The sequence below is a fragment of the Streptomyces sp. NPDC001941 genome, from assembly GCF_040296945.1.
Lineage (GTDB): Bacteria > Actinomycetota > Actinomycetes > Streptomycetales > Streptomycetaceae > Streptomyces.
Map to the genome: position 1 here is coordinate 1 of NZ_JBEOYE010000037.1, position 57,671 is coordinate 57,671.

At 73.2% G+C, this 57,671-nt stretch carries 45 protein-coding genes and 1 pseudogene; 24 read left to right on the forward strand and 22 right to left on the reverse strand.

Annotated features, from left to right (window positions below; genetic code table 11):
- Positions 1-131 precede the first annotated feature (131 nt).
- Complete coding sequence (locus ABT160_RS23790) at positions 132-1,727, forward strand: N-acyl-D-amino-acid deacylase family protein (RefSeq protein WP_351649774.1); 1,596 nt, start codon at positions 132-134, stop codon at positions 1,725-1,727.
- 34 nt (positions 1,728-1,761) lie between these two features.
- On the opposite strand, the gene ABT160_RS23795 is transcribed toward ABT160_RS23790, so the two are convergent.
- Entirely contained in the window at positions 1,762-2,619 is an 858-nt protein-coding gene (locus ABT160_RS23795) for a S1 family peptidase (protein ID WP_351649775.1), read from the reverse strand.
- A 107-nt stretch (positions 2,620-2,726) separates the two neighbouring features.
- A complete protein-coding gene (gene mptB / locus ABT160_RS23800) occupies positions 2,727-4,160 on the reverse strand; it encodes a polyprenol phosphomannose-dependent alpha 1,6 mannosyltransferase MptB (RefSeq protein WP_351649777.1) in 1,434 nt (477 codons plus the stop codon).
- Positions 4,161-4,276: 116 nt separating this feature from the next.
- On the opposite strand from mptB, the gene ABT160_RS23805 reads away from it, so the two are divergent.
- The 5 genes from ABT160_RS23805 (at position 4,277) to ABT160_RS23825 (ending at position 9,458) form a co-directional block, all read left to right on the forward strand.
- On the forward strand, positions 4,277-5,488 hold the full coding sequence (locus tag ABT160_RS23805; RefSeq protein ID WP_351649778.1) for a pyridoxal phosphate-dependent aminotransferase: 1,212 nt from the start codon (positions 4,277-4,279) through the stop codon (positions 5,486-5,488).
- 110 nt (positions 5,489-5,598) lie between these two features.
- Positions 5,599-5,985, forward strand: coding sequence for an SCO4983 family protein (locus ABT160_RS23810; protein ID WP_351649779.1), 387 nt, complete (start codon positions 5,599-5,601; stop codon positions 5,983-5,985).
- Between the two features lie 149 nt (positions 5,986-6,134).
- Entirely contained in the window at positions 6,135-7,259 is a 1,125-nt protein-coding gene (locus ABT160_RS23815; protein ID WP_351649780.1) for a hypothetical protein, read from the forward strand.
- Entirely contained in the window at positions 7,259-8,836 is a 1,578-nt protein-coding gene (locus tag ABT160_RS23820; RefSeq protein ID WP_351649781.1) for a substrate-binding and vWA domain-containing protein, read from the forward strand. The genes ABT160_RS23815 and ABT160_RS23820 overlap by 1 nt, the downstream gene beginning before the upstream one ends.
- On the forward strand, positions 8,823-9,458 hold the full coding sequence (locus tag ABT160_RS23825; protein WP_351649782.1) for a hypothetical protein: 636 nt from the start codon (positions 8,823-8,825) through the stop codon (positions 9,456-9,458). The genes ABT160_RS23820 and ABT160_RS23825 overlap by 14 nt, the downstream gene beginning before the upstream one ends.
- 100 nt (positions 9,459-9,558) lie before the next feature.
- Here the strand turns inward: ABT160_RS23825 and ABT160_RS23830 are convergent, their stop codons facing one another.
- A complete protein-coding gene (locus ABT160_RS23830) occupies positions 9,559-11,382 on the reverse strand; it encodes a phosphoenolpyruvate carboxykinase (GTP) (RefSeq protein WP_351649783.1) in 1,824 nt (607 codons plus the stop codon).
- A 194-nt stretch (positions 11,383-11,576) separates the two neighbouring features.
- On the opposite strand from ABT160_RS23830, the gene trhA reads away from it, so the two are divergent.
- Positions 11,577-12,251 (forward strand): PAQR family membrane homeostasis protein TrhA, encoded by a 675-nt coding sequence (gene trhA, locus ABT160_RS23835; RefSeq protein ID WP_351649784.1) that lies wholly within the window; start codon positions 11,577-11,579, stop codon positions 12,249-12,251.
- A 71-nt stretch (positions 12,252-12,322) separates the two neighbouring features.
- Entirely contained in the window at positions 12,323-12,928 is a 606-nt protein-coding gene (locus ABT160_RS23840; protein ID WP_351649785.1) for a TetR/AcrR family transcriptional regulator, read from the forward strand.
- A 31-nt stretch (positions 12,929-12,959) separates the two neighbouring features.
- On the opposite strand, the gene ABT160_RS23845 is transcribed toward ABT160_RS23840, so the two are convergent.
- From ABT160_RS23845 to ABT160_RS23865, 5 genes and pseudogenes are all read right to left on the reverse strand, one after another.
- Entirely contained in the window at positions 12,960-15,323 is a 2,364-nt protein-coding gene (locus ABT160_RS23845) for a galactose oxidase family protein (protein ID WP_351649840.1), read from the reverse strand.
- Positions 15,324-15,415: 92 nt separating this feature from the next.
- A pseudogene (locus ABT160_RS23850) lies at positions 15,416-16,165 on the reverse strand (polyprenol monophosphomannose synthase); the annotation flags it as partial.
- Positions 16,162-17,796: an ArnT family glycosyltransferase gene (locus ABT160_RS23855; protein ID WP_502984288.1), complete on the reverse strand. Its 1,635-nt coding sequence runs from the start codon at positions 17,794-17,796 to the stop codon at positions 16,162-16,164. The gene ABT160_RS23855 and the pseudogene ABT160_RS23850, both read right to left, overlap by 4 nt.
- Positions 17,793-19,046: a glycosyltransferase gene (locus ABT160_RS23860; RefSeq protein WP_351649842.1), complete on the reverse strand. Its 1,254-nt coding sequence runs from the start codon at positions 19,044-19,046 to the stop codon at positions 17,793-17,795. The genes ABT160_RS23855 and ABT160_RS23860 overlap by 4 nt, the downstream gene beginning before the upstream one ends.
- Before the next feature lie 261 nt (positions 19,047-19,307).
- Entirely contained in the window at positions 19,308-21,335 is a 2,028-nt protein-coding gene (locus tag ABT160_RS23865; protein WP_351649786.1) for a thioredoxin domain-containing protein, read from the reverse strand.
- A gap of 128 nt (positions 21,336-21,463) precedes the next feature.
- On the opposite strand from ABT160_RS23865, the gene ABT160_RS23870 reads away from it, so the two are divergent.
- Complete coding sequence (locus ABT160_RS23870; RefSeq protein WP_351649787.1) at positions 21,464-22,030, forward strand: Uma2 family endonuclease; 567 nt, start codon at positions 21,464-21,466, stop codon at positions 22,028-22,030.
- 118 nt (positions 22,031-22,148) lie between these two features.
- Positions 22,149-25,388 carry a tetratricopeptide repeat protein gene (locus tag ABT160_RS23875; protein WP_351649788.1) on the forward strand — a complete coding sequence of 1,080 codons (3,240 nt, stop codon included), beginning with the start codon at positions 22,149-22,151 and terminating at the stop codon, positions 25,386-25,388.
- A gap of 69 nt (positions 25,389-25,457) precedes the next feature.
- On the opposite strand, the gene ABT160_RS23880 is transcribed toward ABT160_RS23875, so the two are convergent.
- Together ABT160_RS23880 and mca are read right to left on the reverse strand one after the other, a co-directional pair.
- Positions 25,458-25,682, reverse strand: coding sequence for a hypothetical protein (locus tag ABT160_RS23880; RefSeq protein WP_351649789.1), 225 nt, complete (start codon positions 25,680-25,682; stop codon positions 25,458-25,460).
- Position 25,683: 1 nt separating this feature from the next.
- The gene (mca, locus tag ABT160_RS23885) at positions 25,684-26,565 is read right to left on the reverse strand and encodes a mycothiol conjugate amidase Mca (protein ID WP_351649790.1); all 882 of its coding nucleotides are present in this window, start codon (positions 26,563-26,565) and stop codon (positions 25,684-25,686) included.
- 98 nt (positions 26,566-26,663) lie between these two features.
- Here mca and ABT160_RS23890 point away from each other — a divergent pair, with 98 nt between their 5' ends.
- The 4 genes from ABT160_RS23890 to ABT160_RS23905 all read left to right on the forward strand — a co-directional run bounded on the left by ABT160_RS23890 (position 26,664) and on the right by ABT160_RS23905 (position 32,778).
- A complete protein-coding gene (locus ABT160_RS23890) occupies positions 26,664-27,065 on the forward strand; it encodes a DUF4307 domain-containing protein (protein WP_351649791.1) in 402 nt (133 codons plus the stop codon).
- A 188-nt stretch (positions 27,066-27,253) separates the two neighbouring features.
- Positions 27,254-27,754 (forward strand): transcription elongation factor GreA, encoded by a 501-nt coding sequence (gene greA / locus ABT160_RS23895; RefSeq protein WP_351649792.1) that lies wholly within the window; start codon positions 27,254-27,256, stop codon positions 27,752-27,754.
- Between the two features lie 138 nt (positions 27,755-27,892).
- On the forward strand, positions 27,893-30,394 hold the full coding sequence (locus ABT160_RS23900; protein ID WP_351649793.1) for a serine/threonine-protein kinase: 2,502 nt from the start codon (positions 27,893-27,895) through the stop codon (positions 30,392-30,394).
- A 74-nt stretch (positions 30,395-30,468) separates the two neighbouring features.
- Positions 30,469-32,778, forward strand: coding sequence for a serine/threonine-protein kinase (locus ABT160_RS23905; protein ID WP_351649794.1), 2,310 nt, complete (start codon positions 30,469-30,471; stop codon positions 32,776-32,778).
- A 10-nt stretch (positions 32,779-32,788) separates the two neighbouring features.
- Here ABT160_RS23905 and ABT160_RS23910 read toward each other — a convergent pair whose 3' ends face one another.
- From ABT160_RS23910 to ilvA, 3 genes are all read right to left on the reverse strand, one after another.
- Complete coding sequence (locus tag ABT160_RS23910; protein ID WP_351649795.1) at positions 32,789-33,658, reverse strand: ABC transporter permease; 870 nt, start codon at positions 33,656-33,658, stop codon at positions 32,789-32,791.
- Positions 33,655-34,662, reverse strand: a complete 1,008-nt coding sequence (locus ABT160_RS23915) for an ATP-binding cassette domain-containing protein (RefSeq protein ID WP_351649796.1) — start codon at positions 34,660-34,662, stop codon at positions 33,655-33,657. The genes ABT160_RS23910 and ABT160_RS23915 overlap by 4 nt, the downstream gene beginning before the upstream one ends.
- A 202-nt stretch (positions 34,663-34,864) precedes the next feature.
- A complete protein-coding gene (gene ilvA, locus ABT160_RS23920) occupies positions 34,865-36,094 on the reverse strand; it encodes a threonine ammonia-lyase (protein WP_351649797.1) in 1,230 nt (409 codons plus the stop codon).
- 146 nt (positions 36,095-36,240) lie between these two features.
- On the opposite strand from ilvA, the gene ABT160_RS23925 reads away from it, so the two are divergent.
- From ABT160_RS23925 to ABT160_RS23935, 3 genes are read left to right on the forward strand one after another with little or no spacing between them, the layout of a single operon-like run.
- Entirely contained in the window at positions 36,241-36,753 is a 513-nt protein-coding gene (locus tag ABT160_RS23925) for a MarR family winged helix-turn-helix transcriptional regulator (RefSeq protein WP_351649798.1), read from the forward strand.
- Between the two features lie 32 nt (positions 36,754-36,785).
- A complete protein-coding gene (locus tag ABT160_RS23930; RefSeq protein ID WP_351649799.1) occupies positions 36,786-37,265 on the forward strand; it encodes a sigma factor-like helix-turn-helix DNA-binding protein in 480 nt (159 codons plus the stop codon).
- Positions 37,262-37,510, forward strand: a complete 249-nt coding sequence (locus ABT160_RS23935) for a hypothetical protein (RefSeq protein ID WP_351649800.1) — start codon at positions 37,262-37,264, stop codon at positions 37,508-37,510. Before ABT160_RS23930 ends, ABT160_RS23935 begins: the two co-directional genes overlap by 4 nt.
- Before the next feature lie 18 nt (positions 37,511-37,528).
- On the opposite strand, the gene ABT160_RS23940 is transcribed toward ABT160_RS23935, so the two are convergent.
- Complete coding sequence (locus ABT160_RS23940) at positions 37,529-38,674, reverse strand: cystathionine gamma-synthase (protein WP_351649801.1); 1,146 nt, start codon at positions 38,672-38,674, stop codon at positions 37,529-37,531.
- A 58-nt stretch (positions 38,675-38,732) separates the two neighbouring features.
- On the opposite strand from ABT160_RS23940, the gene ABT160_RS23945 reads away from it, so the two are divergent.
- From ABT160_RS23945 to msrA, 3 genes are all read left to right on the forward strand, one after another.
- The gene (locus ABT160_RS23945; protein ID WP_351649802.1) at positions 38,733-39,836 is read left to right on the forward strand and encodes a hypothetical protein; all 1,104 of its coding nucleotides are present in this window, start codon (positions 38,733-38,735) and stop codon (positions 39,834-39,836) included.
- Between the two features lie 76 nt (positions 39,837-39,912).
- Positions 39,913-40,875, forward strand: coding sequence for a hypothetical protein (locus ABT160_RS23950; RefSeq protein WP_351649803.1), 963 nt, complete (start codon positions 39,913-39,915; stop codon positions 40,873-40,875).
- Positions 40,876-40,943: 68 nt separating this feature from the next.
- A complete protein-coding gene (gene msrA / locus ABT160_RS23955; RefSeq protein ID WP_351649804.1) occupies positions 40,944-41,630 on the forward strand; it encodes a peptide-methionine (S)-S-oxide reductase MsrA in 687 nt (228 codons plus the stop codon).
- Between the two features lie 217 nt (positions 41,631-41,847).
- Here the strand turns inward: msrA and ABT160_RS23960 are convergent, their stop codons facing one another.
- Both ABT160_RS23960 and ABT160_RS23965 read right to left on the reverse strand, forming a co-directional pair.
- Positions 41,848-42,402: a hypothetical protein gene (locus ABT160_RS23960; RefSeq protein WP_351649805.1), complete on the reverse strand. Its 555-nt coding sequence runs from the start codon at positions 42,400-42,402 to the stop codon at positions 41,848-41,850.
- Complete coding sequence (locus ABT160_RS23965; RefSeq protein WP_351649807.1) at positions 42,383-45,814, reverse strand: ALF repeat-containing protein; 3,432 nt, start codon at positions 45,812-45,814, stop codon at positions 42,383-42,385. The genes ABT160_RS23960 and ABT160_RS23965 overlap by 20 nt, the downstream gene beginning before the upstream one ends.
- A gap of 562 nt (positions 45,815-46,376) precedes the next feature.
- Between ABT160_RS23965 and ABT160_RS23970 the strand changes: the two genes are divergently transcribed.
- On the forward strand, positions 46,377-46,904 hold the full coding sequence (locus ABT160_RS23970; protein ID WP_351649808.1) for a hypothetical protein: 528 nt from the start codon (positions 46,377-46,379) through the stop codon (positions 46,902-46,904).
- A 140-nt stretch (positions 46,905-47,044) separates the two neighbouring features.
- Positions 47,045-48,538 carry an FG-GAP-like repeat-containing protein gene (locus ABT160_RS23975; protein WP_351649809.1) on the forward strand — a complete coding sequence of 498 codons (1,494 nt, stop codon included), beginning with the start codon at positions 47,045-47,047 and terminating at the stop codon, positions 48,536-48,538.
- On the opposite strand, the gene abc-f is transcribed toward ABT160_RS23975, so the two are convergent.
- Entirely contained in the window at positions 48,525-50,156 is a 1,632-nt protein-coding gene (abc-f, locus tag ABT160_RS23980) for a ribosomal protection-like ABC-F family protein (RefSeq protein WP_351649810.1), read from the reverse strand. The two genes, ABT160_RS23975 and abc-f, sit on opposite strands and share 14 nt — an antisense overlap.
- Before the next feature lie 266 nt (positions 50,157-50,422).
- On the reverse strand, positions 50,423-51,499 hold the full coding sequence (locus ABT160_RS23985) for an NAD(P)-dependent alcohol dehydrogenase (protein WP_351649811.1): 1,077 nt from the start codon (positions 51,497-51,499) through the stop codon (positions 50,423-50,425).
- Positions 51,500-51,642: 143 nt separating this feature from the next.
- On the opposite strand from ABT160_RS23985, the gene ABT160_RS23990 reads away from it, so the two are divergent.
- Entirely contained in the window at positions 51,643-52,497 is an 855-nt protein-coding gene (locus ABT160_RS23990; RefSeq protein WP_351649812.1) for a helix-turn-helix transcriptional regulator, read from the forward strand.
- Between the two features lie 96 nt (positions 52,498-52,593).
- Here the strand turns inward: ABT160_RS23990 and ABT160_RS23995 are convergent, their stop codons facing one another.
- The gene (locus tag ABT160_RS23995; RefSeq protein ID WP_351649813.1) at positions 52,594-53,835 is read right to left on the reverse strand and encodes a L,D-transpeptidase; all 1,242 of its coding nucleotides are present in this window, start codon (positions 53,833-53,835) and stop codon (positions 52,594-52,596) included.
- A gap of 218 nt (positions 53,836-54,053) precedes the next feature.
- Positions 54,054-54,389, reverse strand: a complete 336-nt coding sequence (locus tag ABT160_RS24000) for a hypothetical protein (protein ID WP_351649814.1) — start codon at positions 54,387-54,389, stop codon at positions 54,054-54,056.
- A gap of 109 nt (positions 54,390-54,498) precedes the next feature.
- On the opposite strand from ABT160_RS24000, the gene ABT160_RS24005 reads away from it, so the two are divergent.
- On the forward strand, positions 54,499-54,786 hold the full coding sequence (locus tag ABT160_RS24005; RefSeq protein WP_351649815.1) for a hypothetical protein: 288 nt from the start codon (positions 54,499-54,501) through the stop codon (positions 54,784-54,786).
- Positions 54,787-54,898: 112 nt separating this feature from the next.
- On the opposite strand, the gene hutH is transcribed toward ABT160_RS24005, so the two are convergent.
- The gene (gene hutH / locus ABT160_RS24010; protein ID WP_351649843.1) at positions 54,899-56,440 is read right to left on the reverse strand and encodes a histidine ammonia-lyase; all 1,542 of its coding nucleotides are present in this window, start codon (positions 56,438-56,440) and stop codon (positions 54,899-54,901) included.
- A 70-nt stretch (positions 56,441-56,510) separates the two neighbouring features.
- A complete protein-coding gene (locus tag ABT160_RS24015) occupies positions 56,511-57,641 on the reverse strand; it encodes a GGDEF domain-containing protein (protein ID WP_351649816.1) in 1,131 nt (376 codons plus the stop codon).
- Between the last annotated feature and the right edge of the window lie 30 nt (positions 57,642-57,671).

A 57,671-nucleotide genomic window follows, 5' to 3' on the forward strand; every position in this document is an offset into this window, starting at 1 on the left:
CCGGTCCTGGGGGCCAGCCCCCAGACCCCCGCTCCTCAAACGCCGGAGGGGCTGGATTTGGCCCGGCGGCTCCGGAGGGGCTGGAAATGACGGGCGCCCCCTCACCCCGTAACAGAAAGGCACCCCCTCTCATGGACCTGGTCATCCGCGACGCCCGCGTCATCGACGGCTCCGGCGCCCCCTCCTACCGCGCCGACATCGCCCTCGACGACGGCCGCGTCGCCGCGATCCGCACCGAGGGCGACGGCCCCCGCCTCTCGGCGCGGCGGAGCGTCGAGGCCGACGGCCTCGCCCTCTCCCCCGGGTTCATCGACATGCACGCCCACAGCGACCTCGCCCTGCTGCGCGACCCCGACCACAGCGCCAAGGCGGCCCAGGGCGTCACCCTGGAGGTGCTGGGGCAGGACGGGCTCTCGTACGCGCCGGTCGACGACCGCACCCTGGCCGAGGTCCGCAGGGCGATCACCGGCTGGAACGGCGACGGTTCGGACGTCGACTTCGACTGGCGCACCGTGGGCGAGTACCTGGACCGGCTGGACCGGGGGATCGCGGTCAACGCCGCGTACCTGATCCCGCAGGGCACCGTGCGGATGTACGCGGTGGGCTGGGACGACCGCCCCGCCACGGAGGCCGAGGTGCGGCGGATGCGGGAGCTGGTGGCCGAGGGGATGGAGCAGGGCGCGGTCGGGATGTCCTCAGGGCTCACCTACACCCCGGGGATGTACGCGGACGACGCCGAACTGACCGAGCTGTGCCGGGTGGTGGCCCGCTACGACGGCTACTACTGCCCGCACCACCGCTCGTACGGCGCCGGGGCCCTGGAGGCCTACCGGGAGATGGTCGACCTCACCCGCAGCGCGGGCTGCGCGCTGCACCTGGCGCACGCCACGATGAACTTCGGGGTGAACGAGGGCAAGGCCCCCGACCTGCTCGCGCTGCTCGACGAGGCGCTGGACGGCGGGGCGGACATCAGCCTGGACACGTACCCGTACACCCCCGGCTGCACCACCCTCGTGGCGATGCTGCCCAGCTGGGCGAGCGAGGGCGGGCCCGAGGCGGTCCTGGCGCGGCTCGCGGACGACGCGACGGCCGAGCGGATCCGGCACGACCTGGAGGAGGTCGGCTCGGACGGCTGCCACGGGGTGCCCATCGAGTGGGACACCATCGAGGTCTCCGGCGTGAGCGACCCTGGCCTGGCCTCCTGCGTCGGCAAGACCATCCAGGAGGCGGCCGGGATGCGCGGCGAGGCCCCCTGGGTCACCGCGCGGCGGCTGCTGCTCGACGACCGGCTGGGCTCGACGATCCTGCAGCACGTCGGGCACGAGGAGAACGTCCGGGCGATCATGCGCCACCGGGTGCACACCGGCGGCAGCGACGGCATCCTGCAGGGCTTCAAGCCGCACCCGCGCGCCTACGGCACCTTCCCGCACTACCTGGGCCACTACGCCCGGGAGCTGGGCATCCTCTCCCTGGAGGAGACCGTGCACCACCTCACCGCGCGCCCGGCCGCCCGGCTGCGGCTGCCCGACCGGGGCCTGGTGCGCGAGGGCTACCGCGCGGACCTGGTGCTCTTCGACCCGGACACGGTGGCGGCGGGCTCCACCTTCGAGGCGCCGCGCACCCTGCCGACGGGCATCCCGCACGTGCTGGTGGACGGGAAGTTCGTGATCGAGGACGGCCGGCGCACCGACGTGCTGGCGGGCAGGTCGGTGCGCCGGACGGCGTGAGGCGTTGCGCCACGAGGAGCCGCGGCGTGGGGCGTTACGGCCTGGGGAGCGTGCAGCCCGGGCGGGTCAGGTCGACCTTGCTGCCGGCGCCTATGCAGGGCACCAGGATGTAGGTCTCCTGGGCGTAGTTGATGCCCTGGCGCACGGTCACGTTGCCGTTCTGGTCGACCTCGCACGGGTTGTTGACCGTGCAGCGCTGGCCGTCCTCGTTGCCGGTGTTGTTGACGGCGACGACCTTGCCGGTCGCGTTGTCGATCACCGGGGAGCCGGAGGTGCCGCCGATGGTGTTGCAGGCCGAGGTGTAGCGCAGCGAGTCCTTCCAGGTCCAGTCGCCCTCCTTGAGGCGGTAGACGAACCCGTCGGCGTTGCAGCTGTAGATCCGCTTCCAGTAGCCGGAGACGACCTTGATCGCGGTGCCCTGGACCGGGTGCGCCGCGTTCAGCTCCAGTGCCTTGATCCCGTAGCTGCTCTGGATCTGCGCGTAGGTGCTGGTCAGCTGGTACAGCGAGACGTCCGTGTCGGTCATCGTGCCGTACGCGATCCTGCTGGCGCGCAGCGTGGCGACCTTGTTGCCCGCCGAGTTGAGCAGGCTGAAGGTGCGGCTGGAGGCGCGGTTGACGACGACCTGGCCGGGGCCGGGCATGCCCGTCTCCAGACAGTGGCCGTTGGAGAGCACCAGCGCCGGGTCGTTCGGCTGCGCGCTCGGCGTGCGCACCACCGATCCCGAGCAGTTGCTCAGCGCCACCGTGCCCGCGAAGTCCACCGCCTTGACCTGGGCCTTGACCTGGGCCTTGGTCTCCGCCGCGGGTGTGGCGGCGGTCGCGGGTGAGGTGGCCGCCGCCGCGCCGATCAGGGCGAGGGCGGTCAGGGCACCGGCGAGAGGCTTGTTCATGTGGGGGTCCCCTCTTGTCGTGCGGGCCGGCATCGCGCACGACGGGATCGCGCACGACGACGTCACACAGGACGAAAAATTGTCATGCGCATTGTTCGGGGACGCGCTCAGGCCGGCAAGGAGTCCTTTTCGGCCACACCGGCCACACCGGTCGCGCGGTCCGCGCCGGACCTCCGCAGCCACAACAGCCCCGCCGCGCACACCAGTCCGGCGAGCACGAAGCCGTACCAGGGGGTGTGGCCGTCGGGCGCGGTCTCGTACGTGAGGGCCGCCGAGAGCACCGCGAGGACCCGGCCCGTCGTGGTGGACCAGGCAGTGGCCGCGACCACCACGGTGCCCCACAGCAGGTACCAGGGCTGCACCATCGGCGACAGCGCGACCAGCGCCAGCAGCGCCAGGCCGAGCGCGTGCACCGGGTCCAGGACCGGGCGCCCGCGCCACGGCCGCAGCGACCGCAGGGCCAGCCACCCGATGACCGCCAGCGCCAGCGCCAGGCCCAGGCTCTGCACCGCGCCCTTCACCGGGTCAGGGTCGGCGCCCAGCAGCACCCGGGCCGCCTGGCCGAGCCCGAGGCCCAGGTCGCTGGAGAGCGACAGGGCGGTGTGGATGGTCCCGGCGACGCTCTGGGTGCGGGCCCAGCCGAGCCCGGTCCCGGCCAGCACGCTCGCCCCGGCGGCCACGGCGGCGGCCACCGCGCCCGGCAGCACGAACGCGCGCACCGCCCGGGACCAGGGCGCGCCCCCGCCGCGCCGCCACACCACCACGCCGACGAACAGCAGGGCCAGGGCGGCCGGGGACTTGACCATGGCGGCGCACGCGATGAGCACCGCGGCCACCGCCCAGCGCCCGCGCAGCGCCCACACCGCGCCGGCCAGCACCAGCCCGGCCATCAGCCCGTCGTTGTGGGTGCCGCCCACGACGTGGATCAGCAGCAGCGGGTTGAGCGCGGCCAGCCACAGCGCCCCGCCCTCGTCGGCGCCCCGCTCGCGGGCCAGCGCGCGCACGCCCCACACGATCAGGGCCAGGGAGGCGACGGCGAACAGCCGGAAGGCGAGCACGGAGGGGACGACGGCGCCGCCGGTGAGCGCCACGACGCCCTTGGCGAGCAGCAGGAACGCGGGGCCGTAGGGGGCGGGGGTGTCGGTCCAGTGCCCGCCGACGCTGGCGGCGGCGTCGGCGCCGCGGCTGTCGGGGGGCAGCACGGAGGGCCCGTCGGTGTAGACGTCGTGGCCCTCCAGGACCATGGCGCCCTGCGCGATGTAGCTGTAGACGTCGGCGCTGTACAGGGGCGGCGCGAGCAGCAGCGGCGCGGACCAGGCGGCGAGGGTGCGCAGCGGGTGCGGGCGGTCCCCCTTCCCGTACCGCCACCAGGCGACCAGGAGCAGGGTGAGGCCGAGGTAGGCGGCCAGCGCGCCCGCGACGGTGACGGCGGTGGAGTGCCCCGTCCACACGCCCCAGGGCTCCCGGACGGGCAGCGCCCCGGCGAACCAGCCGCCGACGGCCACGCCGAAGGACCCGAGCACGCCAAGAAACACCCACATGAGCCCCCAACCTACCGGCGCCCGGGACCCCGGCTGCCCCCGATGCCGGGCGGGGCCGCCCCCACGTGGTCCAAAACACGCCGCGCCCCGGCCCGCGCGGCCGTAAGCTCGCGGGCATGCAGGTCATCCAGTCGACGAAGCTCGCCAACGTCTGTTACGAGATCCGGGGCCCGGTCCTCGAAGAGGCCATGCGGCTGGAGGCGGCGGGGCACCGGATCCTGAAGCTGAACACCGGCAACCCGGCGGCGTTCGGCTTCGACTGCCCGCCCGCGATCCTGGAGGACATGCTCCGCAACCTCAGCGAGTCGCACGGGTACGGCGACGCCAAGGGCCTGCTGAGCGCGCGCCGCGCGGTGATGAGCCACTACGAGACCAAGGGCATCCCGCTCTCGATAGAGGACGTCTACCTGGGCAACGGCGTCTCGGAGCTGATCCAGATGTCGATGCAGGCCCTGCTCGACGACGGTGACGAGGTACTGGTGCCCGCGCCGGACTACCCGCTGTGGACCGCCTCGGTCTCGCTGGCGGGCGGCACGGCGGTGCACTACCGCTGCGACGAGCAGTCCGACTGGATGCCGGACATCGCCGACATCGAGCGCAAGGTGACCGACCGCACCAAGGCGATCGTCATCATCAACCCGAACAACCCCACCGGCGCGGTGTACGACGACGCGATGCTGCGGCAGCTCACCGACGTGGCCCGCCGCCACAACCTGGTCGTCTGCTCGGACGAGATCTACGACAAGATCCTCTACGACGGCACCACGCACACCCCGACCGCGGCCATCGCCCCGGACCTGATGGTGCTCACCTTCAACGGCATGAGCAAGAACTACCGGGTGGCCGGATACCGCTCGGGCTGGATGGCCGTCTGCGGCCCCAAGGCGCACGCCTCCTCCTACATCGAGGGCCTGACGGTCCTGGCGAACATGCGGCTGTGCGCCAACATGCCCGCGCAGCACGCGGTGGCCGCCGCCCTCCAGGGGCGGCAGTCCATCGACGACCTGGTGCGCCCGGGCGGCCGGCTGCTGGAGCAGCGGGACGCGGCGTACCGGGTGCTGACCTCGATCCCGGGCGTGACCTGCGTGAAGCCCAAGGGCGCGCTGTACCTGTTCCCGCGCCTGGACCCGTCCGTCTACAAGATCAAGGACGACCGGCAGATGGTCCTGGACCTGCTGCGGGCCGAGAAGATCATGGTGGTGCAGGGCACCGGCTTCAACTGGCACGAGCCGGACCACTTCCGGATCGTGACGCTGCCCACGGCCAAGGACCTCACCGACGCGATCACCCGGATCGGCAGCTTCCTGGACGGCTACGGCCAGCACTGACGGCCGGCGACGACCGGGCCCGGATCCTTTGCCGAGACTTTCCGACTCCGGACAACTTTAGACTGGATCCAATGTAGGCTGGCCTCCCGAGCTACCGAAGGAGGCCGTCCGTGTACGAACCGATCCGCACCAGGTCCGTCCACTCCACGGCCGAGGCCTCCCGCTTCCCGCACCGCTCCCGCGAGGAGGAGCTGGACATCCAGCTGGCCGGCCACCTCGGCGCGCTGCTCGCCGTCACCGACGAGCTGGGCGACGACCCGGCCGCCGAGCGCATCGCCCAGCAGGTCGCCCGGCTGCGCGGCGCCCCGCCCGCCCGGCACGCCGCCCTGACCGGCTCCTCCCCCACCACCCTGCACCGCCGCGCCCACGCCCTCGCCGGGCGCGCCCTGCTGGTCGCCGCCTCCCGCGCCGACACCGCCGCCGCGATCCTCGCCGCCGAGCGCATGGACGCCCACGCGGCCGCCGTGGCGCCCGCGCAGCCGGCCGCGGCCTCCTGACGGCCCCGGTCCGCGCGCCGCGGAGGTCCGCGGACCGGGTGCCACCCATCTACTGACACGCCTTCAACTGCCGTACCCGTACCGGATCTTGGCGGATATCGATCCGGGACGCGGGCTTCACCTCCCGTACACCCGGACAGCGCCGGAACGTGGGTTTCCGCGAGCAGATTGCCCCCGTGAGACGCATCGTGGGAATCGTCCTGGCGGTGCTGCTGATCGGCGGCGTGGCAGCAGCCGTCGTGGCAGGCCGAGAGAGCCGGGAGACGAGCAACGGCACGGCAACGAAGACCGTGCGAGGAGTGATCGGGTCGGAGAAGGCCGAGTTCTTCGCCGATCCCGAGGTGGTGAAGGCCCTCGCTGCCAAGGGCCTCACCGTGAAGGCGGAGACCGCGGGCTCCTGGGACATGGAGCAACTCCCGCTCAAGGGGTACGACTTCGCGTTCCCCTCCGCCAAGGCCCCGGCCGACGGACTGCGGGCCAGGGCAGGGGCGACCGGCGCGAGCCTGCGGCCCTTCTACTCGCCGCTGGTCGTCGTCGCCCACCGCGCCGCCGCCCGGGTGCTCGCCGACAACGGCCTGGCCACCCTGACCGGCAGCGGCATCGGCACCCTGCGCATGGACGCCTACCTCAAGGCGGCCGCGGCCGACCTCACCTGGCAGCGGCTCAGGGGCGCGGCCGGGCACGCCGAGCTCAGCGGCACCCTGTTCATCACCAGCACCGACCCGGTCGCCTCCAACTCCGGCGCGCTGTACCTGGCCGCCGCGAGCTACGTCGCCGACGGCGGCCGGGTGGTGTCCGACAAGGCCGGCCTCGACCGCACCGCGCCGCTGCTGCGCAAGCTCGTCGCGGTCCAGGGCGCCCAGCAGGCCGGCTCCGACGCGCCGTTCCGCGACTTCATCAGCGGCGTCGGCAACCCGCTGGTCCTGGTGTACGAGTCACAGGTCGCCTCGCTGCTGATGGCCGGGCAGGACGCCGGGGACCTGGTGGTGCTCTACCCGGACACCACCGTCTCCAGCGACCACACCGTCGTACCGCTCACCGACGCGGGACGCGAGCTCGGCGAACTCCTCGGCACCGACCCGGCGCTGCGCCGCCTCGCGGTGCGCCACGGCTTCCGGCCGCAGGGCGCCGCCGCCGAGTTCACCACCGCCACCAAGGCGTACACCGCCCACCTCAACCAGACGCTCACCGGCATCCGCCAGGCGCCCGTGCCCACCAGCGAGGTGCTGCGCACGATGGCCCTGCGGGCCAGGAACCAGGGGGGAACCAACTGATGACCAGGACCGGAGCCCGTGCCCGGGGTGCGGCGGCCGTCCTGCTGCTCGCCCTGCTCACCGCCTGCACCTCCACCTCACCGCCGCCCGGCGGGAAGGACACCCGGCCCCCGGCGCCGAACGGCACCCTGCGGGTGCTGGCCTCCTCCGAGCTCGCCGACATGAAGTCCGTGCTCGACGAGGCCGAGAAGGCCACCGGCGTGCGCGTCGAGACGACCTACGCGGGCACCCTGGACGCCGTGGACCAGGTCGCCTCCGGCCGCGCCGGGAAGCACTACGACGCCGTGTGGCTGGCCTCCAACGACTACCTGCGGCTGCGCCCGGGCATCGGCGGCCGGATCACCGGAGAGACCCCGCTGATGACCTCGCCGGTCGCGCTCGGCGTGAAGCCCGCGGTCGTCGCCCGGCTCGGCTGGAAGCCCGCCGAGGTCACCTGGGCCCAGGTCCACCAGGCCGTCGCCGCCGGGAAGCTGACGTACGGGATGACCGACCCGGCGCGCTCCAACTCCGGCTTCGCGGCGCTGGTCTCGGTGGCCTCCGCGCTCTCGGGGGCGCAGTCGGCGCTGACCGACGCGGACGTGGCGCGGGCCACCCCGAAGCTGAAGGAGTTCTTCGCCGGGCAGAAGCTGATCTCCGGCTCCTCGGGCTGGCTGGCCAGTGCCTACGCCCGGCGCGGCACCGTGGACGCCCTGGTCAACTACGAGTCCGTACTGCTCAGTCTGAACCGCGACAGCGGGAGCGGGCTCACCGTCATCAGGCCCCGGGACGGCGTGGTCACCGCCGACTACCCGCTCACCCTGCTCGCCACCGCCTCCCCCGCCGCCAAGGAGGCCGCCGGGGCGCTGACCCGGCACCTGCGCTCCCCGGCCGCCCAGCAGGAGATCACCGAGCGCACCCTGCGCCGCCCGGTGGTGCCCGGGGTGCGCCCGGCCGCCGCGATCGCCGCCGACGCCCGCCGCGAACTGCCCTTCCCCGGCACCCGCTCGGTGGCCGACGGTCTGCTGCACGGCTACGAGAACCGGCTGCGCCGCCCCTCGCGGACCGTGTACGTCCTGGACACCTCCGGCTCCATGGAGGGCGACCGGCTGGCCCGGCTGAAGCGGACGCTGACCGCGCTCACCCCGGACTTCCGCGAGCGCGAGGAGGTGACCCTGATGCCGTTCGGCTCCCGGGTCAAGCAGGTGCGCACCCACCGGGTGGAGCCGGGCGACCCGCAGCACGCGCTGACCGCGCTGCGCGCCGACGTAGCGGCGCTGTCCGCGCAGGGCGACACGGCCGTGTTCAGCAGCCTGCAGGAGGCGTACGAGCACTTGGGCCCGCTGGACGGCTCGGCGTTCACCTCGATCGTGCTGATGACGGACGGCGAGAACACCACGGGCGCCGACGCCTCCGACTTCGACGGCTTCTACCGGGCGCTCTCCGCCGACCGGCGCGAGACGCCGGTGTTCCCGATCCTGTTCGGCGACTCCGACCGGGCCGAGCTCCAGCACATCGCCGACCTCACCGGCGGGCGCCTCTTCGACGCCACGCACGGCTCGCTGGACGGGGCGTTCGAGGAGATCCGTGGCTACCAGTAGGGGCAGGCGGTTCGTCGCGTACCTGGAGTCGCGCAAGAACCTCGCCGGCAGCGCCTGCGGCCTGCTCGGCCTGGGCCTGACCTTCACCGGTCTGGCCGGCGCCTACTGGCCGGTGGTGGTGGCCGGGCTGTACGGCGCGGGCGCGCTGGTCGCCCCGCCGGACCGGCCCGGCGCACCGCGCTTCCCCACCCCGTCCGAGCAGCTCGACGCCCTGCGCGCCGACTTCGCGACGCTGCGGGAGTACCTCGCCCGGGTGGAGCTGCCGCCGGCCGCCGCCGAGCCGCTGGGCCTGCTCGACCAGGCCCTGGAGCGGCTGCTGGACCCGGGGCCCGCGGCGGACGGCCTGGCCGGCGACCCCGGGGGCCTGCACGTGGTCGGCCGGGTGATCAGGGACGACGTGCCCGAGGCGGTGGACGCGTACGTGCGCACCCGCTGGTGGGAGCGGGTCGCCTCCGGCGCCGTCACCGCCGAGGACCACCTGGCCCGTCAGCTGCGCGCCCTGCTCGGCCAGGCGGTCGCGGTCGCCGGGGGACTGCGCGACGCGGAGGCGCTGCGCCAGGAGGCGCACACCCGGTACGTGGAGGGCACGACCCCGGACGCCCACCGGCCCCCGGAGCCGTGAGGGGGCTTCCGGGGGCCGGATGGGGTGTCGTGGCGGACCGTCGTGACCCCACTGGTCAGGGCGGCGTTTCGGGGCAGCCCGCCACGAGTTCGTACGGGACTCAGCCCAGGCGCTTCACCAGCGCGTGGTACTCGTCCCACAGCTCCTTCGGGGTGTGGTCCCCGAAGGTGTTGAGGTGGTCGGGCACCAGGGCGGCCTCCTCGCGCCACACCTCGGTGTCGACCTTCAGCAGGAAGTCGAGGTCCTCGGCGGGCAGGTCGAGCCCGTCCGTGTCCAGGGACTCCACGGTGGGCAGCACGCCGATCGGCGTCTCGACGCCCTGGGCGCGGCCGTCCAGCCGCTCCACGATCCACTTCAGGACGCGGCTGTTCTCACCGAAGCCGGGCCAGACGAACTTGCCCGCGTCGTTCTTGCGGAACCAGTTCACGTAGTAGATCTTGGGCAGCTTGGCGGCGTCGGCGTTCTGGCCCACCTTGATCCAGTGGCCCATGTAGTCGCCCATGTTGTAGCCGCAGAACGGCAGCATGGCGAACGGGTCGCGGCGCAGCTCGCCGACCTTGCCCTCGGCGGCGGCCGTCTTCTCGGAGGCGACGTTGGCGCCGAGGAAGACGCCGTGCTGCCAGTCGAAGGACTCCGTCACCAGCGGGACCGCGGAGGCGCGGCGCCCGCCGAAGAGGATCGCCGAGATCGGCACGCCCCTGGGGTCCTCCCACTCCGGCGCCGCGATCGGGCACTGGGCGGCCGGGACGGTGAAGCGGGCGTTGGGGTGGGCGGCCGGGGTCCCCGACTCCGGGGTCCAGTCGTTGCCCTTCCAGTCGGTCAGGTGCGCCGGGGACTCCTCGGTCATCCCCTCCCACCAGACGTCGTTGTCGTCGGTGAGCGCGACGTTGGTGAAGACCGCGTTGCCCCACAGGGTCTTCATGGCGTTGGCGTTGGTGTGCTCGCCGGTGCCGGGGGCGACGCCGAAGAAGCCGGCTTCCGGGTTGATCGCGTACAGCCGCCCGTCCTCGCCGAAGCGCATCCAGGCGATGTCGTCGCCGATGGTCTCCACCGTCCAGCCGGAGACGGTGGGCTCCAGCATGGCGAGGTTGGTCTTGCCGCAGGCGCTCGGGAAGGCCGCCGCGACGTACTTGGACTCGCCCTGCGGCGGGGTGAGCTTGAGGATCAGCATGTGCTCGGCGAGCCAGCCCTCGTCGCGCGCCATCACGGACGCGATGCGCAGGGCGTAGCACTTCTTGCCGAGCAGCGCGTTGCCGCCGTAGCCGGAGCCGTACGACCAGATCTCGCGGGTCTCCGGGAAGTGCGAGATGTACTTGGTGGAGTTGCACGGCCAGGGCACGTCCTGCTCGCCCGGCGCGAGGGGGGCGCCGAGGGTGTGGACGGCCTTGACGAAGAAACCGTCCTCGCCGAGCTCGTCGAGGACCGGCCGGCCCATCCGGGTCATGGTGCGCATGGAGACGGCGACGTAGGCCGAGTCGGTGATCTCGACGCCGATGGCGGAGAGCGGCGAGCCCAGCGGGCCCATGCAGAACGGGACGACGTACATGGTGCGCCCTCGCATGGAGCCGCGGAAGATCCCCCGCTCCCCCGCGAAGAGCTCCTTCATCTCCGCCGGGGCCTTCCAGTGGTTGGTCGGCCCGGCGTCCTCCTCCTTCTCGGAGCAGATGAAGGTGCGGTCCTCGACCCGGGCGACGTCGGTCGGGTCGGACGCGGCGTAGTACGAGTTGGGGCGCTTGATCTCGTCGAGCTTCTTGAAGGTGCCCTTGGCGACGAGCTCCCCGCACAGGCGCTCGTACTCGGACTCGGAACCGTCACACCAGACGACGCTGTCCGGCTGCGTTATCGCTGCGATCTCGTCGACCCAGGAGATCAGCTCCTGATGACGGGTGGGGACGGTGCTGGGAGCCGCGTTGTCGCGCGCCACGGTTGCTCCTATTCGAGGGGTTTTCAGGTGTATGCCCCGTGGGGGCCGCGACCCGGACGCTGCTGATCCGCTCATCCGGTGTCGCCCGCACTCATTTGATCATCCGACCGAAACGCGCAGATGTCCAGAGGGCCTCTCACGTGAGCATGGCCACTCATACGCGTTACCTACGGTTCCGTAGGTACCATTCGCCCATGACTACTGCGGTGCCCGAAGTGGCCGAGACACCCGCTCCGGTGAAGCCCCGACTCCGCGGCTGGCTGCACGCGGGCATGTTCCCCGCGGTCGTCATCGCCGGCGTCTTCCTCACCGCGCTGGCCGATTCCACCCGGGGCCGGATCGCCTGCGCGGTGTACGTCCTCACCGCCTGCCTGCTGTTCGGGGTCAGCGCCCTCTACCACCGGGGGAACTGGGGTCCGCGGGCGAACGCGGTCCTGCGCCGGCTCGATCACGCCAACATCTTCCTGATCATCGCGGGCACCTATACCCCGCTGACGATGCTCCTCCTGCCCGACTCCACCGGGCGGGTGCTCTTGTGGGCGGTCTGGGCGGCAGCGGTGGCGGGGATCGCCTTCCGGGTGTTCTGGGTCGGCGCGCCCCGCTGGCTGTACACCCCCTGCTACATCGCGATGGGCTGGGCGGCGGTCTTCTTCCTGCCCGAGTTCATGCGCAAGGGCGGCATCGCGGTGCTCGTCTGCGTGATCGTCGGCGGGCTGCTCTACAGCGCCGGCGGAGTGATCTACGGCATCAAGCGCCCGAACCCCTCGCCGCGCTGGTTCGGCTTCCACGAGGTGTTCCACTCGCTGACGCTGGCCGCGTTCGTGGTGCACTACGTGGGCATCTCGCTGGTCGCGTACCAGCACTCGTAGGAGCACTCGTCGGAGCACTCGCGGCGGCACTCGTAGGGCCGGATCCGGCCGGACGGCGCCACAATGGCCCCATGGCTCCCCCGACTCCCCCGCCCCCGCCGGGGCTGCGCGAGCGCAAGAAGCTGAAGACCCGCGCCGCGATCCGCGGCGCCGCCCACCGGCTGATCGCCGCGCAGGGCTGGGAGGCGACCACCGTCGAGCAGATCGCCCGGGAGGCCGACGTCTCCCCCTCGACGGTCTTCCGCTACTTCCCGGCCAAGGAGGACATCGTCCTCGCCGACGAGTACGCGACGCTGATCGCCGACGCCCTGCGGCTGCGCCCGGCGGACGAGCCGCCCCTGCAGTCGCTGCGGGTCGTCGTCCTGGCCGCGGTGCGCGCCGTACTGGCCGCCGAGGAGGCGGAGGTCGCCCAGCGCGCCCGGCTGATGACGGAGGTCCCCTCGGTGCGCGCCCGGGTCGCCGAGGCCACTGCCCGGGCCTCCCGCGTCCTGGCGGCGGCCCTCGCCGAGCGGGCGGGCCGGGCCCCGGACGACCTGGAGGCGCGGGTCTTCGCGGCGGCGGTGCTCGGGGCCCTGACCGAGACGGCGCTGTGCTGGGCGGAGGACGGCAGGCGACAGGACCTCCCGGCGCTGCTCACCCGCGCCCTGGACCGGCTGGGCGCGGGGCTGCCCCTGTAGCGACCGCCCCGCGCCCCCGGTCCCGGTGCCGCTACCGGGCGTCCCCCTTGCCGCAGGCCAGTCCGTCGCGGTCGCGGTCCAGGCCCAGCGGGTCGTCCTTGCCGTTCACCTTCAGGCGCCCGTAGTCGTGCGCCTTCAGCCACCCGCACCGCGCCTTGCCGGTCGCCGCGACCTGCGGCGGGAAGGCCGTCGGGACGCACACGTTGGCCGTGCCGTAGTGCCGGTCGCAGCCCGCCACCCGGGGGCTGACCGGGGCCGAGTCCCGCTTCTTCGGGTTCTTCTTCGGCTTCGCCGCGAGCGCGGACGCGAAGTCGTGGGCGTGCGCCCCCGCCTCGGCCCGTGCCGCCATCGCGGGCGGTCCGCCCAGGTGGACCCACTGGGCCACCGACGGCACCCCGTTGGCGTCGACCGCGAAGAGCATGTACCAGCCGGGCGGCGCCAGGTTGGGGTTGCTGGTGACGTTGAGGTCGATGTTGTTGCCGTCCACGCCCAGCGGCAGGTCCACGAACCGCTGGTTGGGGTCGGAGGAGTGGGTGACCGCGGCCGGGCGGATCAGCTCCGCCTTGGCGATCGGCCGGTCCACGGTGATGCGCTGCACGTCCCCGTAGTTCCACTCGCTGTCGATCACCGAGGTGATCTTCGGCCGGGCGCCCTTCAGCAGGTACGGCGGCGTGTAGACGGACACGTTGTGGTTGTACGTCCCGTTGCCCGGATTGTCGCCGACCGCCATCACCCGGCCGTCGGGCAGCAGGAACGCCGAGGAGTGGTACGTCCGCGGCACCGGGTCGGCGGCGAGCCCGGACTCGTACGTGTTGGTCACCGGGTCGAAGAAGGACACCTCGTAGACCGGGTCGGCGCGGTCGTGCAGCCCGCCGCCGGTCTCCAGGACCTTGCCGTCGGGCAGCAGCACCGCGGAGACGTACATCTTGCCCTCGTCACCGGTCTGCGGGCGCTTGCCGGTGCCGGTGTCCACCTGGCCCTGCGGCAGCGGCGGGCCCGCCGTGTACTGGGGGCTGGGCTGCTTGAGGTCGATGATGTCGGTGAGCCGGTTGGCGGCCGGGTTGGACTCGTTGTTGCCGCCGCCGACCGTCAGCACCCGCTGGTCCTGCGCCGGGGGCAGCAGCACGCTGGCGCTCTCGTCGCGCTCGTCCTTCTTCCGCAGCCCGGGCACGTCGGTGACGGTGTTCGCGTCGTAGTCGTAGACCGAGGCGCCGGTGCCGGGGGTGCCGTTGCCGAAGGTGTGGCTGCCCGAGTAGAAGAGGCGGCCGTCCTGCATCAGGATCATCGACGGGTACAGGCCCCAGTACGACCAGGTCTGGTTGACCTCGTTCATCGGCAGCCACCTGCCCTGCTGGGCGGAGAACCGCTCGGCGGTCACGTTCCCGGTGGAGTCCTCCTTCAGGCCGCCGAAGGAGATCACGTCGCCGTTGCCCAGGATCGTCGCCGAGGGGTACCAGTGCCCGTCGTGCAGGTCGTTGGTCTTGGTGTACTTCTCGGTCGCGGGGTCGAAGACGTACGAGTCCTTCAGCCCCTGGTAGCCGATCCTGCCGTCCGCCGACGGGTAGCCCTTGTTGCCGCTCATCACCAGCACCCGGCCGTCGGACAGCTGCACGTGCCCCGCGCAGAACATGTCCACGGGCGTGGGGATCGTCTTGTACGTGCCCGCGACCGGGTCGTACACGGCGGAGGTGAAGGTCCCGGCGGCGAACATCGACGGGTCGTTGCCGGAGCCCGCGATCAGCAGCACCTTGCCGTTGCGCAGCACCACCGAGTGCATCGAGCGCACCGGGTTCTTCACCGGCAGCACGTCCCAGCGGCCCTTGGCGCACTCCTCGGCGGTGCCCGTGCACACCGGGTCCGGCGCGGGCGGGGTGACCTCCTCCATCACGTAGTCGTCGGTGGTGACGCTGCCCGTGCCGAAGACGGAGACGCCCCAGGCGATCCGGTCCGTGCCGGGCGGGACGACCGGGGTGCGCACCTCGGCGCGCGTCCAACTACCCCGCATGTCGAGGGTCTTGAGGTCGGTCCAGTACTGCCAGCCCGCCGTGGCGTCGTGCCGGAAGAGGGTGACGGCGGTGTCCGGGGTGGTCGACTTGTACCAGAGGGACAGGTCGTACTGCTTCTCGGGCACCACGGGCGGGGCACAGGCCGCCGACTCCGTGATCAGCGCCTTGCGGTCGCCGTCCAGGCGCCGGGTGAGCTCGACCTTCATGGCCGCCGTGCCGGTGTGCGCGTCGGCGGTCGTGGTGAACGTGAAGTCGTTGTCGCCCCAGCCGGACCTCTCCCAGCAGTGCGGCATGCCGTCGGTGCCGGGGGTCTCGAACCCCGGGTTCTTGATCAGGTTGGTCCCCGCCACGGCGGGCTGCGGCACGGCCATGAGCAGCGCGCCGGCCATGCCGGCCGCGGCCAGCAGGGCCGTCCTCGCGCGCCGCCGGGCGCCGCTGACTCCGCGTCGTCTCACGCGGTCCTCCTTCCCGGGCGGCCCGGGCGGGCCGCCGGCGTGGTGGCGCGCAGCCCGGCCAGGTGGCGCAGGAAGCGCAGGCCCTCGCGCAGCGTCGACTTGGACTCGCCCGCGAACCGCTCCCGGAACCGGAAGGGCACCTCGGCGACCTTCAACGGCGCGTTGCGCACGGCGAGTTCGAGCAGGATCTTGTAGCCGAGCGGTCGCAGCGACTCCACCGCGACCGCGCCCCGGCGCAGCGCGAAGAAGCCGCTCATCGGGTCGCTGATCCCGGCCAGCGCCCCCGGGAAGAGGGCCTTGGCCAGCAGGGTGGAGGCGCCGGAGACGGCGACCCGGTAGCCGCCGGACAGGCCGGCGCGGCTGCCGCCGGACAGGTAGCGGCTGGCGACGACCAGGTCGGCGCCCTCCTTCTCGCCGGTGGCGACCAGGTCGGGCACCAGGTCCGGCGGGTGCTGGAGGTCGGCGTCCATCACGACGACCCAGTCGCCGTCCACGGCCCGCAGCCCCTCGACGACCGCGCCGCCGAGGCCGCCCTCGGGGGCGTCGCGGTGGAGGACGGCGACCGGGAAGGGGCAGTCGCGGGCGGCGTCGGCGATCACGGCCGGGGTGTCGTCGGTGGAGTCGTCGACGAACAGCACCTCGCAGGGCAGCCGGTGCGGCACGGCCGCGGCGATGCGCCGCAGCAACTCCCGTACGTTCGCCGCCTCGTTGAAGGTCGGTACGACGACGGTGACGGTCGTCGCCCCGGTCCCCGCGCCGGTCTCCGCGCCGGTCACCGGGCCGCCCCGGCCACCCGGCGGATCTCGATGCGGTCCTCGCCCTCGCCGAAGGTGGCCACCGGCCGCGAGTGCTCCAGGGTGTCGCGGACGGTGGGCAGGGTCGGCGCGTCGCGCCGCACGGTCGGCGTGGACACCACGTAGTCCAGGTCGCGCCAGCCGTGCGGCAGCGTCTTCACCACCGCCGGGTCCAGGTCGGCCTTGTAGAACCAGATGGCGCCGGGACCCGGCCGGTAGCCCGCGTGGACCAGGTCGAGCCAGAGCGCGTCGTCGACCAGGACGCGGGTGCGCGCCGGGTCGGGCACCTCGGTGGCCAGCCAGCCGGCGGCGGCCCGGTAGCCGGAGTTGGCGTCGGCGGTCAGGGCGGTGCGCCCGCCCTCGTACCAGCGCGGCGCGACGTACGCGACGGCGGCCAGCGCCAGGGCGGCGGCCAGCGCGCGGCGCGCCGGGAGCAGGCGCGGCGCCACCTCGCCCCGGCTGAACACGGCGTGGGCGACGCTGGCGGCGCCCCCGGCGAGCAGCAGCGCCAGGAAGGGCAGCGCCTGGATGACGTACATCGCGGGCAGGTAGCCGCTGGGGCGCAGGGCGACGACGGTGAGGACCACCACGGCGAGCGCGGGCCCGGCGAGCGCCCGGGCGGTCACCGACCAGCGCAGGGTGAGCAGGATCAGCGCGGCGCCCGCGAGGCCGCCGAGCGGCAGCACGTGGTCGTAGTAGAGCCAGGAGCGCAGCACCTCGTTCGAGCCGCTGCCGGGGTCGAGGATGAACCCGGAGCCGGGGCGGCTCATCTGGTACGTGATGCCCTCCCACAGCGACACGTGCCCGGCCCCCGGCCACAACTCGCCCTTGAGCAGGGCGAAGAGCGGGTAGGAGAAGCCGATCAGGACGCACGCGGTGACCGCGCCGGTGACCGCGAACTTGCGGGTGTCGCGGTGGCTGTGGCGCCACATGGTGACCAGCAGGGCGGGCAGGACGACGAGCATCGTCTCCTTGGTGAGCACGCCGACGGCCGCGGCGACCCCGGCCCCGAAGTGGTGCCACAGGTCGCGGTTGGGCGAGGCGGCCAGGCAGAAGGCGAACAGCATCCACATCACGGCGATGTTGTCGAGGAAGATCTCCCGCTGGAGCACCACGGCCAGCGGCGAGAGCCCGAACAGCGCCATGGCGAGCCCGGCGGCCCAGCGCGGCAGCCAGAGCCGGCGCGCCAGCACGTACAGCAGGACCGCGCTGGCGGCGCTGACCACCAGCATCGCGCCGCGCATCGCGCCGACGGTCATGGACTCGGGTGCGAACAGCGAGGGGATCCAGGTGAGGACCGCCAACTGCAGCCAGCCCAGCGGCGGGTGGTCGTACCAGTACGTGTAGTGGGCGAGCCCCTTGCCCTGCTGGACGGCCCACGCCTGGGAGAGGTAGGTGCCCTCGTCGTCGCTGAAGGCCGGGTAGTGCTGGATGTTCCAGCCCTGCACCAGCAGGACCGCGACCAGCACCGCCCCGCACAGCAGCAGGTCGGGGCGGGAGCTGCGGAAGCGGACGTAGGGGCGGACGGTGACGACGCGCTTGGGGTCGGGGGCGCGGTGCGCGCGGTGGCGGACCGGGGCGGGCCCGGGGGCCGCGGGCAGGGTCGAGGTCACGCGTGCACGTCCTCTCTGGAGTCTCTGCTCTGTCCGGCCGTCCCGGTCGTCCCGGCTCCGTCCGCCAGGTGGGCGCCGACGTGGCTGGTCAGCTCCCAGCCCCGCTGGCCGCGCTGCTCGCGCCAGACGGCGCGCAGCGCGGCGCCGGCCAGGAGCACCTGGTAGAAGGGGCCGCCCACGACGAGCTTGAGGTAGTGCGCGAGGCGGACGCGCAGGCCGTACTGGACGCCGAAGTCGTGCAGTCCGACGACCTCGAAGACGAAGGTCACCATGGCCGTGATGAGCGGCAGGAAGGTGAGGAAGGCGACGGCGACGGGCACGTCGAGGAAGAGCGCGACGGCCACGTTGAAGGGGATGACCAGGCCGGTGAAGGCCTGCATGAACGGCGTCATCAGGGTGTAGCGGGCGAGCATCCGCTGGCCCAGGGTGGGCAGCCGCTTCCAGTCCTTCTTGCGGTAGACCTGGAGGAACCCCTGGTTCCAGCGGGTGCGCTGCTTGAGCAGGCTGACCAGGGTGCCGGGGGTCTCCTCGCGGGTGACCATGTCGGCGTCGTAGGCGACGACCACGCGCTTGCCGGTGCTGGACAGCCGTACGCCCAGGTCGCAGTCCTCGGCCAGGCACTCCGGGTCCCAGCCGCCGGCCTCGCGCAGCACCGTGGTGCGCACGAAGACGGTGTTGCCGCCGAGCGGGATGAAGCCCTTCGCGGCGTGCAGGTGCAGCCGGGAGCGGAACCAGAAGAAGTACTCCAGGCAGTTGCGCAGCGCGTACCAACTGGAGTGGAAGTTGATCAGCTGCACGCCGCCCTGGACGACGTCGGCGCCGGTCTCGCGGAAGGCGTGGTCGACGTGGGCGAGCAGCTCGGGGTGGACCTGGTCCTCGGCGTCGAAGACGCCCACCACGTCGCCCCGGCAGTACGGCAGCGCGGTGTTGAGGGCCTTGGGCTTGTTCTTGGTGGCGTGGGTGTCGACGACGACCCGGACCCGGCCGGGGTCGCGGGCGGCGGCCCGCTCGGCGACCTCGGCGGTCTCCGGGTCGTCGTGCCCGACGATCACGATGATCTCGAAGTCGCGGTGGCTGGATTCGAGCAGCCGCTGGACCGTGTGCTCCAGGACGAGTTGCTCGTGGCGCGCGGGCAGCAGCAGCGAGAAGGCGAGCCGGCCCGCGTCGGTCGGCCTCTCGAATCGGGTGGCGGCCAGCGTCTCCGGCGTGCGCCAGGCGTGCATCTGCCACCACAGCGTGAACGCGGCCATCGCGAAGAGGGCGAGCGAGACGGCGGCTATGAGCCCCGGTACCAACAAGAAAGGTCCCCCCTTGGACCCCCTGGACCCGCGTGCGCGCAGGCGTCATCGCCGTGCGCGGTACGAGTCGATCCCCACCTAAGAGTCCGCACCCACCGGCCCGCGCGCGGCTCCCCAGACGCGCACGGACCACGGTCAACTCGTCGTGACCTGGACTTTAGGTGGGGAGTATGACACTCCGGAGCACCGTTGTTAAAGGGTTGGTTTCCCGGGTCAGTCGGTGAGTTTCCGGGCGAGTGCGGCGGCGTCGGCGGTGGGTGCGTCGCACACGAAGTGCCGGCAGACGTACGCGGTAGGCCGCCCGTCGATCTCCGTACGGTCCCTGAGCAGCGGGAACTCATCCGCGCCAACTGGCCCGAAAGCGACCACGGCACCGGGCGCCGGGCTCAGCCAGGCGGTGCGCAGCAGCTCCCGGGCGGCCGGGTCGCCGGCCGCGCCGACCACCGCGACCTCGCGCGGCCCGTCGAGCAGCGCCTCGGCGGCGGCCAGGCCCCAGCCGATGAACCGGGGCGCGCGCGGGCCGAGCGCCTTGACCACGCCGAGGGCCTGCTCGGCGGCGGTGCGGTGCGGCTCGGAGCCGGTGTGCGCGGCGTAGCTCAGCAGGGCCGCGGCGGCGGCGGTCCAGCCGGACGGGGTGGCGCTGTCGGTGGGGTCCTGGGGGCGGCGGATGAGCTGCTCGGCGTCGTGCGCGGTGTCGTAGAGGGCGCCGCCCTCCGCGACGAACTGGTCGAGCACGATGTCCAGCAGGAAGCCCGCGAATTCCAGCCACACGCCCTCGCCGGTGACGGAGGCCAGCGCCAGGAAGCCCTCGGCGACGTCCGCGTAGTCCTCCAGGACGCCCGCGTTGCTGCCGGCCCGGCCGTCCCGGGAGGTACGGGTGAGCCGGGCGCCCTCGTCCAGGTGCAGCCGGACCAGCAGGTCGGCCGCCTCGGTGGCCCGCTCCACCAGGTCGGGCCGCTCGAAGCAGGCCCCGGCCTCGGCGAGCGCGGCGACGGCGAGCCCGTTCCAGGCGGCCACCACCTTGTCGTCCCGCCCGGGCCGCACCCGCTCCTCGCGCGCGGCCAGCAGCCGGGCCCGCACGTCGGCGAGCCGGTCGGCGTCCACGGGCCCGGTGTCCCGGGGCAGCTGGAGGACGGAGGAGCCGTGCTCGAAGGTGCCCTCGTCGCTGACGCCGAAGCAGCGGGCGGCGAAGGCGGCGTCGTCCTCGCCGAGCGCGTCCGCCAGCTGCGCGGGGGTCCACGCGTAGAAGGCGCCCTCGACGTGCGCGCCGGTCCCGTCGTCGCTGTCGGCGTCCAGCGCGGAGGCGAACCCGCCCTCGGGGGTGCGCAGTTCGCGGACCATGAAGTCGGCGGTCTCCAGGGCCACGCGCCGGGCGAGGGCGGACCCGGTCACCTTCCACAGGTGCGTGTAGACCCGGCACAGCAGCGCGTTGTCGTACAGCATCTTCTCGAAGTGCGGCACGATCCACTCGCGGTCCACGGAGTAGCGCGCGAAGCCGCCGCCGAGCTGGTCGTAGATGCCGCCGCGGGCCATCGCCTCGCAGGTGTCGGCGGCCATCTGCAGCGCGCCCTCGGCGCCGGTGCGCACGTGGTGGCGCAGCAGGAACTCGACCGCCATGGACGGCGGGAACTTGGGCGCGCCGCCGAAGCCGCCGTGCGCCGGGTCGTACTCCCGGGTCAGCCCGAGCAGCGCCTGCGCCAGCTCCTCCTCGCCCGGCGACCCGTCCCCGCCGTGCGCGAGCGACCGCCCGGCCAGGTCCCGCACGATCTTCGCGGCCACCTCGGCAACCTCCTCGCGCCGCCCGTCCCAGGCGGCGACGACGCCCTCCAGCACCTCGCGGAAGGAGGGCGAGCCGTGCCGGGGCTCGGGCGGGAAGTAGGTGCCGAAGTAGAACGGCTCGGCGTCGGGCGTCAGGAACACGGTCATCGGCCACCCGCCGTGCCCGGTGGCGGCCTGCACGGCCTCCATGTACACGGCGTCGACGTCGGGCCGCTCCTCGCGGTCGACCTTCACGGCGACGAACCGCTCGTTGAGGTACGCGGCGGTGGCCTCGTCCTCGAAGGACTCGTGGGCCATGACGTGGCACCAGTGGCACGAGCTGTACCCCACGCTGAGCAGCACGGGCACGTCACGCTCGCGCGCCTCGGCGAAGGCGGCCTCTGACCAGGGCCACCAGTCGACGGGGTTGTCGGCGTGCTGGAGCAGATAGGGGGACGTCTCGTCGGCCAGTCGGTTCGGCATGCCCCCATCCTGCCGGACACCCGGGGGGATCCGTGGAGGCCCTCCGGACGGGCGGCGGGGCCGCCCCGGACAGTAGGCTGGCCCCAGCATCGCCGAACCCGCCGAGGCCCCTCCCGAGGAGGTACACCATGAGTGCCGAGATGGTGGCGCCCGCGTGGATGCACCTGCAGATCAGCGCGGAGGAGTACGACTCCTGGTCCGCCGAGCAGTGCGCCGGCATCGAGATCGTGGACGGAATGGTCGTCGTGAGCCCGAGCGCGTCCAAGCGGCACAACCGGCTGGCCCGGATCCTGGCGAACGCGCTGGACGCCGCGGCGGGCCCGGACTGGAACGCCGACACGGACTTCGACGTCCGGCTCCAGGACGTCCCGCTCACCAACCGCCGCCCGGACGTCGTCGTCTACCGCGCGGACACCCTGGACGTCACGCCCACCCGGCCCGAGCACGTCCTGCTGGTCGTCGAGGTCGTGTCGCCCGGTTCGGAGACCACCGACCGGGTCGTGAAGGTCGACCAGTACGCCAAGGCGGGCATCCCCTTCTACTGGCGGGTCGAGCAGGCCGCCACCGGCGTCCCGATCGTCTACACCTACGTACGCGACCCGGCCACGAACGCCTACCGGGACGGCGGGGTGTTCACCGGCACGGTGAAGGCCGCCGCACCGTTCCCCGTCACCGTCGACCTCGGCGCCCTCTGACGCCACGCGCGCCCCCGGCCGCACGGTCCGCGCGGAAGGCGTAGTTCCGGTGGTGGCCTCGCGTTGGGTGTCGATCCGCAGGAGACTTGGGCTCGCAACCTAGCGGAGGGGGAGCCACATGCGGGACAGCCATCGCGCCGATGCCGAGCGGCTGTTGGTGCGCGCGGTGGAGGAGGAGGTGCGCCGCAGCGGTGGGCGCGCCGACTCGGGGACGCTGCTGGCGCGGGGTCGGGCCGCGCTGGACGCACTGGCGGAGGCCGCGCGCGAGGAGTACGCGGCGTACGAGAGGGCCCTGGACGCGGCGGAGGCGGAGCTCCAGCCGCTGGCCGGGCGCTTCAGCAAGGAGCGGATGTCGACTCCCGTACTGGTGACGGGGGTCGCCGCCGTCGTGGCGGTGGGCGCGGACGTCGCGCTCGGGACCGGGGCGGGCACCGCGTTCGGCGCGGGCGCCGCCGTCGCCGTCGCCGGGGCCGCCGCCACCGTGCTCAAGGCGACCGCCGGGCACTGGCCGGCCGCGCACCGCAGGGCCGGTGCGCTGGCGCAGCCCGGCGGGGTGGAGCAGCTGCGGCTGCAGTGGCTGGCCGCGCTGGAGGTGCGGGGCATCCGCCCCTTCCTCGATCAGCAGCGCATGCTGGCCAGCCGGACCCCGCCGCCCAAGAAGTCGACGGCGCCCGCGCTGCGCAAGGACCGCAGCGCGACGGCCAGGACCCGGAACCTGCTGGAGCAGTCCTTCCAGCAACTGCCCGCCACCGAGGGCGTGTTCGCCGGGCGGCGGCGCGAGATGGAGCAGCTCGGCCAGTGGGTGCGGGCCGGCCGCGCCGCCACCACGACCCGGCCCACCGTGGTCGTGCTGCACGGCGATCCTGGCTCCGGGCGGACCACCCTGGCCGTGCGGGCCGCGCTGCACCTGCGCGACCAGTTCCGCGGCGCCTGCGTGGTCGACCTGCGCGGCGCCAGCCGGGACGAGCCGCCGCTCGCCACCCGCGACGCGCTGCTGCACCTGCTCAACCGGCTCGGCGCCCCGCGCGAGCAGCTGCTCTTCCGCGACGGCGCCTCCACCGGGCGTCCGGTGCCGGGCAGCGGCGAGCAACAGGAGCGCAGGCTCGCCGAGTTGTACCACCAGCACCTGACCGGGCTGCCGGTCGTGGTCGTCCTGGACGACGCGCACGACGCCGCGCAGGTGCGCACCCTGGTCCCGGAGCGCTCCGACAGCCTGGTGCTCGTCACCGCGCGCCACCCGCTGGACCTGGGCGCGGACGTGGCGGCCCGGGTGCACCAGCTGCCGGTCGAGGCGCTGGGCCCGGCCGGTACGGAGGAGCTGCTGCGGGCCGTCGCCCAGGGGGCGGACGAGGGCCCCTACGACGGCGAAGCCGCCGAGCGCGTACGGGAGTTGTGCGGCGGCCTGCCGCTGGCGCTGAAGATCGCCGGGTCCTCGGAGGGCAAGCGGTCCACCGCCGAGCTGGCCCGGACGCTGTCCGCGGTCGGGCAGGCCGGGGACCCGGTGGAGCGGGCCCTGTGGGCGCGCTACGGCGAGGACCTCAGCGAGCCGGGCCGGCGGCTGCTGCGCCGGCTCGCGCTGGCCGGGCGCGCCTCGCTGGGCGCGGCGGCGGGCGCGGCGCTGCTCGCCGCCGAGGAGCAGGAGGCGGCCGGACTGCTGCGGGAGCTCGCGGCGGCGGGCCTGCTGGACCGGGTGCGGGGCGACCGCTACCGGCTGCACGACGCGGTGCGGGCCTTCGCGGCGGCCCGGCTGCGCACCGAGGAGGAGCCCGCCGAGACCGCCGCCGCGCAGGAGCGGCTGATCCAGAACTACGCGGAGCTGGCCGACGCGGTGATCCGCATGGTGGACGGCAAGATGTCCACCCGTACCGGCCAGTTCGGCGGGCACGGCTTCCCGTCCCTGGAGGCGGCGCTGCGCTGGCTGGACGACGAGTCCAGCTTCATCACCGCCGCCCTGCGGCACGCCGAGGGCGTGGACCAGCAGGCGGTCCTGGACCTGCTGGGCGCGCTGTGCGACTACTGCCTGCTGCGCGGCGACCTCTACCGGCTCGGCGAGATCACCGAGCTGACCGAGGCCGTCGACCAGGGGCTGCTGATGCGCTCGGTGCAGTGGCGCACCGGCATCGCGGCCCGGCAGCTGGGCGAGCTGGACAAGGCCCGCACCACGCTGACCTCGGTGGTCTCGCTCTACCAGCAGGCCCACCAGGACGCGGGCGCGGCGCTGGCCCTGTGCTCGCTCGGCATCACGCTGCACCACCAGGGCAACCTCACCGAGGCCGCGGTCCGGCTTCGCGAGGCCCTGGCGCTGCAGGCGGCGCCGGAGCTGGCCGCCGACCGGGGCTGGACGCTGCACGCGCTGGCGGCCGTCGAGCGGGACCGGGCCAACCTGGCCGAGGCGCTGACCCTGCTGACGACCGCGCTGGCGCTGCACCGCGAGAGCGAGTCGCTGCACGGCGAGGCCTGGTCGCACTTCCAGTACGGGCAGGTGGCGCTGCGCATGGGCGACGTGCCGCGCGCCGAGTCGGAGCTGCGGGACGCGCTGGAGCTGTACGGGCGCACCCGCGACGAGCGCGGCGAGGCATGGGCGATGACGCAGCTGGCCAGGGCCCGGCTGGTGGACGGCGATCCGGGCGCGGCCGTGGACCGGCTGCGCCAGGCGCTGTCGCGCCACCGGGACCAGGAGGACGCGCGCGGCGAGGCGTGGACCCTGTACTACCTGGGCCAGGCGCTGGAGGAGCGCGGGGACCGGGACCAGGCGGTGCGGGAGCTGGAGCGGGCCCGCACGATGTTCTCGCGGATGCGGGACGTGTACGGGCTGGCCTGCGCCCGCCACCACTCGGGCCGGGTCACCCGCGACCAGCTCGCCGCCCGCACCGGCAACCTGCGCAACTCCGGGTTCGCCCGGCAGCTCCTGGTGGACGCGCGCGCCGACTTCCGGCGCATCGGGGTGGCCCACGGCGAGGCGTGGACGTGCCTGGAGCTGGCGGTCGTGGACGGCGGCAACGCCAAGGCGGCGCAGGCGCTGGAGCTGTGCGCGGAGGCGGACGCGCTGTTCGTCTCGTACGGCGACCGGCGCGGCTCGGACTGGGCCCGCTTCCTGCGCTGCACGCTGCTGCCGTACGCCTCGGCGGGCGGGGTGGAGGTCGGCACGGTCGTCGCCCAGGAGGAGCTGGCGGGGCTGCGGTCGGCCGGGCACCCGGCGCGCGACGCGGCGCTCCAGGACGCGGCGCAGACGTACGCGCTGGTGCTGGAGCGCGGGGTGCGGCTGGAGGAGGGCTGGCGCGCGTGGCAGCTCGGCCTCACGCCCACCCGCCACTCCCGCGAGATCATGGGGGTGCCGCTGGAGCAGGCGGCGCCGTAGCGGAACCGGCGCCGTCGCGGAACCCGCACCGGGGCCGGAGCCCATGGCTCCGGACCCGGTGTGCTGCTCCTACTTCCCCGGGCCCGGCTTCGGCGCCGGGGACGGGGTCCCCGGCTCGGGGGCCTCTTCGAAGTCGACGCGGCCCATGTGGCGGTTCATGGACTTCATCAGCAGCCAGACCGCGACCGCGAGGACCGCGAAGACGACGAAGCCCAGGACGCCGGGCGTCACCTTGTTCTTGTCGAGCTCCTCGGCGGCGAGGACGAGCTGGGGCAGTGCCTGGTGTGCGCTCATGCTAGGCATTGTCCCGGATGCCCGCGAAGAGGTCGTCCTCGGGGAGGGAGGTGTCCACGAGCGACTTCGCCAGCTCGTACTCCTCGGTCGGCCAGACCTTCTTCTGGAGCTCCATCGGCACCCGGAACCAGCCCCCGTCGGGGTCGATCTGGGTGGCGTGCGCGATCAGCGCCTTGTCGCGGATCTCGAAGAAGTCCGCGCACGGCACGTGCGTGGTGAGCGTGCGCTCGACCCGCTCGAACTCGTCCCAGCGCTTGAGCCAGTCCCCGTACGGCGACTCCAGGCCGTGGTCCAGCATCGCCTGGTGCAGGGCCTCGGTGCGGGGCCGGTTGAAGCCCTGGTTGTAGTAGACCTTGCTGGGCCGGAAGACCGGGCCGAACTCGGCCTCGGGGTACTTCTCCGCGTCGGCCGCGCCGTCGAAGGCCACCATCGTGATCTTGTGGGTCATGATGTGGTCCGGGTGCGGGTAGCCGCCGTTCTCGTCGTAGGTGGTGATCACCTGCGGACGGAACGCGCGGATCTTGCGCACCAGTTCCCCGGCGGCCGTGTCCACGTCCTCCAGGGCGAAGCAGCCCTCGGGCAGCGGGGGCAGCGGGTCGCCCTCGGGCAGGCCGGAGTCGACGAAGCCGAGCCACTCCTGCTTCACGCCCAGGATCTCCCGGGCCTCGTCCATCTCCTTCTTGCGGACCTCGTGGATGTGCTCCTCGATGTACTTGTCACCCTGGAGCTTGGGGTTGAGGACGGAACCGCGCTCGCCGCCCGTGCAGGTCACCACCAGTACGTCCACCCCCTCGGAGACGTACTTGGCCATGGTGGCCGCGCCCTTGCTCGACTCGTCGTCGGGGTGGGCGTGGACGGCCATCAGTCGCAGCTGATCAGTCAAGACTCGGTCCCTCGGTGATTCGTAGCTTTGGGCGGCTTCTATAGTGACGGAATCGGCGGGCGGAAAATTCCGTCGTTCGAGGCGTGAGAGGAACGATCATGGGCGCAGTGCGCGAGGGCCTCCCCGAGGGCCGCTACGGGCGCTCCGCGGACGAGCGCGCCGACCGCAAGCTCAGGATCGCCGGCTCCGTCCTGGGCGTGCTGCTGCTCGCGCTGGTCGGCTGGTTCGGCTACCACTACGTCGTCGGCAACGAGATCAGCGCCGAGATCATCAAGTTCGACCCCTCCGCCGCCGACGGGGTGCAGGTCCACCTCGAGGTCCGCAAGGACAAGGACGTCAAGGGCTACTGCACGCTGCGGGCCCGCTCCGAGGACCACAGCGAGGTCGGCCGCCTCGACGTCCGCTTCGACCAGCCGGTCGAGCGCGTCGACCAGGTCGTCACCGTACGCACCACCGGCAAGGCGACCACCGCCGAGCTGGTCGGCTGCGGCACCGGCTGACCGTCCGGTCCCCGTCACCAGGGCGTGCCGGGAGCCCCCGCGCTGACCTGCGTTGACGTGATTGTGACGGCTTTCGTCCTCCCCCTTCGCGCACGAAATTGTTAGGCTCGTGGTTTCGCCCTTCCATGGAGGAACATCCTTCAGGGTAGGGCGATGCTTTGTATTCCCAGTACCTACGAGGAGCACCTGTGACCCAGACCAGCGAGAACGTCACCTGGCTCACCCAGGAGGCGTACAACCAGCTCAGGGCCGAGCTGGAGTACCTGTCTGGTCCCGCGCGCACGGAGATCGCCGCCAAGATCGCCGCCGCGCGCGAGGAGGGCGACCTGCGCGAGAACGGCGGGTACCACGCGGCCAAGGAGGAGCAGGGCAAGCAGGAGCTCCGGGTGCGCCAGCTCACCCAGCTCCTGGAGAACGCCAAGGTCGGCGAGGCCCCCGTGTCCACCGACGGCGCCGTGGCGCCCGGCATGGTCGTGACGATCGCCTTCGACGGCGACGAGGACGACACCCTGAGCTTCCTGCTCGCCTCCCGCGAGTACGCCAGCTCCGACATCGAGACCTACTCGCCGCAGTCCCCGCTGGGCTCCGGCGTGCTCGGCCACAAGGTCGGCGAGGACGCGGAGTACGAGCTCCCGAACGGCCGGAAGGCCTCCGTGCGGATCCTCAAGGCCGAGCCCTACAACGGCTGACCCCGGCAACCCCTGCGCGAGGGCCCGGACCGCACCGCCGGTCCGGGCCCTCCGCGCTGTCCGGCGGACGCCCTGTGCGAGCGACGCGCACATGTCATGATGCTGGCCTGGACGTCGGGGCGGGGGCCGGGGGGACGCGTGCTGGAACCACTGCGTGAGGACACGCCGCAGCGGATCGGACCGTACGAGGTGCTGGCGCGGCTCGGCGCGGGCGGCATGGGCGAGGTGTTCCTCGGCCGGGGCGCGGACGGCGGCCTGGTCGCCGTGAAGACGGTGCGCCGCGACCTCGCCCGCGACCCGGTCTTCCGGGACCGCTTCCGGCGCGAGGTCAAGATCGCCCGGCTGGTCAGCAGCCCCTACGCGGCGCCACCGCTGGGCGGCGACGCGGACGCCGAGGTGCCCTGGCTCGCCACCGCGCACGTGGCCGGTCCCACGCTCTCCCGCGCGGTGCGGCGCAGCGGCCCGCTGCCGGAGGAGACGGTACGGGCGGTGGGCGCCGGACTCGCCCGCGCCCTGGCCGACCTGCACGCCGGACAGGTGCTGCACCGCGACCTGAAGCCCGGCAACGTCCTGCTCGACGCCGACGGGCCGCGCCTGATCGACTTCGGCATCGCCCGGGGCGCGGGCGCCACCACGATGACCGCGACCGGGGCCTGGGTGGGCACGCCCGCGTTCATGTCCCCCGAGCACGTGGCGGGCGCGCGCACGGTGCTGCCCGCCTCCGACGTGTTCTGCCTGGGGTCGGTGCTCTGTTACGCGGCGACCGGCCGGGATCCCTTCGGCGAGGGCCCGCTGGCGGCCGTCCTCTACCGGGTGTCGCAGGCCGAGGCGGACCTGGACGAGGTGCCGGACGGGCTGCACGCGGTCGTCGCCGCCTGTCTGCGGCGGGCGCCCGCCGAGCGGCCCTCCCCCGCCGAACTGGCCGAACTCCTGGGCGGCCCACGGGCGCCGCAGTGGCCGACGGGCGTGCGGGAGCAGATCGAGGAGGCGCGGCGCGACGTGGTCCGGCTGCTGGCGGCCGGCGGCCCGCTGCTGGCACCCCGCGACCCCGAGCCGCAGGCACAGCCCCAGCCCCAGCCCCAGCCCCAGCCCCAGCCCCAAGTACCGTCCGCGCCCGGCGCCGAGGCACCGGCTCTGCACCGGATGCCCACCGTGGGCCCGCCGCCCGCCGACCCGCCCGCCGCGCCGGAGGCCGGACGGCCGCGCCGGCGGCGGGGCCGGGTGGCGCTGGTGGCCGTCACCGCGCTCGCGGTGCTGGGCGGGGCCACCGGTCTCGGCCTCTACCTGTTCGGCGGCGAGGACCCGAAGCCGCCGGCCACCCCCGCTCCGGCCCCCGCCCCGGCCGCGCCGCTGGTGGCGGGCGTGGACGGCGAGGGGCAGGCCGACGCCGCGGGGTACGTGCCGCAGGTCGCGGCGCAGCGTCCCGCGAGCTGGAAGCCGTGGCGCGCGAAGCTGACGGCGCCCGCGCTGGGGTGCGCGGCGGGCCGGCTCGTCCTGGTCTGCCGGACCACGGACGGGCGGTACGAGGCGCTGGACCCGGGGACGGGTGAGCGGCTGTGGGAGGCCGACCTGGTGGCGGACGCGCGCGACAACACCTCGTTCATCGGCCCGACGGGCGGGGTCTTCGTCGCGGGCAGCACCCAGGCGCCCACCGTGCACGACACCTCGGTGGTGCTGCTGTCCGGGGGCACGCTCCAGGTCCGGGACGCCCGCAGCGGCAAGGTGCGCTGGAGCAAGCCGAACAAGGTCAAGGCCTGGTTCGAGTCACGGCCCCTGGTCGGCGGCGACACCGTGTTCGCCGCGAGCGGCGACGACACGGCCGGCCGGATGACCGCCTACTCCCTCGCGGACGGGACCGTGCGCTGGGAGAAGGCGCTGACCAACACCGACCTGTCACGGGCGGAGTTCCGGGCGTTCGAGCCGCTGGCGTACGCGAACGGCGTCGTGTACGCGCTGAGCGACGCCGGTCCCAGCGCGTACGACGCGAAGAACGGGGACCTGCGCGGACAGGTGACGCCGGGGCAGGGCGACGGCTGCGAGAGGCTGCGGGTGGCCGGGCGGACGTCCTACTGCGCCGCCACCATCTACGAGAACGGCCGGCTGCGGATGTTCCGGCTGGACGCGGGGACGCTGGCGCCCGCGGCCGGCGGCGCGTTCACGGTGGCGGACCCCGCCGCGCGGACCACCGCGGTGCCCACCGCCGCGGACGGCCGTGCCCTGGTCCTCTTCGACAGCGGGCCGGTCAGCTGGGGCTTGGAGCAGACGAGGAAGGCCGAAGGGCTGTTCCTGCTCGACCCCGCCACCGGCAGGCAGCGGGGCCACACGGCACTGCCGTCCCTGACCCGGCCGGACGGCAAGCGCCAGATGGTCTCGGCACCGCTCATCGCGGGTGACGCGGTGGTGTACGCCGACTACGCGTCCCTGCACGTCGTGCCGCTCGGCAAGGACGGCTCCGCGGGCGAGGAGCGGGTGATCGCCCTGCCCGGGGCGCCCGGCCCGCGCGCCGAGGAGCAGTACGACCGGTCGAGCGCCATCCAGATGGCGAAGGAGCTGCGTCCGCCGCAGGTGCTGCCGCTCGGCGGGGTCGCGCACGTGGTGTTCGACGACGGGACCGCGGTCTCCGTCGCACTGCCCCGCTGATCCGGGGCGGTACGGACCGAGCGGTCCGGGAGTCGCCCTTCCTCCACTCCTCCACGGTCACCCAGGAGCCCGCGTTGCTGGAAGTCCTGCCCGGCGGTCCGCCGCGCCTCGTCGGCCCGTACCGGCTGCTCGCCCGGCTGGGCAGCGGCGGCATGGGCGAGGTCCACCTCGCCTGCCGGACGGACGGGCCGACCGAGGACCCGCGGCGGATGGTGGCCGTGAAGACCGTGCACGGGGACCTGGAGCTGGACGACGCCTTCCGGTCCCGGTTCCGGCGCGAGATCGCGGCCGCCCGGGCCGTGCGCAGCCCGTACGCGGCCGTCCTGGTCGACGGCGACGCGGAGGCCCGGCTCCCCTGGCTGGCCACCGAGTTCGTGGCGGGCCCCTCGCTCGCGGAGGCCGTGGACCGGACCGGGCCGCTGCCGGTCGCGGCGGTGCGGGCGCTGGGCGCGGCGCTCGCCCGCGCCGTGGCCGACGTCCACGCGGCGAACCTGCTGCACCGCGACCTGAAACCGGGGAACGTACTGCTCGCGGTGGACGGGCCGCGGGTCATCGACTTCGGGATCGCCCACGCCTTCGACGCGACCGCGCTGACGGCGACCGGGGCCGTCCTGGGCACGCCCGGCTTCATGGCGCCCGAGCACCTGGCGGGCGGGGCGGCCCTGGTGCCCGCGACCGACGTGTTCTGCCTGGGCTCGGTGCTGGCGTTCGCCGCCTCGGGGCGGGGCCCGTTCGACGACGACGAGATGGCCGCCGTGGCCTACCGGATCAGCCGCGCGCAGGCCGAACTGGACGGCGTGCCCGAGGAGTTGCGCGCGATCGTGGCGCGCTGCCTGGCCCTCGACCCGGCCGCGCGACCCGGCCCCGCCGAACTGGCCGGGCTGCTGGGCGGGGTGCCGGACGGCCCGTTCCCGTGGCCCGCTCCGGTGCGCTCGCTGATCGCCGTGACCGGGGAGGCGGCCCGGGCGGCGGGGCTGCGGGCGGGATCGAGGGCGGGCCTGGCCGAGCTTCCGACGCTGGGCCCCTCGGTGCCGTACTCCCCCACCGCCGCGCCCCACCGTCCGGCGCCCGCGGCGCCCCGCCGCCGTCGCCCGGGCCGCGCGGTGGTGGCGGCCGGTCTCGCGGTGGCGGTGCTGGCGACGGTGGGCGTGCTGCTGGCGGCGCGGTCCGGTACGGGCGGCGGTACGGGTGCGTCCGGCACCGGGAGCACCCCGTCCGCCTCACCGTCGGGGTCGGGGACGCCGGGAACGAGGACCGCCTCCCGGGCGCTGGCCCTGCCGGACGGCGGCGAGGGGCGCACGCGCGACTTCGGCACGACCGCGGCCGACCCGAAGGCCCGCCCCGCCGGCTGGTCGCCGTGGGCGGCCCGGGTGCCCGGGGGCAGCCGGTGCGCCCTGTCCGGCGAGTTCTTCGCGTGCACGTCGGCGGGCGGCGGCGCCACGGTGCTCAGTGCCACGGACGGCAAACGGCGTTGGACGCTGGACGGGGACGTGTCCGGGGACATGGCGACCCCGGACCCGGCGGTGCACGACGGCGCCCTGTACGTGACGGGGCCGCGGGGGCTGCGCGCGTACGACCTGGCGAGCGGGCGCGAGGTGTGGCGGGCCGCGGCACCGGAGGGCCGGCGCGCCAAGGGCTCGGACCTGGTGGACGGCGTCCTCTACACCTCGTACACCGGCGTGGTGGCGGAGGCGGCGACGGACGGCCTGGTGACCGCGCGGAGCCTGGACGGCGCCCGTGCCGTGCGGTGGAGCAGCCGGACGGAGACGGTGCCGGACGGCGAGCCGCTGGCGGTCGACGGCCGGGTGTACGTGACGGTGCTCGGGCGGCCGCTGGCGCTCGACGCGCGCAGCGGCAAGGTGGCCGCGCGCGGCGCGGAAGGACTTCTGTGCGACGCGCCGCAGGTGCGCGAGGGGCTGATGGTGTGCGGAAGGGAGGGGAACGCCGTCCGGGTCCTCGACGCCACCACCCTGCGCCCACTGCGCAGGATCGCACCGGGCGCGGACCTCGCGGCGCCGCCCGCCCTGGGCCCGCGGGGGACGCTCTTCCTGACCGACGCCGGGGGCGTGTACGCGTACGACGCGCGCACCGGACGCGAGCGCTGGACCCATCAGAAGCAGGATCAGGAACAGGGGGCCACGGGCTACCTGTACCTCGTGGGCGACCGGGTGGGAACGGCGAGCCTCGGGCTCCAACTGAAACTGTGGGGCCAGTCGGACGGTTCGAGCAGCAGCAAGCAGGTCCAGCTCCGCGGCCCCGCGCAGGGGGCGGACGGCTCGGACGGGAACGGTGAGAACGGCGGGTCCATCGACGTACTGGCCGCCGGAGGGGCGCTGTTCGTCACCCTCTCCGGCGGCGCGGTCGTCTCCGGCTACCTGCCCTGACCGCCGGCCGTCAGGCCGCCTTGCGGTACTTGCGCACCGCCAGGGTCCGGAAGGCCACGATGATCAGGACCGACCAGATCAGCGACGCCCAGACCGGGTGCTCCATGGGCCAGGCGCCGGTCACGGACTTCGGGACGCCCTCGATGGTGTTGCCGAACAGCTCCCGGGCCGCGGCCACGGTGGCGCTGAACGGGTTCCACTCGGCGACGTGCTGGAGGAACTTGGGCATGCCGTTGACCGGGACGAACGCGTTGGAGATGAAGGTCAGCGGGAAGAGCCAGATCAGGCCGCCCGAGGTGGCCGCCTCGGGGGTGCGCACGGACAGGCCGATCAGGGCGCCGATCCAGGTGAACGCGTACCCGAGGAGCAGCAGCAGGGCGAAGCCCGCGAGCACCTTGCCGAGGTTCTCGTGGGTGCGCCAGCCGACGATCAGGGCGACGACCGCGAGCACGGCCAGCGTGATGGCCGTCTGGACCAGGTCGGCCAGGGTGCGGCCGGTGAGGACCGCGCCGCGGGCCATCGGCAGCGAGCGGAAGCGGTCGATCAGGCCCTTGTGCATGTCGTCGGCGATGCCGGCGCCGGCACCCGCGGTGGCGAACGTGACGGTCTGGGCGAAGATGCCCGCCATCAGGAACTCCTTGTAGGCGCTCGCGCTGCCCGAGGGCGCCCCGGGGATGTTGATCGAGCCGCCGAAGACGTACGTGAACAGGACCACGAACATCACCGGCTGGATGACGCCGAACAGCACCATCTCGGGTATCCGGGTCATCCGGATCAGGTTCCTGCGGCCCACCACCAGCGAGTCCCGTATCGACTGCGTGATGCCGCCCTTGGGGCGGGGGGCCAGTACCGGCCGGGGTTCGGATGCGGTGGTACTCACTTGGCCTTCCCCTTCCCGTCGGCGGGAGCGCCCTCGCCGCCCTCGGCGTCCTCGCCCTTCTCCCCCTCGGCCGCGTGGCCGGTCAGGGAGATGAAGACGTCGTCGAGGGTGGGGCGGCGCAGCCCGATGTCGTCGATCTCCACGCCCCTGGCGTCCAGTTCCCTGATGACCTCGGCCAGCAGCTTGGCGCCGCCGGTGACCGGGACGGTGATCTTGCGGGTGTGCTCGGCGACCGTGGCCTCGCCCTTGCCGAAGCCGGCGAGGACCTCGCGGGCCGGGGCGATCTGGTCGGGCTGGTGGACGACGACCTCGACCCGCTCGCCGCCGGTGCGGGCCTTGAGCTGGTCCGAGGTGCCGCGGGCGATGACCTTGCCGTGGTCGACGACGCAGATGTCGTGGGCCAGGTGGTCGGCCTCCTCCAGGTACTGGGTGGTGAGCAGCAGGGTGGTGCCGCCCGCGACCAGTTCCTGGATGACCTCCCAGAGCTGCTGGCGGTTGCGCGGGTCGAGTCCGGTGGTGGGCTCGTCCATGAACATCACGGGCGGCGAGACCACCAGGGCGGCGGCCAGGTCGAGCCGCCTGCGCATGCCGCCGGAGTAGGTCTTGGCGGGGCGGTCGGCGGCGTCGGCCAGGTTGAAGCGCTCCAGCAGCTCGCCCGCGCGGACCTTCGCGTCCTTGGAGCGCATCTGGTAGAGCTGGCCGACCATCTGGAGGTTCTCGCGGCCGGTGAGGTACTCGTCGACCGCCGCGAACTGGCCGGACAGGCCGATGGAGCGGCGGACCTCGTTGGGGTGCTTGAGGACGTCGATGCCCGCGACGACGGCCTTGCCGCTGTCGGGCTGGAGCAGCGTGGTGAGTACCCGGACGGTGGTGGTCTTCCCGGCGCCGTTGGGGCCGAGGAGCCCCAGGACCGTGCCTTCGGGGACGTCGAGGTCCACGCCGTCCAGAGCCCTTACGTCTCCGAAGGTCTTCACGAGGCCTTCGGCATAGATGGCGCCTGGCATAGGGGTTCTCCCAGGGTGGCAGGTGCGTTGTTTCTTCTGAGGTGGAAGTGACGTGCTGAGGGAGGTGCGGGGTGACGTGCTGGATGACGTACGACCGGGGGCGTTCGGGGCGGTTCGCCGCTCCTCCCAGCTTAGGGAGGGCGGTCCCGGTGCGCCCGGCGAGGGCTCAGACTAACGCGATACATCGCGACTTACAATCGCTTTACCCGAGGACGGTGTACCCGGCGCCGCGCAGCGCCGCCGCGACCTCCTCGCAGTGCTCCGGGCCCTTGGTCTCCAGCTGGAGCTCCACCTCCGCCTCCGTGAGCCCGAGCCGGGGATCGGTCCGTACGTGGCTCACGTCCAACACATTGGCATCCGCCACTGACAACGCCCCGAGGAGCGAGGCCAGCGCCCCGGGCCGGTCCGTCAGCCGCACCCGCAGGCTCAGGTAGCGCCCGGCCGCCACCATCCCGTGCCGCAGCACCCGCTGCATCAGCAGCGGGTCCACGTTCCCGCCCGAGAGCACCGCCACCACCGGCCCCCGGAACGCCCCCGGGTCGCTCAGCAGCGCCGCCACCGGACTCGCCCCGGCCGGCTCCACCACCTGCTTGGCCCGCTCCAGGCACAGCAGCAGCGCCGAGGACAGCGCGTCCTCCGACACCGTCACCACGTCGTCCACGTACTCCTTGACCAGCGCGAACGGCACGTCGCCCGGGCGGCCCACCCGGATCCCGTCGGCCATCGTCACCGGCGACTCGACCGTGACCGGGCGCCCGGCCCGCAGCGAGGGCGGGTAGGCCGCCGCGCCCCGCGCCTGCACCCCGATCACCTTCACGTCCGGGCGCAGCAGCTTCACGCCCAGGGCCACGCCCGCCACCAGACCGCCGCCGCCGACCCCCACCAGGATCGTGCGCACCTCGGGGCACTGCTCCAGGACCTCCAGGCCCACCGTGCCCTGCCCCGCGATGACGTCCGGGTGGTCGAAGGGGTGGATGAACACCGCGCCGGTGTCGCGCGCGTACTCCTGCGCCGCCGCCAGCGTCTCGTCGACCACCTGGCCGTGCAGCCGCACCTCGGCCCCGTACTCCCGGGTCGCGGCGACCTTCGGCAGCGGCGCCCCCAGCGGCATGAAGACCGTCGCGCGCACGCCGAGCAGCGAGGAGGCCAGCGCGACGCCCTGCGCGTGGTTCCCGGCGGACGCGGCGACCACCCCGGCCGCCCGCTCCTCGGGCCGCAGCCCGGCGATCCGCACGTACGCGCCGCGCAGCTTGAACGAGCCCGTCCGCTGGAGGTTCTCGCACTTCAGGTGTACCGGGGAGCCCACCAGACGGGACAGGTAGCGGCTGCCCTCCATCGGGGTGCAGCGGGCGACACCGGAGAGCATCTTCTGCGCGCCCTTCACGTCATCGAGGATGAGCGGGTGAAAGGGGTCAGTCGTACGGAAGCTCATGACCGCAAGTCTCCCAGCTCACGCGGGGGTCGGCCGCCCGGGTCTCGGCTTCCCATCAGGTTTGCGCAGCGCTGGTACGCAAGCGCATTCGTCCGCGTACTCTGTCCCCCACCAACCGACCACCGCACGAGAGAGCCCCTCCAGCCATGCCCACATCTCAGGACATGACGACTGATCTCGACCCCGGTCTCCTCGATGCCCTCCAGCACCAGGTGGCCGTGTTCGCGCGCCGGGCGGAGCAGACCCGGCTCGGCGGCACGGGTCAGTTGCGCAACTCCATGGACCGCGCCGCCTACTTGCTGCTCAACCGGCTCGACCAGGAAGGCCCGATGGGCGTCAAGGCGCTGGCCGCCGGGATGGGGATCGACTCCTCGACCGTCACCCGCCAGGTCGCCCCGCTCGTCGACACCGGCCTGGTCAAGCGCACCTCGCACCCCGAGGACGGGCGCGCCGTGGTGCTTCAGCTGTCCCCGCGCGGCCAGGCCCGCCTGGAGGAGGTCCGCTCCTCGCGCCGCGAGCTGATGGCGCAGGTGACCGACGGCTGGACGCAGGACGAGCGCGAGTCGTTCTGCTCCCTGCTCACCCGTTTCAACTCGGCGCTCTCGGCCCGCCAGGCCGGACTGCCGATCGTCGAGCCGGAGACGCCGCCGACCTCTTGACCGGCGGGGCCCCGCTGTCCTGATATGAGGACATGGGCGACCGACGCACCGTCGTACAGGGGTACCGCGCCCGGGAGTTCGAGGCGTTCGTCGCGGGGGCGGCCGGCCGGCTGCTGCACACCGCGGCGCTGCTGACGGGCGAGCCCCCGGCGGCCGCTCCGGGCGCCCGGCGCCTGCTGACGGCGTCCCTCGCCCGCACGTACGCGCGCTGGGACCGGCTGCGCGGGGAGGACCCGTACGACCGCACCCGTACCGAACTCGCCGCCCGGTTCGCCCGTTCCGCCTGGCGCCACCACGGCGACCGCGGCGGCGTGCTGGCCCGGCTCACCCCGCAGGAGCGCCTGGTGCTGGTCCTCAGGCTGTACGAGGGCGTGGCCGAGGAGCAGACCGCCGCCCTGCTCGGGCTGCCCGCCGACCGGGTGCGGGCGATCCTCACGCGCGCGGTGGCCACGATGCGCAGCAGCGGGCCCGCGCGCGGACTGCGGCTGAACAGGGGGGCGGTGGCGCGATGAGCCCGGACCACAAGGCCGACCAGGTCAGACGGCTGCTCGACACCCCGCACCCGCCGGTGCCGCCGGAGCTGCTGGCGCAGGCGGTCGCCCGGGGCACCCGGCTGATGCACCGCGACCGGGTGCTGCGCCGGGTGCTGTGGACGCTGCTGGTGTGCGCGGCCGTGGCGTTCAGCGTGTGGGCGGCGCGGACCGAGCCGTGGGCGGTGCCGCCGTCGACGACGACACCGCCCTTCGACGGCTGGTAGGGCGCCCCGGCTGACGGACTAGCCCAGCGCCTGCTTCAGGTCCTCGATCAGGTCGTCGACGTTCTCGATGCCGACCGACAGGCGCACCAGGTCCGCCGGGACCTCCAGCGCCGAGCCGGCCACCGAGGCGTGCGTCATCCGGCCCGGGTGCTCGATCAGCGACTCGACGCCGCCCAGGGACTCGCCCAGCGTGAAGACCTTCGTACGGGCGCAGAGCGCGACCGCCTCCTCCTCGCCGCCCGTGACCCGGAAGGACACCATCCCGCCGAAGGCCCGCATCTGCTTGGCCGCGACCTCGTGCCCGGGGTGCTCCGGCAGGCCCGGGTAGAGGACCTGGGTGACCTTGGGGTGCGCGGACAGCATCGCGGCGACCTTGGTGGCGTTCTCGCTGTGCCGGTCCATGCGCACGGCCAGCGTCTTCACGCCGCGCAGCACCAGCCAGGAGTCGAACGGCCCGGCCACCGCGCCCATCGCGTTCTGGTGGTACGCCAGTTCCTCGCCCAGCGCCGCGTCCCCGGTCACCAGCGCGCCGCCGACGACGTCGGAGTGGCCGCCCATGTACTTGGTCAGCGAGTGCACGACCACGTCGGCGCCCAGGGCCAGCGGCTGCTGGAGGTAGGGGCTGGCGAAGGTGTTGTCCACGACCAGCTTCGCCCCGGCCGCGTGCGCGACCTCGGCGACCGCCGCGATGTCGGTGATGCCGAGCAGCGGGTTCGACGGCGTCTCGACCCAGACCGCCTTCGTACGGTCGGTCAGCGCGGCCCGGACCGCCTCGGTGTCGGAGGTATCCGCGACCGAGAAGTCCACGCCCCAGCGCTGGGCGACCTTGGCGAACAGCCGGAAGGTGCCGCCGTAGGCGTCGTTCGGGATGACCACGTGGTCGCCGGGCGCCAGCAGCGTGCGCAGCAGGCAGTCCTCGGCGGCCAGGCCGGACGCGAAGGCGAGCCCGCGCACCCCGCCCTCCAGGGCGGCCAGGTTCTCCTCAAGGGCCGTGCGCGTGGGGTTGGCGCTGCGGCTGTACTCGTAACCGCCGCGCAGCCCGCCCACGCCGTCCTGCTTGTAGGTGGAGACCTGGTAGATCGGCGGGACGACCGCGCCGGTCAGGGGGTCGGCGGTGTTGCCCGCATGGATGGCGCGGGTCTCGAAGTTCTGGTGGTCGCTCATGGGGCGAGCGTAGTCGGGCGCCGGGCCCCCTCCGGCCCGTGTCCTGGACAATGGCCGCATGGAGATTCTCGTGGTCCTGTTCGCGGTCGGCATGATGTGCGCGATCCTCGTGCCCTGGGTGCGGAGGCGGCGCTCCGGCATCCGCCTGACCACGCCCGGCGCCCCGGACGCGGCCGACCCCGCGGCCTACGGCTTCGTGCGCCAGGAGGAGCTCGACCTGCGCATGCCCGGCCCCGACCAGGACCTCGTCGACGTCCTCGACCTGGTGCAGCGCACCCAGGACTGGCGGGCCGCGGCGCAGCTGCTCGCCGGCACCGGCAAGGAGGGCGAGGTCCGCTGGCAGCGGGTCCAGGCGTTCGCGGGCGCGGCCTCCCTGGAGCTGGCCGCCCGCCCGGGCGAGGGCGGCGCCTGGCTGCGGGCCTGGCGGGCCGAGGCCCCCAAGGACGCGGGCGCGGCGGCCGTGCACGCGGAGTTCCTGGTGCAGCAGGCCTGGCGGTCCTCGGCGGCCGGCACCGACGACTTCCGGATCATCCTGGAGGAGGCCCGCAAGGTGAGCGGGGAGGCCGCGCTGCTGGCCCCCGGCGACCCCGTCCCGTACGTCGTGGAACTGGCCGTCGCGCGCGGCCTCGGCTACTCCCACGAGGAGTTCGACCAGGTGTGGGCGAAGGTCATCGACCGCGCCCCGGAGCACATGGGCGCGCACCTGGCGGCGCTGCACTACTGGTGCGAGAAGTGGCACGGCTCGCGCCAGGACGCCGACCGCTTCGCGCAGTCGGCGGCGGCCCGCGCGCCGCGCGGCTCGCTGCTGGCCGCGCTGCCGCTGTTCGCGGTGTACGAGCACCTGCCCGAGATCGTGATCGTGCGGGACTTCTACCGCACCGAGGTGATGTCGAAGGCGCTGGACGGCGCGATGTACGCGGTGCACTCGGCGCGGCCCGACGACCCGATGCTGGCGCACGTGCGCCATCTGCTGGTGATGTTCCTGGTGCGGGCCGAGCGCTGGGCGGAGGCGATGGACCAGATCGTGCACGTGGACGGGCACGTGGGCGCGCTGCCGTGGACGCTGAGCGGCGATCCGGCGGGCGAGTACGCGGTCTACCGGGCGCTGGCGGTGGCCGGCTACGAGGCCAACGGCGGCAGCCCGGCGACGCTGCCGCACTGACGGGACCCGGGACCCTGCCCGTAGGTCCCACCCCCGCTACTCCCTGCTCCCCGCCCCGCGCGACCCCCGAGGAACCATGCCCCGCCTGATACCCCTCCCGGTCCTCGACTGGATCAAGTCCCCGTGCGGCGCCGGGGCGGACGAGCGCGCCGTCGCGCGGGGGCTCACCCCCCGCGAGCGGCTGGACGCCACGCGCCCGGGCCCGGTCCGGCCCGACCTGGCGGCGGCCGCGGACGCGGCGGCGTACGGCGACTGGGAACCCGCGGCGCGCCTGCTGCGGGCCACGGCGAAGACCGGTGACCGGGAGGGCCAGTACGCGTACACGTCCACGCTGGCCCGCCTGGCGGCGGAGGACGACGGCTGGCTGCTCGCGTGGGAGGCGGCGCGCCCCGCGTCACCGCAGGCGGCGGCGGTACGGGCGCTGGGCACGGTGGGCCGTGCCCGGCGGGCCCGGGGAGCGGACCGGGCCCTGGTGGAGCGGGCCCGCGCGGAGGTCGCGCGGGCCGCGGAGCTGGACCCGGCGGACCCGACGCCGCTGGTCGGCGAGGTCGCGCTGGCGCTGGAGGCGGAGTACCCGCACGAGGAGGCGCGGGCGCTGTTCGCGCGGATCACGGAGCATGCGCCGCACCACTACGCGGCGCACCGCGCCGCGCTGCGGTACTGGGGCGCGCGGGGCCGGGGCTCGGCGGACCTGTCGGCGCGGTTCGCGGCGGAGGCGGCGGCCGGGGCCCCGCCCGGCGGCCTGCTGCACGCGCTGCCGCTGGTCAGCCGGTACGAGCACGAGGCGTCCGGCCCCACCGCGCGGGCCCTGGTGGACGCGCTGGCGGCGGACGTGGCGGCGGCGGACCCGGAGCACCCGTGGCTGGCCGAGGTGCGGCTGCTCCTGGCGTGGTCCCTGGTGGAGCAGGGGCGGTACGCGGAGGCGGTGGAGCAGTTCCGGGCGACGGACGGGTACGCGGGGGCGTTCCCGTGGACCGGCCGGCCGGACCCGGCGCTGGCGCTGTCCCGGGCCCGCGACAAGGCGCTGCGCAGGGCCTGACCGGCCACGGAATGGTGCGGCGCCCCGGTTCGTTGTACGTACCGGATCCCCCATGAAACGGAGCCCGCATGTTCCTGTCCCGCACCCCCGAGCTCCCGACGCCCGAGCAGGCCCTGCGCGGCCGTCCGGAAGCCCAGTTCCAGCTGCCCGAGCGGCACACGGTCCTCGGCAACCCGCTGGCGGGGCCCTACCCCGACGGCCTGGAGGTCGCCGACTTCGGGCTCGGCTGCTTCTGGGGGGCCGAGCGGAAGTTCTGGCAGCAGGACGGGGTCTGGACGACCCTGGTCGGCTACCAGGGCGGCCACACCCCGAACCCGACGTACGAGGAGGTCTGCTCGGGCCGCACCGGTCACACGGAGGCGGTCCGGGTGGTCTACGACCCGCGCCAGGTCTCGTACGAGACGCTCCTGAAGCTCTTCTGGGAGTCCCACGACCCCACCCAGGGCTTCCGCCAGGGCAACGACCGGGGCACCCAGTACCGCTCGGCGATCTACACCCACACCCCGTCCCAGGCCACCGCGGCCGACACCTCCCGCCAGGCCTACCAGCAGGTCCTGACCGGCTCGGGCTACGGCGAGATCACCACGGAGGTCCTCCCGTCGGAGGGCCGCCCGTTCTACCCGGCGGAGTCGTACCACCAGCAGTACCTCTCGGAGGCCAAGAACCCGGGCGGGTACTGCGGGATCGGGGGGACGGGCGTCTCCTGCCCGATCGGCGTGGCCGCCGCCCCGGAACCCGACGAGACGGCCAAGTAGCCGCCAGAACCCGAGAGTTCAACGGGCCGGGTGCGCACCAGCAGGACGCGCACCCGGCCTTCGTGCGTACGGGCCGTCGCACCCTGTCCACCGGACGACCCACGCGGCGAGCGGGCCGGTACGCGAAGAGGCTCCGGCCAGCGGCCGGAGCCTCTCCTGGCGGACGGATGTGGAGATCCTCAGCCTGCACCGCTTCAATCGGATGAGCGCGAGGGAATCAGCTTCCTCCCCGCACCTTTCCGTACGCCACGCTTTCCATGTAGACCCCAGTCCTGTCTCCCTCGGGGTCGAGCAGAACCTTGAATTCGGCCTGGGCCCCCGTCTTGAAGTGGTACAGATCGTACTGACGCTTCGGGTCTAGCTTCAGCTTGAACTGGTCCATCGCATCGGATTCGAAAGGCGGATAGTCGGGAGGCAAGGTCGGTCCCCCTACCGTCCCGCTGCCCGGAGTGGGCCAGTGCGAGGGATCTTCCAGGTCGACACCATGGTTCTTGAGGTACTGGTCCGCACACTCCCGGTCCGTGGTGAAACTCATGGCCACATGCGGACGTGGCCAGTCGGTCGTGCCCGAGAACGTCCGGTCGCTGTACGAGCAGTCCGGGAATTCCAGCCGAAATTTTTCGAGTACGTCACCACTGGATTGCGAACATCCGGCCAGGCCCAGGAGAAGGGCACCGACGGAGAGAACCAGGATCCAGGTACGTGAGGACCTCCAGTGAGAACGGTCATCGTCCACGCTTACGGTCCCCGCTTCACAGAGTTCGGTCGACACGAACGGTCTTCCCTCCACGAATGACGAAATCCCGAGCGAATCCCATTCGGTGCAACTCCGCGAAGACACCGAGGTCAACGAGCCCTCCCGCGACCTTCTCACCATAGTCGAAGTTGTAGTCCTTGTAGAGGTCGATGCGAACATCTCCCGTAAAGCGGGACTTTCCACCGCCGAGCTTGGTCATAGTGAGATGGCCGCTCTGACGAGCGACGAATCCTCGGAGTGCGTAGTTCAGATCCCCGTCCGAGCCGTCGAACTGACCGGTTTCCCAACGCGTGTCGAGGTTAATGCGGCAGGAGGTTCCCACACCACCACTGCAGCTCTTGGCCGCCGCACGCAGGTAGTCGTCGATCTTCTCCTGCCGCGCAGAAGTCCACCCAGGGTTGGCGATGATACGCATCATCTGGTTCTCGTTCAGCGTGTAGGGCTGGTCAGGACGCGTGGTCCAGTACCCGTACAGCTCGCACGCAAGGGGCCCACGGGAGCAGGTCGCGAGGTGCCCGCCGAACATCACGAACATGTTGGTGGGTGTCATGAAGTACTGCCACCAGGGAGCCGAGTCGTATTCCGGATGGTCGGCTTGACCGGATTTCGGTTGCCGAAGCCCCTTCGGGTCCCCCGCGAAGATCCCGTCACTCGTCTTCACCCTCTCCCGCAGCTCGCTCCGCACCTTCTCCATAACGATGTTGCGCGCGGAGTTGGCCGCGTTCATGGCCGCACCGGCGTCCTTCCCTGCCGTGATGGCCATCGCCCGGGCGCTGTCCGCCGACGCCTGCGCGTCGGCGGCGTAGGTGGCCGCCTGCGCCGCGGAGTAGCGGGCGGACGTGGCCGAGGCCTGTGCCTGGCGGGCCGCGGTCCGGGCCGTCTGCGCCGCGGAGCGGGCGGACCGGGCGGAGGCCTCGGCCTGGCGTGCCGACTCCTCGGCCGCCGCCGCGGACTTGCTCGCGTCCACCGCGTAGCCCTCGGCCTCGGCCTTGGACTTCAGGGCGGCCGCCGCGGCCTTCCTGGCGTCATCGGCCCTGCTCTTGGCCCACAGCGCCGCCTCCAGCGCCGTCTGGGCACTCTGGTTGGCGGTGGCCGCGGCGCCCGAGGCGCGGGCGATGAGGCTCTGGATGTTCGCGGTGTGGTACGCGGTGTCCTGGTCGGCCTTGGCAGCCTTGTAGCGGCCCGAGGTCGCGAACTCGTGCAGCTGCGCGGCCGGACCCGCGAGCGCGACCTCCGCCGCCGCCCGTGCCCGGTCCCCGCCGCTCGCCTTCACCTGCAGGGCCGTCCCCGCGTCGTCCACCCGCTGGGCCTCGAGCCAGCCGCCGTCCAGGAACTCGGCGAGCGCCTCGGGCGTCTTGGCGTCGATGGCCCGGGTCGCGGCCTCCCGCACCATGTCCCCCGCGTTGGCGGAGATCTGCAGCACCCGGGCGCGGTTGTCGTCCATCCGGGCCTTGTACTGCCCGCTCTTCAGGAAGCCGGAGACCTCCGCGTACGAGCCGTCGAGTGCGCTCGACGCAGCGGCGCGCAGCGGCTCCGAGTCGGAGTCGGCCATGGCGCCGACGCGCGACCAGTCGTCCTGCTCCTCGGCCAGGCGCCGACCGTTCGTGAGCCAGTCCCGTACGTCGATGTCACCGCCCGTCAGTGCCGATTCGGCGGCCTGTCGCGTCCAGGGGCCACCCGTGTCCGCCAGCCGCAGGGCCGCCCGGCGTCCCAGTGTCACGGCCCGTGCCGGATCGGTGCCCTCGGCGGTCGCCTCGGCGAGCAGCTTGCCGGCCTCCGCGTCCCGTCGGCCGGCCTCGGCCCTGTCGTCGTCAGCCTGGGCCTTCCGCTCGACCTCCTGCTGCTTGGCCGCCTTGGCCTCCCGCACGAACTCGGCCGTCTGTGCCTTCAGCTGGGCGGCCTCGACCTGACGGGCCGAGTCGTAGACGGCCTTGGCCTGGGTGACCGCATCGGTGGCCACCTTGGCCGCTGCCTGCGCTTGCACGGCGTGCGTCATCGACTTGTTGGCGAAGTCCGTGGCCTTGCCCGCCTGGGCGACCGCCTCGTTCGCGGCCTTCGCCGCCGCGCGCGCGTGCCTGGCCGCGTCCTCGGCCGCCTTCTTCGCGCCCTCGACAGCGGCCTTCGCCTGCTTGGCGAGGGACGTCGCCTGCTGGGCCGCGTTCGTCGCGACGGCCGCTGCTTCCTTCGCCTCCGCCGCCGCGGCGGCCGCCTCGCGCGCCTTGGCGCTGGAGACGCCGCTCTTGGCACTGGCCTCCGCCGCCGCGGCCGCGGTCCTGGCCGCGTTCTGGCCGGCGCTCACGGCCGAGTTGGCGGCGATGAGCGCGTCGCCGATGGCCTCGATGGCCTTGACCGACGCGGCCACCGCGCCGTCGGCCGCATCGGCCGCCCTGGTGGCGTCCTCCGCGGCCTTGCGGGCGTCGCCGGCGCGACTCGCGTCCTTCGACACGGCCGTCGCCGAGGAGTAGGCCCTCGCGGCGGCCTCACCGGCTCCCGCGGCGGCGGAGGCGGCCGCTGCGGCGGCACTGGCCGCGGTGCTGGCCGCGGCGATCGCCCGGTTCGAGGCCCGGATCGCGGTGCGCGCGGCGGCCGCGGCCTGCTGGGCCGCCTCGGCGGCGATCGTCGCCTTGCGCGCCGCCACTTCCGCCGAGTCCTTGGCCCCCTGGCTCTCCTTGGCCGCTTCATCCGCGGCGCGCTGCGCGGCCGATGCGGCCTCGTCGGCCTGCTGCGCAGCCTGCTTCGCGGCCGTGGTCTCGTTCCGCGCGCGGGTTCCGGCCTTGTCGGCGAGGTCCGCGAGCTGCGAGACGGTCAGGGTCTCCTTGTCCCGTTCACGCGCCAGGTACTGACCGCGGTCCAGGAACTCCCTGATGTCGGCGGGAGACCCCTTCATCGCCTCCTGGGCGGCCTTGGCCAGCTGGGGCCCGGCGGAGGCGGCGATCTGGAGGACCTCCCCCTTGTCGTCCACCAGCTTCGCCTTGGGGTACTCCGTGGTCAGGAAGCCGACGAGCGCCTCGGACGTGCGGGCGTCGATGGCCTTCGTACCGGCCTCACGGACGATGTCGCCGGCTCCGTCCATCAGCGTCAGCACGCTCATCCGCTGGTCGTCCACCAGCGCGCTCCGCCAGCCGGATTCCAGGTACGCGGCCAGCTGCTCGGGGCTGCCGCCGAGGACCTTGTTCAGTTCCTCCCGTACGGCCGGCCCGCTCTCGTTCATCAGCCGGAGCGCCTTCATCCGGTTGTCCACGTCCACCCGACCGGGCAACTGCTCGACGAGGAAGGCGTGCACCTCCGCGTCGGTGCCCGTCAGGGCCACCTCGGCGGCGGCCCTGGTCTCGTCGCCGCCGGTCCGCCAGAACTGGAGCGCCTTGGCACGTTCACCGGGCGTGTTCTCGGTGGTGGGCTCCGCGGAGGCGGCGGACGCACCGAGCATTCCGCCCCCCATGGCGAGGGCGAGCAATCCCGCGACCGCGGCCCGGCCGAGCCCTCTCCGTCGACGAGTCGCCGCGTTCCCCCCGCGGCGCTCGCTCCTTCTCAACACTTGATATCCCCCAACGAACGGGTAACCGGCCGAATGCAGCAGGCTGTCCGGCCAGTTGAATGCGATTGGTCTGGGCACATGTTTGCATCCGGCCGGATCACGAAGCTTCCGTGCCGGCTCGGGAACATTGCCGGTTCCGCGCAATTCGCCAGACCGCACGAGGACCTCAACATCCCTTCCGGACCGAGGAGTTGCCCATCATGAAGGAAGTGGTTGATCTTGATTTACGCAGGGCCTTATCCCTGTCGTGTTACTCACGTCACAGGGGGGCGATTTCATTCACATGTTGGTCAAGTGATAAAACATTGCTGCCGTTGCACCGACCGTGGCTGACCACCACGTCCGATGGCAGGGGAGACTGGGGGGAACGACGGGGATCCTGTCTCATTTCTGGACGGCGAACCAACAGGCACGAGCCGTGTTGCCCCGTCATGTGAACCATGAGAGCAAGAGAATGAAGTTCAGCCCTGCCCTGCTCGTTTCCGGGGTTCTGCTCGGCGTCGCGGCGACGGCCGGCGCGGCCGTTGCAGCCGGATCCACCGACGACACCAGGACCGGAGGCGCCGCCCAGGGTGCGGAACCGCCTCTGGCTGCTGAGGACTTCAGCTACCCGCACTCCGCCGTCGACGAGCCCCTGAAGGCCCTCGGCTTCACACTCAAGTCCGGTGACGGGAACGTCGTGTACGGGAAGTGCGAGGAAATCCCCGAGGCATCCCGTATCGAGATCACCACCCACGTCAAATACGACACTTCTTTCTGCTTCCGCGTGACGGGAGCCAAGGGTGGGTTCATCACCATGGAAATTCCCCGGGTGTGGAGCATCAAGCCCGGAAACTTCCGTGTCCACGGCGAGATGACCGTGCCCGCCGAGGGCAGCAAGGTCACTTTCGAGGCCAAGGAGAACGAATGGACCGGCGTCGGGAAGACGACGGACCAGAAGAAGCGTGACCACACCCTCTTGCGGCTCGAAGCCATCAAGTAGGCAAAGTCCTGCGGCTCACGCAGACGTACCACGTGGAACGGCCCCTTTCCCGAGGGCTGCTCCCGGCCGCGCTCGCAGCCCTTCACCCACGGACCACGTTCACCTGGCACCACGCCATGGCTTTCACCAAGGAAACAACCTTGTCTTCTCGCATTTCCCGCACCACTTGGGTCACCGGCCTGGTCGCGGCCGCAGCGGTCACCGGGCTGGTGGGCCCTGCCCCGGCGACCGCCGCCACCGGCCCCTCGGGCACCGACGCACACGCCTTCACCGCCAGGATCGTGATCGGCGACGGCGACCCCGTTCGAGCCTGCTCGGCCGCGCTGGTCTCCCGCGAGTGGGTCGTCACCACGGCGTCCTGCTTCGCCGACGACACGACGTCGGTGACGGCCGGAAAGCCTAAGACGAAGGCCACCGTCAGCCTCCGGGGCGCCGTCGCCAACGGCACCGCCTACACGGGGGACGTCGCCGAACTCGTCCCCGCCCGGGACCGCGACGTGGTGATGGCGCGCCTCTCCGCCTACGCCCCCGAGAACGCCCGCACCGTCTCACTGGCCGGCACCCCGCTGGCCGTCGGCGACGAGGCCGTCTTCGCGGGCACGGGCCGGACCAGGACCGAGTGGGTGCCCGACGAGGTCCACACCGCCGCCCTCAAGGTCGACGGCACCAGCGACACGGACCTGTCCGTGTCCGGCAAGAGCGCGGACGACGCCGTCTGCCAGGGCGACATCGGCGGACCGCTGCTGCGCGAGACCGGCAGCGGCCTCGAACTGGTGGGACTGGCCACCCGCTCCTGGAAGGGCGGCTGCCTGGGCACCCCCGACACCGAGACCCGTACGGACGCCAGGGCCGCGCGGACCGACGACCTGGGCGAGTGGATCAGCGCCACCGCCAACCGCGCCTGGACCCGCCAGATCGCCGCCGGTGACTTCACGGGCGACGACAAGGCCGACGTCGTCGCCATCGACAAGACCGACGGCAAGTTGTACGCCCACCCCGGCGACGGCAAGGGCTCCTTCACCGGCCGCAACCAGATCGGCGTGCAGTGGGAGACCACCCGCGCCATCACCGCCGGCAACTTCGTCGGCGACAAGAACGCCGACCTCGTCGCCATCCGTGACAACGGCATGCTGTTCACCTACCCCGGCAACGGCAAGGGCGTCTCCAACGCCCCCATCCAGGCGGGCAACGGCTGGGACAACATGCGCCTGCTCGCCTCCGCCGACTTCACCGGCGACGGCAAGATCGACCTGCTCGCCGCCCACACCAACGGCAAGCTCTACGTCTATCCCGGCACCGGCGACGGCAAGTTCGGCTCCGGCGTCGGCATCGGCGACGGCTGGACCGGCATCCGCCTCATCGCCGGCGGCGACTTCAACGGCGACCGCAAGGCCGACGTCATCGCCATCAACAACAACGGCACCATGTACCGCTACGACAACAACGGCAAGGGCGGCCTCGGCTCCGCCGTCAAGGTCGGCGACGGCTGGAAGTCGACCCGCCTGCTCAGCAGCGCCGACTTCAACGGCGACGGCAAGGCCGACTTCCTCGCCCTGCGGAGCGCCGGCACCTTCCTGACCTACGCGGGCAACGGCACGGGCAGCTTCGCCAAGCCCATCATCACCCAGCCGTAGTCCTCCCCCTCTCCACCCGCACCTCCCGCGCCCCCAACGCCCTCCCGAAGGACGGGTCGTGGGTGACCGTGACGACTGCTCCGCCGTAGTGCGACAGGGCCCGTTCCAGGTCCTCGATCAGGGGGAGCGACACGTGGTTCGTCGGCTCGTCCAGGAGGAGGAGGTCCGTCGGGCGGGTGACCAGGCGGGCCAGGGAGAGGCGGCGGCGCTGGCCCGTGGAGAGGTGGTCCACCCGGGTCGTCAGGTCCTCCTCGCGGAACAGGCCCAGGGCCAGGAGTCCGGGGGCGTGGTCCTCCGGGTGGCCGGGGCGGCCGTGGGCGTACGCCTGGAGCAGCGGGATCCCCGGGGCGCGGGCCGGGAGTTCCTGCGGGAGGTAGCCGACGCGGCCCCTGCGGTGGACCGTGCCCTCGTCCGGGGCCAGCTCCCCCGCCAGGAGCCGCAGGAGGGTGGACTTGCCCGCGCCGTTGCCGCCCGTGACCAGCAGGCGGTCCCCCGCCTCCACCGTGAGGTCCGCGACCCGCAGGCGGGTGCCGATCCGGACGTCCTTCAGCGTGGCCAGGGGCGTGGAGGAGGAGGGGAGCGAGGGGGCCTCGGCGTACGGGGTGAACGTCAGGGGTTCCGGGGGTTCCTGGACCGGGCTGCGGCGCAGTTCCTCCAGGCGCGTGCGCGCCGCCCTGACCCGGCCCGACAGCTTCGCCTCCGACGAGCGCCGGTGCTTGCCGAAGCCCTGGCCCGGGTCCTTGCCCGTCGCCGCCAGGCGCGCCGCCGACGAGGCCAGCAGGGCCTCCGTGGCGGCCAGTTCCGCCACGTACTCCGCGTGCCGCTGCTCCCAGCGGGCGCGCGCCGACGCCCTCGCCGCCCGGTAGCCCGCCCAGCCGTCCCCGTACCGGCGCACCGACCGGGTGTCCCGGTCCACCTCCAGGATCGCCGTCGCGAAGCCCTCCAGGAAGGCACGGTCGTGCGTGATCACCACCACCGTGCCCCGGTGGGCCCGCAGCCGCTCGCGGAGCCAGCGCGCCGCCGGGGCGTCGAGGTGGTTCGTCGGCTCGTCGAGCAGCAGCAGTTCCGCGTCCGCCGCCAGTACGCAGGCCAGCGCGAGCCGTGCCTGCTCGCCGCCGGAGAGCGTGCCGAGGGGCCGGTCGCGCGCGACGTGCCCGAGGCCGAGGCCCAGCAGGGCCGCGTCCGTCCGGGCGTCGGCCGCGTAGCCGTCGCGCTCCTCGAAGGCGCTCAACAGGTCGCCGTACGCGGCGAGTCCGGCCGGTCCCGCGTCGGCCAGCCGCTCCTCCGCGCGCCGGATGGCAGCCTCCAGCGCGCGCAGTTCCGCGAGCGAGGCGTCCACCGCGTCCGCCACCGTGCGGTCGGGGCCGAGGCCGAAGGTCAGGGCGAGGGTCTGGGCCAGGTGGCCGGTGCCGCCGGGGAAGGCGACCGTGACGTCGCCGCCGTCGGGCCGCTCGGCCCCGGCCAGCAGGCGCAGCAGGGTGGACTTCCCCGAGCCGTTCTCCCCGATGACGCCGACGCGCTCGCCGGGGCGGACGGTCAGGGAGACGTGGTCGAGGACGGTGCGGCCGTCGTAGGCCTTGGAGACGTCGGACAAGGCGAGTTGGGCGCGTGCGCGCATGGTTCTTTCCCTGGGTGGGTGAGGCGGACCGGGACGTGCGAGCGCGGCACGGCGGACCCGCGCCGGCGCCGTGCGCCGGCGGTCACGCCGTACCGGTGTCCCGGTCAGAGAAAGAAGTAGTGCCTCATATCGACGAGCGTACGGGGAGGGGGGCGTGCGGGGCGAGCGGATAAACCCGAGGCCCCTCCAGTACTCCGCCGGAGCAAGCGCAGGGGCCCCGCCCGAGTACCGAGTACTCGGGCGGGGCCCCTGCCGCGGTCGTACGCTCAGATCGTCGCGGCGTCGATCACGAAGCGGTAGCGCACGTCGCTGGCGAGCACCCGCTCGTACGCCTCGTTGACCTGGTCCGCGCGGATCAGCTCGATCTCCGCGCCCAGCCCGTGCTCGGCGCAGAAGTCCAGCATCTCCTGGGTCTCGGCGATGCCGCCGATCATGGATCCGGCCAGCGTCTTCCGGTTGCTGATCACCGAGAAGAGGTTCAGCGAGACGGGCTCCTCGGGCGCCCCGACGTTCACCAGGGTGCCGTCCGTCTTGAGCAGGCCGAGGTACGCGTCGAAGTCCAGCGGCGCCGAGACCGTCGAGACGATCAGGTCGAAGCTGCCGGCCAGCTTCTCGAAGGTCTGCGGGTCACCGGTGGCGTGGAAGTGGTCGGCGCCCAGCTTCAGGCCGTCCTCCTGCTTGCGCAGGGTCTGGCTGAGCACGGTCACCTCGGCCCCCATGGCGTGCGCGATCTTCACGCCCATGTGGCCGAGGCCGCCCAGGCCGACGATCGCGACGCTCTTGCCCGGGCCCGCCTTCCAGTGGGCCAGCGGCGAGTAGAGCGTGATGCCCGCGCACAGCAGGGGCGCGGCCTTGTCGAGGTCGATGCCCTCGGGGATGCGCAGCGTGTAGTTCTCGTCGACGACGATGTGGGTGGAGTAGCCGCCGTAGGTGGGCTCGCCGTCCTTGCCGACGGCGTTGTACGTGCCGGTCATGCCCTGCGTGCAGTACTGCTCCAGGCCCTGCAGGCAGTACTCGCAGGTGCGGCAGGAGTCGACGAAGCAGCCGACGCCGACCCGGTCGCCGACCGCGAACCTGCTGACGCCGGAGCCGACCGCGGCGACCACACCGGCGATCTCGTGGCCCGGGACCATCGGGAAGGCCGCCCCGCCCCAGCCGTCGCGCGCCTGGTGGATGTCGGAGTGGCAGATGCCCGCGTACTTGATCTCGATCAGCACGTCGTGCTCGCCGACCGGGCGGCGCGGCACGGTGGTGCGCTCCAGCGGGGCCTTGGCGGCGGGGGCCGCCCAGGCGGCGACACGGGTGAGGTCGGGGGTGGGGGTGGCGGGGGTGTTGGTGGTCATGGCGTACAGCCTGCCGGGCCCGCGGCCCGTCACCCAGGCCCCTGGGTTTCGTACGTACGCCCTGCGTACGTCCGGTGTGCGTACCACTGGCAGGGTCAGGCTCGCGCTCGTGCCACGGCGGGCCCGGGGCCAATACTTGGGGTATGGACCAGCGTGCCGAACTCAGCGAATTCCTCAGGTCCCGGCGGGCCCGGCTGAAGCCGGAGGACGTGGGGCTGCCCGACTTCGGGCGGCACCGCAGGGTGCCGGGGCTGCGCCGTGAGGAGCTGGCGCAGCTGGCCGGGGTGTCGGTGGCGTACTACACGCGCCTGGAGCAGGGCAACGGGCAGAACGTGTCCCTGGAGGTGCTGGACGCCATCGCGCGGGCGCTGCGGCTGACCGGCGCGGAGCGCGACCACCTGACCCACCTGGCGAAGCCGAAGGCGAAGAAGAAGCGCTCCTCCCCGCTGCGGGCGCAGACGGCGCGGCCCGCGCTGCAGCACCTGATCGACGCGATGGAGGGCGTGCCCGCGTACGTCCTGGGGCGCCGCATGGACGTGCTGGGCTGGAACCGGATGGCGCGGGCGCTGCTCGGCGACTTCACCGCGATGCCGCAGCGGGAGCGGAACATGCTGTGGCAGGTGTTCCTGAACCCGGCGGCGCGGGACCTGTACGTGGACTGGGAGAAGAAGGCGACGGACTCGGTGAGCAACCTGCGGCTGTACGCGGGCTGCTCGCCGGACGATCCGCACCTGTCGGCGCTGGTGGGCGAGCTGTCGGTGAAGAGCGAGGAGTTCCGCGCGCTGTGGGCGGCCCACACCGTGCAGGACAAGGGGCACGGCCAGAAGGTGCTGCACCACCCGCTGGTGGGCGAGCTGACGCTGTCGTACGAGACGCTGCGGCTGCCCGACGACCACGACCTGAACCTGGTGACCTACCACGCGGAGCCGGGCAGCCCGTCGGCGGACGGGCTGCGGCTGCTGGCGAACTGGGGCGTGGACGAGACCGTCCAGGTGTGAGCCGCCGGGCGTGGGCCGGGTGGTACGGAGAAGGGCCCCGCGGCCGGGTGGCCGCGGGGCCCTTCTGCGTACGGGTCGCGTACGGGCGGGACGGGGTCAGGCCGACGAGCCGGCCTTCCACTCGGCCCAGCTCAGGTTCCAGCCGTTGAGGCCGTTGTCCGGGGCGATGGTCTTGTCCTTGGAGTTCTTCACGACCACCACGTCGCCGACGATGGAGCTGTCGTAGAACCACGCGCCGGGCTGGTCGGGGTCGTTGGCGCCCTTGGCGTCGTTCAGGCCCACGCAGCCGTGGCTGGTGTTGGCGTTGCCGAAGATCGAGTCCGATCCCCAGTAGTTGCCGTGGATGAAGGTGCCGGACGAGGACAGGCGCATCGCGTGCGGCACGTCCTTGATGTCGTACTCGCCGCCGAAGCCGACGGTGTCGCCGTTCATCCGGGTCTCCTTGAACTTCTCGGAGATCACCATCTGGCCGTTGTACGTGGGGTTGCTCGGCGAGCCCGCGGAGATCGGGATCGTCTTGACGGTCTTGCCGTCGCGCTTGACGGTCATCTCCCGGGTGGCGACGTCCACGGTGGAGACCTGGCTGCGGCCGATCTTGAAGGTGATCGTCTTCTGCTGGACGCCGTAGACGCCCTGGGCGCCCTGCACGCCGTCCAGGTTCAGCTTCAGCGTCACGGTCGAGCCGGACTGCCAGTACTGGTCGGGGCGGAAGTCGATGCGCTGCGCGCCGAACCAGTGGCCGACGACCTCCTGGCCGCTGCTGGAGGTCACCGAGATGCCGGACTGGACGGCCTTCTTGTCGGTGATCGCCTTGTTGAAGTTGATCGAGACCGGCATGCCGACGCCGACGGTGGAGCCGTCCTCGGGCGTGAAGTTGCCGATGAAGCTGTTGGCCTTGGAGACGGTGGTGAACGAGCCGTTCTCGTGGGCCTCGCGGCCCTCGGAGTCCTTGGCGGTGGCGGCGATCTTGTAGATCGTGGCGCGCTCCAGCTGGTCGTCCGGCTGCCAGCTCTTGCCGTCCGCGGCGATCTTTCCCGCGACCGCCTTGCCGTCGCCGTCGGTCATGGTGACCTGGGTGAGCGTGCCCTCGGTGACGGTGACCTTGGCGGAGTTGTTGATGCTCGCGTTGTCGGAGCCGTTCTTGGGCGCGATGGCTATTCGGGCCTTGGAGGCGTCCTTGGCGGCCGCCTCGTCCACCTGGGCCTGCGACTTCTTCGAGCTGTCGGCGCTGCCGCCGCCGTCGCTGCACGCCGACAGGACCAGTACCCCACCGAGCACCGCGGACGCGGCCGCCAGGCCCTTGCGCCGCTTGCTACGAGTCATCACACGCTTCTCCATCGTCGCCGCTTCCCTGCCAACAACCACGTCTTCACAACAACACACACGAGCGCCCGCCCGGTTCCGTTACGGCCCCGGATGTGGGGAACACCACTGATCACGCGGCGCCCGCCCTCGCGGTTCCCGCCTCCGCGCGTCGTCGTGCTCCGCCGTGGACGGTGACGGGCCCCGGCCCGCCGTGGCGGCGGTCCGGGGCCCGTCGGCGGAGCGTTCCGCGCCTACGGGCGGACGTCCGCCTCCCCACCATCTTCCTCGTCGTCCTCCCAGTCCTCCGCATCGGGGTCGTACTCGATCTGCTCGCTGCTCCAGGAGGCCTGGGTGAGCTCGACGCCGGGGACCCGGCTCACCAGGTCGAAGGGCTCCACGAGGTACGCCAGGGCCTCGGCGACGTCCTCGGTCACCGCGGTCCGGGCGTGCGCGCGCTCGCCGTCCGGCATGTACTCGTCGTCCTCGATCCGGTCCAGGGCCGCGCCGCTGAGCTTCTCGGCGTTGTCGACCTCCAGCACCAGGTCGACACGGAGGCGGACGAACCGTGAGGTTTCAGAAGTGGTCATAGCACGGAGGTTAGGGCTCGGACGGGCTTCGACTTTCCTGCGACCCGGTGTGTTCATTAGCATCGGCGCACACTCAAGTCGGGGCTCTCGCAAGGGGGATCGAATTTCCGTGTCCACACTCCGCCGCCCGCTGCTGACCGCCACCGCCGCCGGCACCCTGCTGGCCGCCCTGTGGTTCGTCCCCTCGGCCAACGCGACCGACGAGCAGCCGTCCGCGTCCGCGCAGGCGAGCGCCGCGCGGGAGCGGCCGGAGCCGGGTGACGGGGAGCTGCGGCTGGCCGACACGGGCGGCCCGGTGGACACCACCCCGTACCTGATCGGCGGCACCGCGTTCCTCTGCGCGGGGGCCGGGTTCGTGGCGTACTCCGCCCGCCGGGCGGGACGCTCCACGCTCTGATCGACAGCGGTCACGGAGTGTGTACGGAAGCAAAACGGCGCCCCGTGGTCCGCTTGGGACCGCGGGGCGCCGCGCGTCGTTCCGAGGGTGCGGGGCGCCGGGGCGCCGTCCGTCAGAGCAGCGGGCCGGTGTGCGGCTCCACGGCGGCGACGACGCCCCCGGCCCGTACGAAGGCGTCGGCGGCGGCCAGGTCCGGGGCGAGGAAGCGGTCCGGGCCCGGGCCCTCGACGCCCGCCGCGCGCAGGGCCCCGATCACGGCGGCCGAGGCCGGCGCGGGAGTGAGGCCGGTGCGCAGCTCGATGCCGCGGGTGGCGGCGTACAGCTCGACGGCGAGGACCCGGGCGAGGTTGCCGACGGCGGTGCGCAGCTTGCGGGCGGCCGACCAGCCCATGGAGACGTGGTCCTCCTGCATGGCGGAGGACGGGATGGAGTCGGCGGAGGCCGGGACGGCGAGCCGCTTCAGCTCGCTGACCAGGGCGGCCTGGGTGTACTGGGCGATCATCAGGCCGGAGTCGACGCCCGCGTCACCGGCCAGGAACGGCGGCAGGCCGTGGCTGCGGTTCTTGTCCAGGAGCCGGTCGGTGCGGCGCTCGGCGATGGAGGCGAGGTCGGCGACGGCGATGGCGAGGAAGTCCAGGACGTACGCGACGGGGGCGCCGTGGAAGTTGCCGTTGGACTCCACCCGGCCGTCGGGCAGCACGACCGGGTTGTCCACGGCCGCGGCCAGCTCGTACTCGGCTACCCGGCGGGCGTGCGCCAGGGTGTCGCGCCCGGCGCCGGCCACCTGGGGGGCGCAGCGCACGGAGTACGCGTCCTGCACGCGCGGCGCCTCGTCCTCCTGGAAGTGCCCGGTCAGGCCCGACCCCCGGAGCACGGCCGCCATGTTGGCGGCGGCGGCGCCCTGGCCGGGGTGCGGGCGGATCGCGTGCAGCTCGGGGGCGAGCACCTTCGCGGTGCCCAGCAGCGCCTCCAGGGAGAGCGCGGCGGTGACGTCGGCGGTCTTGTAGAGGGTGTCGAGGTCGGCGAGGGCCATGAGCAGCATGCCGAGCATGCCGTCGGTGCCGTTGAGCAGCGCCAGGCCCTCCTTCTCGCGCAGCTCCACGGGGGCGATCCCGGCCTCGGCGAGCAGCTCGCCCGCGGGGCGGACGGTGCCGTCGGGGCCCTCGGCGTCGCCCTCGCCCATCAGCGTGAGCGCGCAGTGCGACAGCGGCGCGAGGTCGCCGGAGCAGCCGAGCGAGCCGTACTCGTGGACGACCGGGGTGATCCCGGCGTTGAGGACGTCCGCCATGGTGCGCGCGACCTCGGGGCGCACCCCGGTGTGGCCGGAGGCGACGGTCTTCAGGCGCAGGAACATCAGGGCGCGCACGACCTCGCGCTCGACGCGCGGTCCCATGCCGGCGGCGTGCGAGCGCACGATGTTGCGCTGCAGCTGAGCACGGAGGTCCTGGCCGATGTGCCGGGTGGCCAGGGCGCCGAAGCCGGTGGAGACGCCGTAGACGGGCTCGGGCTTGGCGGCCAGGGCGTCGACGATCCCGCGCGCGGCGGCGAGCGCGGCGACGGCGTCGTCGGAGAGCTTGACCCGGGCGTTGCCGCGGGCCACGTCGATGACGTCCTGAGCGGTGGTCCCGGACGTGCCGACCACGACAGTGTGCATATCCATATTCAGCACCCTACGGATTGAATCTGAACGTGTCACTAGGTGGCCCGGTACCAGTGCGGGCGCCCTAGCGGGCGTCCCTGAACCTGCGGCGGTCGCGCGGCTCGGCGGGCGGGGCGTCCGCCATCCGCACCACGGCCCCGTCGCGCCCGGCGACCACCGGCTTCGGGGAGCGGGCGGCCTTGGCCCGGTACTGGGCGGCGTCGGCGAGCCGGAAGAGGCGGCGGGCCGAGCGCACCTGGCCGATCGGGTCCCCGGTCGAGGCGACCCCGCAGGCCACGCCCTCGCCGAGCTCCAAGTCCCCGGCCCGTACGCACAGTTCGTCGGCGACCCGGACCACCTCGTCCGCCTGCGGGCCCACCGCGACCAGGCAGAACTCATCGCCGCCGAGCCGGGCGGCCAGGGCCCCGGGGAGCATGGCGCCGCACAGCGAGAGCACCGAGCCGAAGCGCTCCAGGAGCCGGTCGCCGACGGCGTGGCCGTGGGTGTCGTTGACCTTCTTCAGGCCGTTGAGGTCGCAGACGACCAGGCTGACGACGGATCCTTCGGCGCGGTGCAGCTCGACGGCCTCGTCGAGCCGCATGTCCACCGCGCGCCGGTTGGCCAGGCCGGTGAGCGGGTCGGTGAAGGCCAGCCTGCGGACCTCCTCCAGGCGCTCGGACTGGGCGATGCCCGCCGCGACGACCGAGGCGAGGACGGTGGCGAAGTCGGCGTCGGCGCGGCCGAAGACGGGCGCCCCGGCCCGCCGCGCCACGTACAGCTCGCCCCAGGCCCGGCCGTGCAGCACGATCGGGGCGACCACGCAGCAGCCCCGGCCCCTGCGGCGCAGCGCGGCCACGCGCTGGTGGCAGTAGCCGTGGGCGGCGTCGGCGGGGCCCTCGGCGGTCTCCACCCAGGCGTTGGGCTCGCCGCCGCCCGCCCACCGCTCGTGCAGGAACTCGGTGATCTCGGGGAACTCGTTGACCGGGTAGGTCTCGGCGTCGGGGAACTCCTCCTCGCCGGGCGCCCGTTCCCCGGCGTTGACCAGGACCTTCAGCCGGCCGAGCTCGCGCTCCCAGACCGAGAGCGCGGCGAAGCTCCCGTCGAGCGCCTCGCAGGCGCCGAGCGCGGCGGCGCGGTGGGACTCGCGCGGGGTGTGCGCGGCCGCCATCGCCTGCGCCAGCGCCACCACGGCCCTCAGCCGGACATCCTCTCCCATTCCCCCAGCTTAGGTACGTACCACGTCATT

Coding starts and splice junctions, on each gene's coding strand:
- abc-f (WP_351649810.1), bottom strand. CDS start 50,156: ATGCGCGCACGCGCCCAACTCGCCTTGTCCGACGTCTCCAAGGCCTAC.
- ABT160_RS23945 (WP_351649802.1), top strand. CDS start 38,733: ATGGAGATTCTCGTGGTCCTGTTCGCGGTCGGCATGATGTGCGCGATC.
- ABT160_RS23870 (WP_351649787.1), top strand. CDS start 21,464: ATGAGTGCCGAGATGGTGGCGCCCGCGTGGATGCACCTGCAGATCAGC.
- ABT160_RS23790 (WP_351649774.1), top strand. CDS start 132: ATGGACCTGGTCATCCGCGACGCCCGCGTCATCGACGGCTCCGGCGCC.
- ABT160_RS23880 (WP_351649789.1), bottom strand. CDS start 25,682: ATGAGCGCACACCAGGCACTGCCCCAGCTCGTCCTCGCCGCCGAGGAG.
- ABT160_RS23930 (WP_351649799.1), top strand. CDS start 36,786: ATGGGCGACCGACGCACCGTCGTACAGGGGTACCGCGCCCGGGAGTTC.
- ABT160_RS23990 (WP_351649812.1), top strand. CDS start 51,643: ATGGACCAGCGTGCCGAACTCAGCGAATTCCTCAGGTCCCGGCGGGCC.
- ABT160_RS23950 (WP_351649803.1), top strand. CDS start 39,913: ATGCCCCGCCTGATACCCCTCCCGGTCCTCGACTGGATCAAGTCCCCG.
- ABT160_RS23875 (WP_351649788.1), top strand. CDS start 22,149: ATGCGGGACAGCCATCGCGCCGATGCCGAGCGGCTGTTGGTGCGCGCG.
- ABT160_RS23805 (WP_351649778.1), top strand. CDS start 4,277: ATGCAGGTCATCCAGTCGACGAAGCTCGCCAACGTCTGTTACGAGATC.
- ABT160_RS23995 (WP_351649813.1), bottom strand. CDS start 53,835: ATGGAGAAGCGTGTGATGACTCGTAGCAAGCGGCGCAAGGGCCTGGCG.
- ABT160_RS23935 (WP_351649800.1), top strand. CDS start 37,262: ATGAGCCCGGACCACAAGGCCGACCAGGTCAGACGGCTGCTCGACACC.
- ABT160_RS23865 (WP_351649786.1), bottom strand. CDS start 21,335: ATGCCGAACCGACTGGCCGACGAGACGTCCCCCTATCTGCTCCAGCAC.
- ABT160_RS23965 (WP_351649807.1), bottom strand. CDS start 45,814: ATGCTCGGTGCGTCCGCCGCCTCCGCGGAGCCCACCACCGAGAACACG.
- ABT160_RS23890 (WP_351649791.1), top strand. CDS start 26,664: ATGGGCGCAGTGCGCGAGGGCCTCCCCGAGGGCCGCTACGGGCGCTCC.
- ABT160_RS23985 (WP_351649811.1), bottom strand. CDS start 51,499: ATGACCACCAACACCCCCGCCACCCCCACCCCCGACCTCACCCGTGTC.
- ABT160_RS23840 (WP_351649785.1), top strand. CDS start 12,323: ATGGCTCCCCCGACTCCCCCGCCCCCGCCGGGGCTGCGCGAGCGCAAG.
- trhA (WP_351649784.1), top strand. CDS start 11,577: ATGACTACTGCGGTGCCCGAAGTGGCCGAGACACCCGCTCCGGTGAAG.
- ABT160_RS23820 (WP_351649781.1), top strand. CDS start 7,259: ATGACCAGGACCGGAGCCCGTGCCCGGGGTGCGGCGGCCGTCCTGCTG.
- mptB (WP_351649777.1), bottom strand. CDS start 4,160: ATGTGGGTGTTTCTTGGCGTGCTCGGGTCCTTCGGCGTGGCCGTCGGC.
- ABT160_RS23915 (WP_351649796.1), bottom strand. CDS start 34,662: ATGCCAGGCGCCATCTATGCCGAAGGCCTCGTGAAGACCTTCGGAGAC.
- ABT160_RS24000 (WP_351649814.1), bottom strand. CDS start 54,389: ATGACCACTTCTGAAACCTCACGGTTCGTCCGCCTCCGTGTCGACCTG.
- ilvA (WP_351649797.1), bottom strand. CDS start 36,094: ATGAGCTTCCGTACGACTGACCCCTTTCACCCGCTCATCCTCGATGAC.
- ABT160_RS23940 (WP_351649801.1), bottom strand. CDS start 38,674: ATGAGCGACCACCAGAACTTCGAGACCCGCGCCATCCATGCGGGCAAC.
- ABT160_RS23860 (WP_351649842.1), bottom strand. CDS start 19,046: ATGGCCGCGTTCACGCTGTGGTGGCAGATGCACGCCTGGCGCACGCCG.
- ABT160_RS23970 (WP_351649808.1), top strand. CDS start 46,377: ATGAAGTTCAGCCCTGCCCTGCTCGTTTCCGGGGTTCTGCTCGGCGTC.
- hutH (WP_351649843.1), bottom strand. CDS start 56,440: ATGCACACTGTCGTGGTCGGCACGTCCGGGACCACCGCTCAGGACGTC.
- msrA (WP_351649804.1), top strand. CDS start 40,944: ATGTTCCTGTCCCGCACCCCCGAGCTCCCGACGCCCGAGCAGGCCCTG.
- ABT160_RS23925 (WP_351649798.1), top strand. CDS start 36,241: ATGCCCACATCTCAGGACATGACGACTGATCTCGACCCCGGTCTCCTC.
- ABT160_RS24015 (WP_351649816.1), bottom strand. CDS start 57,641: ATGGGAGAGGATGTCCGGCTGAGGGCCGTGGTGGCGCTGGCGCAGGCG.
- ABT160_RS23845 (WP_351649840.1), bottom strand. CDS start 15,323: ATGGCCGGCGCGCTGCTCATGGCCGTGCCGCAGCCCGCCGTGGCGGGG.
- ABT160_RS23795 (WP_351649775.1), bottom strand. CDS start 2,619: ATGAACAAGCCTCTCGCCGGTGCCCTGACCGCCCTCGCCCTGATCGGC.